Consider the following 55,044-nt stretch of genomic DNA (forward strand, 5'->3'; position numbering starts at 1 on the left):
TCTGTCCTTTGCTGTGTGGGCGCCCCGGCCGACGGCCGACGTATGCTCCTGTGCGTACGCTGAACAACGGCCATGTCTGACCGGAGAGCGCCCTGGGCTTTTGCCCTGTGCAACTCATTCGGTGCACCCCCGCGATCGGTTTGGGACGGGTTTCCTGAGGTTCACGGGCTCGGCGTTTCGTACCGTGGGGGCATGGCCCCTGCACAGCTCTCCACCACCGACCGACTCCGGGCGGTCGACGCCTGGTGGCGTGCCGCCAACTACCTGACGGTCGGACAGATCTACCTGCTCGACAACCCCCTGTTGGGGCGGCCGATCGAACCCGACGACATCAAGCCCCGGCTGCTCGGTCACTGGGGCACCTCGCCTGCCCTCAACCTCGTGTACGCGCACTGCAACGCGCTGATCGCCGAGACCGGACGCGAGTTCCTGTACGTCTGCGGCCCGGGCCACGGCGGCCCGGCGATGAACGCGAACGCCTGGCTCGACGGCACGTGGGGCGAGCTGTACCCGGACGACGACCTGCAGCGCTTCTTCCGGCAGTTCTCGTTCCCCGGCGGGATCCCGTCGCACGCCGCACCGGAGACACCCGGCTCCATCAACGAGGGCGGCGAACTCGGCTACTCCCTCGCCCACGCGTACGGAGCGGCCCTGGACAACCCCGACCTGGTGGTCGCGTGCGTCGTCGGCGACGGTGAAGCGGAGACCGGACCGCTCGCGGGGTCGTGGCAGGCGCACACCTTCCTCGACCCGGTGTCCGACGGCGCCGTGCTGCCGATCCTCAACCTCAACGGGTGGAAGATCGCGAACCCCACCGTCCTCGCCCGCATCCCCGGTGACGACCTGACCGCTTACTTCCGGGGTCTCGGCTACGACCCGATCGTGGTGGACTCGAAGCGGGTCGACGACGACCCGTACGCCGTGCACGCCCTGTTCGACGGCGCCCTGCGTCGAGCGCTCGCGTCGATCGACGACATCCAGGCGGCAGCGCGGGCGCAGGCCGAACGTGCGGCTGCCGGACAACCCGCAGGCGCCGCCGACCTGCGTCCCCGCTGGCCGATGATCATCCTCCGCAGTCCGAAGGGGTGGACCGGGCCGAAGGAGGTCGACGGCCAGCAGATCGAGGGGACGTTCCGTGCCCACCAGGTGCCGCTGTCCGAGGTCCGCGAGAACTCCGCACACCGCGCCCAGCTCGAGGAGTGGATGCGGTCCTACCGACCCGAGGAGCTCTTCGACGCGGACGGGAACCCCCTCGGGATCACGACGACGATCCGTCCGACCGGCGACGACCGGATGAGCGCCACGCCCCACGCCAACGGCGGACGCATCCGGACGGCCCTCGACCGGCCAGCGCTCGACGCGTACGGGGTCCCCGCCGGCTCGAAGGCCTCGGCCACCGGCACGCTCGGCCCGTGGCTCGCAGCGCTGATCACGAAGAACCCGTCGACGTTCCGGCTCTTCGGCCCCGACGAGACGATCTCGAACAAGCTCGACGCCGTGTTCGACGTCACCTCGCGCGTGTGGCGGGCACAACGCGCGGTCGGCGACGAGCACCTCGCTGCCCGTGGACGCGTGACCGAGGTGCTGTCGGAGCACCTGCTGGAGGGCATGCTCGAGGGCTACGTCCTCTCCGGCCGGCACGGGCTCCTGAACACCTACGAGGCGTTCGCCCACATCATCGACTCGATGGTCGGGCAGTACGCCAAGTGGCTCGAGTCCTCGACCGACATCGACTGGCGTGCGCCCGTGTCGAACCTGTCGATCCTGTTGTCGTCGCACGTCTGGCGGCAGGACCACAACGGGTTCTCCCACCAGGACCCCGGGTTCCTCGACGTCGTCGCGTCCAAGCAGCAGGACCTGGTGCGGATCAAGCTGCCCGCCGACGCGAACACCCTGCTGGCCGTCGCCGCGCACGCGTTCGAGACCACCGACCGCATCGAGGTGATCGTCGCCGGGAAGCACCCCGAGCCCGTCTTCCTGTCCCTCGAGGACGCCGTCGTCCACGAGAAAGCAGGTCTCGGGGTCTGGGACTGGGCCGGCACCGAACAGACCGTCGGACGCGTCGACGTCCTCCTCGCCAGCGCCGGAGACGTCCCCACGGTCGAGACCCTCGCCGCGGCGGACATCATCAGGAAGCACGCGCCCGACGTGGGTGTCCGGGTGGTCAACGTCGTCGACCTGCTGTCGCTCGGGGACCACCGGAAGCACGAGCACGCCATCCCCGATGAGCAGTACGACGCGCTCTTCCTGCCCGGGACGCCCACGGTGTTCGCGTTCCACGGCTACCCGTCGCTGGTGCACCAGCTGACGTACCGCCGCAACGGCCACGACGACCTGCACGTGCACGGGTTCCTGGAGCGGGGCACGACGACCTCGCCGTTCGACATGCTCATGCTCAGTGAGATGGACCGGTTCTCCCTGGCCCACGACGCGCTCACGCGGGTCGATGCCGGCGCGCATGCCGAGTTGCTCGACCGGCTGTCCGCTGCACGGGACGCCGCCCGCGAGTACGCCTACTCGCGGGGCGAGGACCACCCGTCGGTCGACGGCTGGGAGTTCTCGGGGTGGCCGCAGGACCCGTCTGCCTGATCCCTCCTGCACAGGCCGGGAGGCCCGGATCACCGTCCACAGGACCGGTCGCGCCCGCCGCTTGGCCGGTCCTGTGGCATGAAGGTGGTCCGCATGGATGTCGCGGTGACGAGTGCGGTCGTGTCGGTGGTCGGTGCCCTCGTGGCCGTCGGCGCGTTGGTCGTGTCGGTGGTCAACGGGCGGGCCGGGCGGCGAAATACCGAGTTCTTGGGGCACCGGGATCTCTGGTGGCAGCGTTGGTCATGGGTCGCCGACCGCGCGACCTCGGATGACGAGGACAGGCGCGCGGCAGCGGCCGTGATGTCCGCGGCACTGGTGACCCGGAGCTGGACGACTGATGACGACACATGGACGTCCACAGCGCTCGCCGACTTCGAGGCAGCACGAGCGGAAGCCCGGACACAACAGGAAGGATTGGTCACAGATGATCTCGAGACTGACTGATGAAGAGTTCAAACGATGGCTCGACAACCGCGAGATGACGACACCACGGCTCCTCGCGAGCCCCCACTACGGTCCGCTCATGCGCGCCAAGGGCGCCGAAGAACAGCTCGCGCAGATGCGGCTCGAGTGGCGCGAACGGCAGGAGCGCGCCCGCGCGCGGAAGCTCAAGTACGAGGCGTCCTTCGGTGAGAGCTGAACCGACGCCCTGCGAGCCTGCCACGCTGAGACCGTGACCGACCTCGTCATCCCGGCCCCGAGCCTCCCGACCGTCCCCACGACCACGGGCGCGCGCTTCCCCGTCCGACGCGTCTTCTGCGTCGGTCGGAACTACGCGGCGCACGCACGCGAGATGGGGCACGACCCGGACCGCGAGCCGCCGTTCTTCTTCACCAAACCCCCGGACGCCGTCGTCGTCGACGACGCGGACACCCCGCACCCACCGCAGACGACCCAGCTCGAGCACGAGGTCGAACTGGTCGTCGCGATCGGCACCGGCGGCGCGGACATCGGCGTCGACGACGCGCTCACCCACGTCTGGGGCTACGCGGTGGGCATCGACCTCACCCGACGCGACCTCCAGGCCGAGGCCAAGCGCCTCGGCCGGCCCTGGGACACGGCGAAGGGGTTTGACGCCTCGGCACCGATCGGCGCGATCGTCCCGGCGCAGGGCACCGACCCGACGGCCGGTGTGATCGAGCTCGTCGTCGACGGCGAACGACGGCAGGTCGGTGACCTGGCGGAGCAGATCTGGTCGGTGGCAGAGACGATCGCGGCGCTGTCGCGGTCGGTGACGCTCGCCCCCGGGGACCTGCTCATGACGGGGACGCCCGAGGGGGTCGGGCCCCTGGAACGCGGGCAGCTCGCCGTCGGGACGATCGCCGGCATCGGCACGGTGCGCACCCGGATCATCTGACCGGCGTTTCCGCGGTGTGACGAGCCGCTGGGAACGCTCGCAGACACGCGGGGTATCCCTGGTGCGACGCCAGGTGGGGATCGCGGCGTCGCACACACGGGGCAGGACCATCGCGACGGGCGTCCGCGGCTGCTCCGGGATGACGGAGGTACGGCCGTGATGGAACACGATCTGCTGGCGACGTCGTGGACGTGGGCGGGCGCCGAGCCCATCCGCGAACGGGTCCACTCGGTCGGTGCCGCTGGGTTCGCCGGACTCTCGTTGTCACTCGACGACCTGCACGAGGTGCGTGCGACGACGGGTTTTGCCGAACTCCGCCGCATGCTCGACGGTGCAGGGATCGTCTGGGTCCAGTTGGGGCCGCTCGACCGCTGGTGGACGTGCACGAGCCGAACCGACGACGACGTCGCCGACCGTGGGGTGGTCCTCGAGGCCGCAGCGGCGCTCCGCGCCTGGCAGGTGATCGCTCGTGCCGACACGACGTTGCCCGGCGCATCACCGATCACCATGGCCGCCGACTGGACCGTGCTGGCCGACCAGGCCGCGGCCGTCGGCGCGCAGCTCGTCCTCGAACCCGAGCCGTGGTCGAACCTGCCGACGATCGAACGGGCCTCGCGGTTCGTCGCGGCGGCGGGGCACCCGAACGGCGGGCTGCTGCTCGACGCGATGCACACCCTGCGGGGCGGGTCCACGTTGGCGTCGATCCGCCAGGCGGTCGCGCCCGCGACGCTCGCGGCGGTCGAACTGAGCGACGGGCTCCTGCACACCCCGGCCGGCATGACCCTGTCCGAGGAATCCCGCGAGGCACGGTACCTGCCCGGCGCGGGCGCGTGGGACCTGCCAGGGCTCGTGCGCACCGTCCGGGAGCTCGGCTTCGACGAGCCGTGGGGTGTCGAGGTCCGGACGCCCGGCCACCGGGCGATGCCGATCGGCGACGCCCTGCGGACGGCTGCGGCGGCGACGCGCGCCGTGCTCGACGCGGCCGACGCGTACGGCGCACCGGCAGCGCCGGCGATGCCCTCGACACCGGCTCCGACCTCAGCGGTCGACTTCGAACCGCCCCATCCCAGCACCGATCCGCGGGGCGGGACACCCTCGGGATCGCACCGCCCGGCCGGACGTCGGGACGCTGACACAGGCACGCCCGCGTAGCCTCCGGGAGCATGAGCGACCAGACTGCACACAACGACGACCTCCTCCGCCGCTCGCAGGAGTCCATCGACGAGGCCAAGGCTGCCGCGGCCGAGGTGTCCGAACCCGGCGAGGACGAGCTCGTCGACGAGGGCCTCCCCGTCGCGGACGACGCCGAGCCGTCGGACGGACCGGCACCGGCCGCCTGACGCTCACCGCGCCGGCCGACTGACGGCCGCCGCGCCGGCTGAGCCGGCCCAGCTGTCGGCGTCCGGTCGGGTCGCGGCGTCAGTCGATCTCGACGACGCGGACCGTGACGTCGGAGGGCGCTGCCCCGAGGAAGTGGCGCGCGGCGGTCACGACGGCGTCACGCACGGCCCGGATGACCGTGGTCGTCGGCACGGACCGGTCGGTCGTGACGGCCACGCGGACCCGCGCCCCGTCCGGACGGTCCTGCACGAGCACGGCCCCGCCGTCCCGCGGGATCTCGAGCACGGAGCGGACGTCGCGGACGAGCGTGGCGAGGCCGGGTCCGGGCGGCAGGACCGACCGGACGCCCGGCACCGCGAGGACGGCCGCGGTGAGTTCGCGGGAGAGCACCCGGACGTCCGCGGTCACGGTGTCCCCCCCGACCACGACGTCGGCGACGCGGACGACGACACTGCGGATCCGGAACGGTGCGTGCGCGCCGAGCACCGATGTGATGTGTGCCCGGAGCGCCTCGGCACGGTCCGACACGGACGCTTCGAGCGTGGCCACGATGGTGACGTCGACGTCCACGACACCTCCGGGGGTGGAGACGTCACCGCTGAACCGGGTCCGACGGACCACGACACCGGGCACGTCGTCACCGAGGGTGCGGACGAGTCCGCGCAGAGCCCCCTCGGTCACGACCAGGTGCGCGGCGGGATCGTCGTCGGGGACGGGGATGTCCCGTCCGGCGTGGGCGGTGGTCCGGATGGACGCGAGCACCGAGCTGATCCAGCGCTCGTCGCCGTCCGCCGATGCCTCGGTGTCGAGCAGGTCCCGTGAGGCCACCCGCAGGGCCTGCAGCCGCTCGAGTGCGGCGACCGCTTCGGGATCACCCTCGATGTCCGCCCGCACCGGGATCCGGTCGGCGTCGAGGTAGTCGGAGAGTTCGTCCAGCGTGAAGGCACCGTGACGGTCGTCGACGTCGTCGGTCATCGCCACCCCTCCATCTGTTCGAGCACGTGTCGCCGCGCACGTGCGAGCAACCCGCGGACGGTCGGCGCGGGCAGCCCGGTCGCCTCGACGATCTCGGCGTAGGGCGCCCCACCCACCTCGCGCATCACCCAGACGGCGCGCTGTGCATCCGGGAGTGCCTGCACGATACGCGCGAGTTCCCGCACCTGCATCCGCGTGGCGACCACTTCGTCGACGGGTCGTTCGTCCGGGGCGTCGAGCATCGCTTCGAGGTCGGCGTGCGGGTGTCGCCTGCGGAGCCGGTCGAGGGCCTTGTTGGCCGCGATTCGGAAGAGCCAGTTGCGCACCCGCTCCGGGTCCTCGACCCGGTCGATGCGCTGCCAAGCCTGCAGTGCGGCCTCCTGGACGGCGTCGTCGGCCTCGCCGTCGCCGTACCCGAGGATCCGCGCCGCGTAGGCCCGCATGTGCGGTCCGTACCGACGGATCAGCACCCCGAACGCGGCCGTGTCGCCGTCGGCGCTGCGCTCGACGAGCGACGCGTCGGACAACGCCGCGAGGGCTTCGTCGCTGGACAGGAGCAGCTCCTCTTCGCGGATCTCGGATTCTCGTGTGACGAATCGGGCGTTCGTCTCGTCTTCACTACGTGCCTACCAGGTGCGCCTCCGCGCGCCTGGTTCGAGCGCGCCGTGGCCGGCCGTCCCTGAAGGGTCGGTCACGGTGCTTCGACGGCGGCCCGTGCGCTCCCTGATCCGGTGCACGGGCCGTCTTCTCCCCCGCCCCGGCGGCTACTCGTCGGTCTCGTCGGCGAGGAAGTCCGCGTAGGTCGCTTCGGTGTCCGTCACGACGACCCCCGGATCGACCGGCGTCCGTGCTGCACGGTCCCCGTTGATCGCGACGCGCTCCTCGGCCGTGAACGGCGGCAGGTACTTGCTCGAGCTCATCCCCAGGCCCTTTCGTCCCGGTGAACGTAACAGTCGGCGGCGGATCGGCGGCCGGGCGAGTGGAAACGTCCCCCGCCCGAGCGATGGACGGGGGACGGAATTTCGCCACGGGCGGACCCCATGCGCACGCATCAGCGCGTTCGCGAGCTGGCACACGGCAGGCAGGTCAGTGCTCGCGCACCACGTCATCCGGGTTCTTGTCCGGACGCCAGCCCCGCCAGGACGGCTGCCGGAGGCGCCCGTCACCGGTCCACTCGGCGAACTCGACCTCGCCCACCTGCTTCGGCGTCACCCAGTGCGCGTCCCGTGCGTCGATCCGCGGCACGTCGAGGAAGGGCGAGGTCTTCCGGTCGAGCGGTCGCAGCGATGCGGCGATCTCGTCGAGGTCGCGGTCGCGGAACCCGGTGCCGACCTTGCCGACGTACTCGAGACCGTCCGGACCGGGCACGCCGAGCAGCAACGAGCCGATGCCGCCCGCTCGACGACCACTGCCCGGCTTCCACCCACCGACGACCACTTCCTGCGTGGCGTGGTGCTTGAGCTTCAGCCAGGCCTCGGACCGCCTGCCCTCGGCGTACTTCGAACTGCGCTTCTTCGCGACGACCCCTTCGAGGCCCTGCTCCTGCGACGACGCCATCACGCCGTCGAGGTCGCCCTGCGAGGCCGGCGGCACGTCGATCGCCCCGCCGGGCTCGACGACCGTCTCGAGTGCCTGTCGCCGGGCGTCGTACGCCAGGCGGGTGAGTTCGTGCCCGTCGGCCTCGAGCACGTCGAAGAGCAGGAACCGCACGGGGGTCGCCTGCTGCGCCGCCCGCACCTCACGCGCCTTCGTCAGGCCCATCCGGTTCTGCAGGAGCTGGAAGCTCGGGCGCCCCCGGTCGTCGAACGCGACGATCTCGCCGTCGAAGACGCCGTCGACCCCGGCACGGTCGCCGAGTTCCTGGAGTTCCGGGTACTGCGCCGTCAGGTCGTTGTCGTTCCGGCTCCGCAGCGTGACCGAGCCGTCCCGGACGGTGGCGAGCGCACGGACGCCGTCCCACTTCATCTCGAACGCCCAGTCGGCCGGGTCCAGCCGGGGTGCGTCCTTCGCCAGGGTGGCCTGCATGGTCCGTCGGCCCCCCGGAGCGGTGTCCGCCGGGCTGGCTCCGCTGATGCGCCGCTGTCCGTCTCGGTGCGCGGCAGATGGACGGGAGGCCCGCCCCGCGTCGGTCGCGCCGCCGGTGTCCGCCATGCGGTCGGGCTGCTCCTTCGTGCGGTGGATGAGCCAGTTCTTCTCGTCGCCCGCTCCGCCCCGGCCGCGAGTGTGCAGGAGCGCCAGTCGGCGAGCGCCGCCGGTCCGGCCGTGCAGGGTGACGATGACCTCTTCACCCTCGCGCCACTTCTCGAGCTCGTAGGTGCCGTCGTCCCAGAGCGTGACCGTGCCACCGCCGTACTCGTCCTTCGGGATCGTGCCCTCGAACGCGCCGTACTCGAGCGGGTGGTCCTCGGTCTGCACGGCCAGGTGGTTCTTGCCCGGGTCGGTCGGTTCGCCCTTCGGCAGTGCCCAGCTCACCAGCACGCCGTCGTGCTCGAGCCGGAAGTCGTAGTGGTCGCGGGTGGCGTGGTGCTCCTGGATCACGAACGTCGGGGTGCCGTCCTTCCGGACCGTGGGGGCTCCTTCGGGAACCGGTTCCGGCGTCTTCGAGGCGTCGCGCTTCGCGCGGTAGGCGGTGAGCCGGTCGCGAGCCGGCTGCTCGGCGTCGTTCGCACGCTCGGTCCGGTCGCTGTCCCAGTGACCGTGGTCGTCGCGTCCGACGGCCAGCGAGGCGGAGGCGACCGGGTGCAGGTGGTCGCCGTGCGCCTCCAGGCGCTCGAGGACCTCGTCCAACGTGAGCTGCGCGAGCCCGCGTTCCTCGAGTTCCTTCCAGGTGCGGGGTGCTGCGACCGTCGGCCGCCCGCGGCCGCGCAGCGAGTACGGCGCGATCGTCGTCTTGTTGCCGTTGTTCTGCGACCAGTCGACGAACACCTTGCCCGTCCGCTCGGCCCGGCTCATCGACGACAACACCAGGTCGGGCAGGTCGTGCTCGAGCGCCTTCGCGAGTTCGTGCGCGACGTCGGAGACGTTCGCCGTGGTCGACCGGCCGTCGAGGGCGGCGTAGAGGTGGATCCCCTTCGAGCCGGAGGTCACCGGGTACGGGTCGAGCCCCATGCCGTGCAGGATCTCGCGTGCCGCGACCGCCACCTCGACGCACTCGGGCAGGCCGACGCCCTCGCCGGGGTCCAGGTCGAGCACGAGCCGGTCCGGGTTCTGCTGCCCACCGCGCGGGCCGAACCGCCACTGCGGCACGTGCAGTTCCAGCGCGGCCTGCTGCGCCATCCACACGAGGGTCGGCAGGTCGTCGACGATCGGGTACTCGTTGTCGTGCTCGGAGTGGTGGATGGTGTGGTGGCGGACCCAGTCCGGGGCGGAGTCCGGCAGGTTCTTCTCGAAGAAGACCTTGCCGTCGACCCCGTTCGCCCACCGCTTCCGGGTCACCGGGCGGTCCTTGACGTGCGGGATCATCCACGGCGCCACACGCTCGTAGTACTCGATCACCCGTCCCTTGGTCGTGCCGGTCTCGGGGTAGAGCACCTTGTCCGTGTTCGTCAGCGCCAGTCGCCGATCGCCGACCACGACGACGGTCTTGCGGGCCGCCGGACTCACAGCGCCACCCCGGTCGCTCCCGCCACCGTCAGGGTCGTGCCCGAGGTGTACGACGACTCCGGCCCCGCCAGGTACACGTAGGCGCTGCCGAGCTCGACGGGCTGCGCCGGCCGGCCGAAGGGGGTGTCCTGGCCGTACCGTGCGATCTCGTCGCCCGGGTAGCTGATCGGCTGCAGCGGCGTCCACACCGGCCCGGGTACCACGGTGTTCGCCCGGATGCCCTTCGCCGCGAGCTGCCGTGCGAGGCCGTTCGTGTAGGTGATGATGGCGGCCTTCGTCGCCGCGTAGTCGATCATGCGGTCCTGCGGCTGGTACGCGGACACCGAGCTCGTCGTCACGATCGAACTACCCGGCGCCATGTGCGGGACCGCGGCGCGGACCAGCCAGAACAGCGAGTAGAGGTTGACCTTCATCGTGCGGTCGAAGTCCTTGGTCGACTGCTCGGTGACGTCCTCGTGCACCAGCTGGTGTCCGGCGACCAGGACGAGGGCGTCCAGCCCGCCGAGGTCGCGCACCGCCGTCCGGACGAGTTCGTCGCAGAAGGCCTCGTCCGTCAGGTCACCGGGCAGCATCACGGCGTTGCGACCGAGGTCGGCGATGACGTCACGGACCTCGGTCAGGTCGTCGATCTCCTCGGGCAGGGCGTTCAGTGCGACGTCGGCCCCTTCCTTCGCCATCGCGATCGCCGCGGCCCGGCCGATGCCGGAGTCCGCACCCGTGACGAGCACGCGGTACCCCCGCATGCGCCCCGTGCCGAGGTAGGAGACCTCACCGTGGTCGGGCGGCGGGTCCATCGCACTCGCCAGCCCGGACCCCTGCTGCGTCTGCGCGGGGAACGGCGGTCTGGGGAACTGCGAGCGCGGGTCCTGCTTGTCGAGCTGGCTCATGCGCCCATCGTGCTCGCGTCGCCCGGTCGACGGTCCAGCGAACCCGGATCTGTGGAGAACCCGTCGGCTGCGGGCACTCCCGTGCGGACACGGGCATCATGTGCGCATGAGGTCGATCTGGAAGGGCTCCATCGCGTTCGGGCTCGTCAACGTGCCCATCAAGGTGTACGCAGCCACCGAGACCCACGATGTGTCCCTGCACCAGGTCCACGACGAGGACAAGGGCCGCATCCGATACAAGCGCGTCTGCGAGTTCGGCCACGAGGTCGAGTACGCCGACATCCAGCGCGCCTACGACGACGGCGACAAGACCGTGGTGCTGACCGCGGACGACTTCAAGCAGCTCCCCGAGGAGCAGTCGCACGAGGTCGAGGTGCTCGAGTTCGTCCCCGTCGAGCAGGTCGACCCGATGATGTTCGAGAAGACGTACTACCTCGAGCCGGACTCGCGCTCGCCGAAGGCCTACGTGCTGCTGCGCGAGACCCTGGCGAAGACCGACCGCCTCGCGATCGTGCAGTTCACGCTGCGCCAGAAGACCCGGCTCGGCGTGCTGCGCGTGCACGACGACGTCATCCTGCTGCAGGGGCTGCTCTGGGGCGACGAGGTCCGGGCCGCCGACTTCACGGCGCTGGACTCGTCGGTGAAGGTCAGCGCGAACGAGCTGAAGATGTCGTCGTCGCTCGTCGAGAGCATGTCGACGGACTTCGATCCGGACCGCTACACCGACTCCTACCAAGAGGAACTGCAGCAGCTCATCGACGCCAAACTCGACGCCGGAGACGACATCGACACCGAGAAGACGTTCGGCGCGAAGGACGACGAGGACGACGAGGGCGAGGGCGGTGACGTCCTCGACCTGATGGCCGCCCTGCGTGCATCCGTGGACAAGAAGCGGACAGGAGGCTCGGGGTCGCGTTCGTCGTCCAGCTCGCGTTCGTCGTCGGGTTCCGACTCGAGCGCGTCCGGCTCGACGAAGAAGGCGCCGGCCGCGAAGGCGCCTGCGAAGAAGACTGCGCCCGCGAAGGCCACCGAGAAGGCGCCGGCGAAGAAGGCCCCGGCCAAGAAGGCGCCCGCGAAGAAGCCCGCGGCGAAGAAGGCGCCCGCCGAGAAGAAGCAGGCGAGCTAGGACCGTTCGACACGAGCCGGTAACACGCGTCCGCGAGACTGGACCCATGACTCCACAAGAGCCAGGGAGCCTCCAGTCGTCACCCGAGACCGCCGGCCCGCCCGTCACCGTGTCCATCACCCGCCTGGTCGAACCCGACCGCATCCCGGACGTCACCCGCTGGGTGCAGTCCGGCGTGAACCTCGCCAACCGCTACCCGGGCTTCCTCGGCTCCGGGTGGGTCCGGTCCCGGGCGCAGTCCCGCGAGTGGCACATGCTCTACCGCTTCGCCGACCACGACTCGCTCGCCACGTGGGAGAACTCCGACGACCGGCTGCGCTGGCTTGACCTCGGCCGCGACCTCGTCGTGGAGTCCCGCGTCGAGAAACGCACCGGGATCGAGGGCTGGTTCGACGTCCCGCAGGACGCCCCGGCCTCGAGCGCGCCCCCGCGATGGAAGCAGGCGGTGAGCATCTGGCTCGGCTTCTTCCCGGTGAACCTGGCGTTCACGGTCGTCGTCGGGCTGCTCGTGCCGTCGTTCGCGGGACTCGCAGCGCTGCCGCGGGTGCTCATCACGACACTCGTGCTCACGCCGATCATGACGTTCTGGGTGCTGCCGTTCGTGACGAAGCTGATCCGTCCGTGGCTGCTCGCCCCGCCGAGGTCCGCGCGGACGACACGGACCTAACCGACCGCCCCCGGCACGTCGCCGCCGTGTCCGAGGGCGTCCCACGCCACCCGCAGCACGTGCGGCCGTGCCTCGGTCGCCGAGGCGTCGTTCTCGTAGGTCAGCGCGAGCATCATGATCGCGCCGAAGGCACCGGACACCCGGGCTCGTCGGTCGAGCGACGCGGCCGCGGGGTCGCCGAGGTCCAGGCCGAAGAGTTCGAGCAAGATCGCTGCGACCGGGACCAGCCGCGCACCGACGTCGTCCCCGCGTCGCAGCGTGAACGCGGCGAGGGCGAGTTCCGCCCACCCCGGCCGGGCGAGTGCGAGGTCGGTGATCCCCGCGAGCGCCGCGGCGTCGCGGAATTTCCCCGCGGGGGCGGCGGCGGCAGCTGCCCGGATCGCCTCGGTCTGCGCGGTGCACTGCGCGAGCGCGGCCTCGACGAGCAGCTCCTTGCTCGTGAACCGGGCGAGGATGCCCGCCTTCGAGTAGCCGGCCTGGTCGGCGACGGCCTGCACGGCGGTGTCCTTGATGCCGCGGCGGGCGATGAGCCCGGCGGTGATGTCCAGGACGTCCCCGTTGATCTCCTCGGCCGAGGGCCGAGCCCGGCGCGCGGGGCGGGTCACGCGCCGACCGCTGCGGCCCGTGCCGCCCGCCGGCGCCGGGCCCCCGCGACCAGCAGGGTGATCCCGGTCACGAGCTCCCACGCGACGATCGTGTACACGGACGCACGCTCCCACACGCCGTCGGGGAGCACGTCGATCACCGTCGACGACGAGTCGACGACGAGCATCACGAGGGAGACGAGGCCGACGATGCCGAGCACGACACTCGTGATCCGGTAGGCCGCCGGCGCCCGCAGCGCCCGAGACCCGATGCCGGCGGTGATCGCCACGAGGTTGCCGGTCGTGATCGCTGCCGCGGCGCCGAGCACGTGGAACACGATGGTGCCGCCGTCGGTGCTCGTCTGGCTGCCGTGGAACGAGCCGACCAGCACCATCCCGACCAGGTGGACCACGGCGAGGACCGCGGCCGCCACCCGCGCACGGCGGGACGCTGCACGGAACACCACGACGGCGAGCACCGCTGCTATCCCGAACAGGACGCCCTGCCCGATGAACGTCGTGTTCATGAGCACGTGCAGCGGTGAGTCGATCGACCGCCCCTGGAACGCGCCGACGTCGGGGACCCCGAGGTCGGAGATGTAGTTCGTCGCGTAGCTGTAGCCGGGGAACGCCGACGCCGAGACGGCTTCGCCGACGAGCCAGCCGACCCCCGCGACCGTCCAGAGTGCGCCGGGGATGAACGTACTGGGAGTGTCCGATCTGGTCATTCCCTGACCATACCGGTCACTACTGGGAATTGCCCAGCACCGACAGCTGGTCGAGTCGCTCGAGGATCACGCCCTCGCGGAGGGCCCACGGGCAGATCTCGAGCGCCGGCAAGTCGAAGATGTCGAGGCAGGCCTCGGCGACGAGCGCACCCGGCACCACCTGGTGCGCCCGGCTGGCCGACACCCCGGGCAGCTCCCCCAGCTCGGCGACCGACATGGTCAGGAGCGCCGGCAGCTTCGACCGGAGTACGTCACCGTCGAGCACCCGCGGCACGAGCGGCCCGGCACCGGAGGGCGCCGCCCCGCAGATCCGCGCGATCGACCGGAAGGTCTTCGAGGTCGCCACGGCCCGGTCCGGCCGACCGGCACGGAGCAACTTGCCGGCGTCGCGAGCGATCTCCACACGGATCTCGTGCCGGAGGCGGCGGACGTCGTCCTCGGTCGGGGTACCCGCGGCGAAGTAGGAGCGCGCGAGCCGTGCGGCGCCGATCGGCATCGACCACGCGACGTCCGGCGCCTCGTCGGCACCGCCAGCGATCTCGAGCGACCCCCCGCCGATGTCGAAGACCGCCAGGCGACCGGCGGACCAGCCGAACCAGCGGCGCACGGCCAGGAACGTCAGCCGGGCCTCGTCGGAGCCGGACAGGACGGCCAGCTCGACCCCGGTGGAGGACTCGACGTGGGCGAGCACGGCCTCGGAGTTGCCGGCATCGCGCACCGCCGAGGTGGCGAACGCGAGCATGTCCTCACACCCGCGCTCCTCGGCGACCCGGACGGCGTCGGCGACGAACGTGGTCAGGGCGTCGATCCCCTGCTGTGTCACCGCGCCCGAGTCGTCCAGGTGCTCGGCGAGCCGCAACGGCTGCTTGAACGAGGACGCCGGCAGCGGCGCGGCGCCGCCGTGGGCGTCCACCACGAGCAGGTGGCCGGTGTTGGACCCGATGTCGAGGACTCCCACGCGCATGCCACAACGCTAGCGGCCGGGGAACGTCTGGAGGCCCGACTCACGCCCGCAGGAACGCCTCGAGTTCCGCCGTGGTCGGGTACGAGGCCTGCGCGCCCGCCTTGGTCGCGGCGTACGCCCCGACCCCCACCGCGAAGCGTGCGGCGTCGACGAGGGAGTCCCCCGCCGCCAGCCGCAGGGCCACCGAACCCATGAAGGCGTCGCCGCAGCCCGTGGTGTCCACCGGCTCGACCCGGACGGCGTCGATCGACACCGGGTCCGCCTCGCCGTCGTGCACGACGCAGCCCGAGCCGCCGCGGGTGACGATCGAGCGCGCGACACCGTGCTCGCCGAGCGACTCGGCCTCGTGCTCGTTGACGAGCAACACGTCGGTCAGCTCGAGCAGCTCGGCGGGGACGGCCCCGAAGGGCGACAGGTTCGTCAGCACCGTGACCCCGGCGGCGTGCGCTGCCCGGGCTGCGGCGAGGACGGCGTCGATCGAGACCTCGAGGCAGAGGCCGAGCACGCCGGCGTCGTCGAAGGCGTCGGCGGGCACGTCGGCCGGCGTCAGCGTGCCGTTGGCGCCGGCGGAGATCACGATCGTGTTCTCCCCCGCGGCGTCCACGGTGATGACGGCGGTGCCGGTGGCCACGCCCTCCCGGACGGCGACGTGCGTGGTGTCCGCACCCGCAGCCGCGACGGAGTCGCGGAGCAACGCACCGTTCCCGTCGTCGCCGACCGCACCGATCATGCGGACCGTGCCCCCGAGCCTCCCGGCAGCCACCGCCTGGTTGGCGGACTTGCCACCCGGCAGGATCGCCAGGTCGGACCCGTGCAGGGTCTCACCGGGCTTCGGGAACCGCTCGGTCCGGACCACCAGGTCCGCGTTGAGCGATCCGACGATCACGATGGTCTGGGTCAACGGACGGTCTCCTTCTGCGGCGCGACGGACGTGGTCTCGGCGCTCTCCGGGCGGGGGATGAGGAACGAGATCGCGAGCGCGGCGGTCGTGATCACGGCACCGAGCAGCATGCCACCGGAGTATCCGGCGGTGCCCGCGGACCCGCCGACCCCGAGCGCGATCTGCAGCGCCGGCAGGACGGCGAAGCTGACCCCGGCGCCGAGGTTGAACGCACCGGCGTTCAGGCCCGGCAGGAAGCCGGGGTTCGACTCCGGCGAGAGCACGATGCCCAGGCCGTTCAGGATGATGTTCGCGATGCCCGCGTACGTGATGCCGATCAGGACGGTCGCGGTGACCAGGACCGGCAGCGAGTGCACGCCCACCAGCGCCATCAGGACCGTCGAGACGATGCTGCCGATCAGGCCGACGCGGAGCACGGCGCGGTAGCCGATGGTCGGCGCGAGGCGTCCCGCGAACGGACCGACGATCCAGCCGACCAGCGCGTACGGGGTGAGGAACACGAGCGAGGCGAGGTCGGGTTCCATCCCGAAGCCGGCGTCACCGTTCTGCGCGAGCGACGTGACCAGGCCGTTGACGACCGCGAAGACGCCCGTCATGGTCAGGAACGTCGTCGCGAGGAGCGCCCACGTGGCACGGCGCTTCAGGAACCGAGTCTCGACGAGCGGTTCCTGCACGCGGGACTCGACCGCCCAGAAGACCGCGAAGGCGGCGAGTGCGACGACGATGCCGCCGATCACCAGTGCCGGGTTCGCGGCGCCGAGCTTGCCGGCCTCGTTGAACGCGGTGAGCAGCGCGCCGACGCTCACCACGAGGGGGACGACGCCGATCCAGTCCATCCGGGTACCCGCGGACGGCTTCGACTCCACACCCCACACGGCGACGAGCGCCAGCGCGATGACGGTGACGACGGCGATGACCCAGAAGATCCCGCGGAACCCGAAGTTCGTGGCGATCCAGCCACCGGCCAGCGCGTCCACGCCGGCGATGCCGCCGTTCACGGCGGTGAGCAGTCCGAGTGCGGCGCCGTAGCGCTTCGGGTCGGCGATCTCGTTGCGCAGGACGAGCAGGCAGATCGGGACGACCGGCCCCGTGACGCCCTGGATGATCCGGCCGGCGAACAGCATCGGCACGTTCACGGCGAGCGCGGCGACGATGCTGCCGACGAGCATCACGGCGAGCATGCCGAGCAGGACGCGCTTGCGGCCGACGATGTCGGACAGGCGCGGCAAGAACAGCGAGAAGAGCGCCGCGAGCGTGAAGTACAGGGTCTGCGAGAGCCCGATGGTGGCGTCGTCGGTCTTGAGCTCGCGCGCCATGGTGACCAGCGCGGGGCTGAGCATGCTCGCGTTGAGCTGGAACGCGATGCACGCTGCGAGGAGCGCCGCGGTGAGGGCGCCGATCGACTTCTTCGTCGATGTGGTGGTCATGGTGCTCAGATCTCCGTCGAGGTGGCGTTGGTGGTGGCGGGGCGCGGGGTCCAGCCGGTGTCGGGGGTCTCGCCGATGCGCTCGAGGGCGTCGACGACGAGGTCCCAGAACCGGCCGTGGTCGAGCTCCATCGCGGCGCTCGTGCGGCAGTCCTCCGGCGCGGGCGCACGGAAGTCGGCGACGGTCATGCCCAGCGTCAGGGTGCCCTGGGTCTCGATGTGGATCGGGACCTTCACGGCGCGGACGATGGTCGGGTCGATGACGTACGCGACGGCGCAGGGGTCGTGGACCGGCGGGGCGTCGAAGCCCTGCGCATCCTTGTAGGTCTGGCCGAAGAAGTCGAGCAGCTCGCCGACGAACGCGGCGGGGGCGGTGCCGACGGCGGCGATGCGCGCGGCGACCTCCGGGGTGGCGAGGGCCTGGTGGGTCAGGTCGAGGCCGACCATGACGACGTCCCAGCCGGCGTCGAAGACGATCGAGGCGGCCTCGGGGTCGATGACGATGTTGAACTCGGCCACCGGGCTCCAGTTCCCGACGTGCACGCCGCCGCCCATGAGGACGACCTGCTTGACGCGCTCGACGATGCGGGGTTCCTTGCGGGCGGCGAGGGCGATGTTCGTCAGGCCGCCGGTCGGCACCAGCGTGACGGTGCCGGGCTCGTGCGCCATGACCGTCTCGATGATCAGGTCGACGGCGTGCCGCTGGTCGAGCTCGAACGAGGGCTCGGGCAGCATCGGCCCGTCGAGTCCGCTCTCGCCGTGGATGTCCGGCGCGACCTCGATCTGGCGCAGCAACGGACGGTCGGCACCCGCGGCGAACGGCACTCCGGTGATGCCGGCGATGCGCGCGACGGCGAGGGCGTTGCGGGTGACCTTCGGCAGCGTCTGGTTGCCGACGACGGTGGTGACGGCCAGGAGCTCGATGTCCGGGTTGCCGTGGGCCAGCAGGATGGCGACGGCGTCGTCATGGCCGGGGTCGCAGTCGAGGATGATCTTCGCGGGCTGGGTCGCAGCGGTGTTGGTCGCACTGGGCACGCTGGGCGCTCCACTTCTTCGGGGAATCGAGGGGTCTGTGCTCGACGCGGTGGGGATCCGCGGTCCGACAGAGCGTCGTCGCGCAGCGCGTCAAGCGTTTGACATGGAAGCACGTCAAGCGTTTGACGTCAAGTCGTCGAGGCGTCCTCGGTAGCATCGACCCGTGCCTTCATCCGTCGCTCCGGGCCGCCGTGTGACCGCTGCCATGGTGGCCGAGCGCGCCGGCACGAGCATCGCCACGGTCTCCCTGGTCGTCAACGGCAAGGACCGCGGCCGGGTGTCCGTCCCCATCGCCACGCGGGTGCGCGACGCCGTCGACGAGCTCGGCTACGTCGTCGACCACGCCGCGAGCTCCCTGGCACGGGGCAGCGGCGACCTGGTCGTCCTCATCGCCCCCGACCTGTCGAACCCCTTCTTCGCCGAGGTCATCCGCGGCGTGCGCGACACCATCGGCGACCGGTTTCAGCTCGTGCTGTCGGTCACCGAGCGCGGCGCGCAGCCCGTGGCAGCCGACGTCCGCCGCTTCGAACGCCTCCGTCCGGCGGGCATCCTCGTCGACGCCCCGGCCGCCGGCGAGTCGATGTCGGCGAGCGTGCCCGTGGTGCTCCTCGACGCCCCGGGTGGCACCGAGGCCGTCAACTACGACCTCTCCCCCGGCGTCCACGACCTCGTCGCGCACCTGCACGAACAGGGCCATCGTCGCGTCGGGTACCTCGACGGGACCTCCCGAGCAACGACGTTCGGGGTCCGGCGCAACCTCTTCGAGCAGGAGTGCGCCGCCGCCGGCATCACCCTGTCCGAGGTCACCGCCCGCGCCGACCTCACCGTGGACGCCGCAGCCTCGGCCACCGAGCACGTCATCGAGGCCTGGCAGGACGACGACGTCACCGCGGTCGTCGCCGCGGCGGACACCCTGGCCTACGGCGTCCTGCGCGTCGCCGGGTCGCTGGGCATCGCGGTCCCCGGGGAGCTCGCGGTCGCCGGCTTCGACGACCTGCCGTCGTCGTCGGTCACGGCCCCCGCGCTGACGAGCGTCGCCCTGCCCGGCGCCGACCTCGGGCGCGCAGCCGCGGAACGACTGCTCGCGACGCTCGACGGCACCGCGGCCGAGCCGGTGGCGCTCCCCACTCGCCTGGTCCGGCGCGCGAGCACCGGCGCCTAGCGCCCGTCCGCCGCGAGACTCGACGCTGTCGCGGCGAGACTCGGCTTGGGCGACAGTTCTCGCGCCGACGAGCACGAGATCTGTCGCTGAGCCTGAGACTCGGGGCCGGCCGCGGCAGTGAGCGCGACCGGACGACGGACGGGAGGCGCGGTGCCAGCTGGCACCGCGCCTCCCGTCAGCACGCCGCCGTCTCCACGACGCGCCCCGCCATCCGCAGGACGCCCCCGGATCCGGCGGCGCCGCGCTCAGTCGGAGGCGTCCCGGCGGGACGCCGGCGTCTCACCACCCGACGACACGGACTCGGACGACACGGACTCCGCCCGGCCCGCGCGCTGTGCACGCTCGAGCTCGTCGGCCTCGTCGCCACCGACGGCCTCGCCACGGGCGACCATGCCGGCCGTGTCGGAGAGCGTGATCTGCGGCAGGAACAGCGCGAGCAGGAACGCCACGGCGATGAAGGGCAGCAGGTACCAGAACACGGGTGCCAGCGAATCGGCGTACGCGTTCACGATGCCGTCCTGCACCGCCTCGGGCAGCTTCGCCACGGTCGCGGGGTCGATGCTGCCCGCCGACGACGCTGCATCGGTCGCCGAGCCGCCGGCGCCGGTGAACACGTCGGTGAGCGACGTCGTGAGCCGGGCCGTGAACAGCGCACCGAACACGGCGGTCCCGAGGGAGGCGCCGACCTCGCGGAAGTAGTTGTTCGTCGAGGTCGCGGTACCCACCTGCTCGGCCGGCACGGCGTTCTGCGCGACCAGGACGACCACCTGCATGATCAGTCCGAGCCCGGCGCCGAAGACGAACAGGTACGCGCAGATCAGCCAGATCGGGGTGGCCGCGGCGAGCTGGGTCATCGCGAGCATGGCGATGGCGACCAGGACCGTGCCGATGATCGGGAACATCCGGTAGCGGCCGGTCTTGGTGATCAGGTTGCCGGACGCGATCGAGGTGCCGATCAGGCCGACCATCATCGGCAGCATCAGCAGGCCCGACACGGCGGCCGAGGTGCCGGATGCCATCTGCAGGAACGTCGGGACGAAGCCGATCGCCGCGAACATGCCGATGCCGAGCACCAGGCCGATGCCGGTCGCGAGCAGGAAGGTGCGGTTCTTGAAGAACGACAGCGGCAGGACCGGGTCCTGCGCACGCGACTCGACGAGCACGAGGAGGGCGGCGGAGACGACGAGTCCGGCGAACCAGGCCCAGGTCTCGGGGGCGTCCCAGCCGTGGTCCTTGCTGCCGCCGAACTCCGAGAAGAACACCAGGCACGTGGTCGCGGCGGACATGAAGAGCACGCCGAGCACGTCGATGCGCTTCGTCGCCTTCTTGTTCGGCAGGGTCAGCGCGAACCACGCCACGAAGAACGCCGCGATGCCGACCGGGATGTTGATGTAGAACGCCCAGTTCCAGGTGAGGTGGTCGACGAAGAAGCCACCGAGGAGCGGGCCGCCGATCGCGGACAGGCCGAAGATCGCACCGAGCGGGCCGAGGTACTTGCCGCGCTGCGAGGCGGGCACGATGTCGGCGATGATCGCCTGCGACAGGATCATCAGACCGCCGCCGCCGAGCCCCTGCATCGCACGGAACACCACGAGCTGCGTGAAGTCGCCGGCGAAGGCGCACCCGGCCGACGCGATGGTGAACAGGGCGATCGCGATGAGGAACAGGTTGCGGCGGCCGAGGACGTCACCGAACTTGCCGTAGACGGGCATCACGATGGTCGAGGCGAGGAGGTACCCGGTCGTCAGCCACGCCTGGTGCGCGACGCCGCCGAGTTCGCCGACGATGGTGGGCATCGCCGTCGAGACGATGGTCTGGTCGAGGCTGGAGAGCAGCATCCCCGCGATGAGCGCGGAGAAGATGATCCAGATCCGGCGCTGCGTCAGCAGCAGCGGCCCGTCGGTGCCGGGGCGGGCACGCTTGGTGGTGCCCGGCGCGGTTGCGCTCATGGTGTGGAGTCCTGTCCGGTGGTGATGGCCGCCCTCATCAGGCGGAGGTTCTGGGTGAGCAGCTCGTCGAAGGGCGGGCCGGTGGCCTCGTCGAAGTAGGTCTCCGCCGTCACCTTGAGCAGCCCCGCGGCGGCCTCGGTGACGAGGCGCGCACGGCGGTCGGCGGGGTCGTCCCACCCGAACCGCAGCCGCACGGCGTCCGTGATCCGGGCGAGCTGCACGTCGGTGGCCGACAGGAACCGCGCGACGAGCGCCGGCTCGCGCTCGAAGACCCGGCGCACCAGGACCTCGTCCGCGCGATCGATGCCGACGCGGTGGAACTGGTCGATCGCCAGCGCGACGATCGAGTCGAGCGGGTCGAGTCCGCCGGGGACGATCCCGCCCTCGGCGTACCGGTCGATCGCCTCGACGTCGGCGTGCAGCTCGATGCCGAGCACGGCGTCGTCCTTCGACGCGAAGTGGTTGAAGAACGTGCGCCGTGACACCCCGACGGTCTCGCAGAGCTGCTCGATCGTGAAACCGCTCAACCCGTGCTCGACGGTCGCCCGACGTGCTTCGCCGATCATGCTCCGGCGCAGCGTGCGGGTGCGTTCAGTGGTGCTCACCGAGCAAGAATTGCACTATCCACCTGAAAGTGCAATCGGAAGGGTCGTACCCCTAGAGGGCCTTCTCGAAGCAGAACGACCACGGCATCGTCGCCGCGTACGGCGTGTAGACCGGGATCGGGCTCCACCCGGTCTTCTCGTACAGGGCGACCGCGTCGGGCTGCTTGTCACCGGTCTGCAGGATCAGCCGGGGCACGCCGAGCTCGCGGCCGATGCGCTCGCACTCGTCGAGCAGTGCGGTGGCTGCCCCCTTGCCGCGGGCCGACGCCAGCACGATCAGGCGCTTCAGCTCCACCTCGTCGCCGAGCCGTCGGATCGCGATGTGCCCGACGGCTTCGCCGGACTCGTCGACCGCGAGGACCGAGGTGACGACGGTCGACGGGTCGACGGAGAGCGCGCGGCTCCGCTCGGCCGTGATCGCCGGGTCCTCGTCGCCGTTCGACGAACCGTAGCGTTCGTGCATCTCGTCGTCCATCCGGGCGCGGAGCACCACGGATCGGGGGTCGTCCCAGGACACGCGTTCGATCGTGATCACGGTCGACGATCCTGTCACGGATGCCAGCGACGACGCACGCTCACGCGCGCCCACCCAGTGCCGCGATCGCGCCGTCCCCGGACCGCAGCGCGGCGAGCACGGCAGCGGCGTCGTCGTGGACCTCGGCGGCACCGGCTCCGCGGAGTTCGTCGCCGCCGATGCCGCCGGTCATCACCGCGACGCAGGTCACCCCGACGCGTCCGGCCGCTTCGACGTCCCACATCGCGTCGCCGACCATGACGGCAGCGTCAGCACGCACACCGGCCCGGTCGAGCGCCACCTGGACGATCCCGGGGTCCGGCTTCGCCTGCTCGACGTCCTCGGAGCTCGTCACCGCGGTGAGCCACTCCTCGGCGTCGAGCAGTTCGCGCAGCCGCGTCAGTTCGTTCTCCGGCGCACTCGTCGCCAGGACGACGGCGTGCCCCGCCTCGGCGACCGCACGGAGCAGCTCTCGGGCGCCCGGCAGCAGCCGCAGCTGCGGCATGTGCTCGGCGAAGTAGGCGGTGTTGAACTGCTCGACGGTGTCGCGCGTCTCGTCGGACGCGTCCGGCAGCAGCGTCTCGAGCAGCTTCGCGGAGTCCATGCCGATCGCACGGTGGATCCGCCAGGCGTCGACGGACTCGCCCGCTGCGCGGGCAGCGCGCCACCAGGCGTCGATGTGGGCGTAGTTCGAGTCGACGAGCGTGCCGTCGATGTCGAAGAGGACTGCGGTCGAGGGAGCGTCGGACATCCCTCCATGCTGCCCGGGAGGCGCGGATCGCCTCCCAGGAGCACGGTCGCGTCCGTCAGACGGTGATCGATTCCCCCGCGGGCAGGATCAGGACCGGCACCGGTCCGAGACCGTCCGAGCCGAGGAACCGCGCGGTGGACTGCTGGCCGAGTTCGCTCAGCATCGCCTCGTGGATCTGCACGGCACGCTCCGGCGCCACCGATCGGACGTAGTCGACCGCGGCGGCGGTGCTCGTCCACGGACCGCTGGTCGGCAGGAGCAGCGTCTGCACAGGGACCCCCGGCTCGAGGTACGCGTCGCCCGGGTGGAACACCGTGCCGTCCACCAGGTACCCGACGTTCGCGATCGTCGGGACGTCGCGGTGGATGACCGCGTGCTCCTCGCCGAAGACCTGCACCGAGAACGTGCCGATCTCGAACGCGTCACCGGCATGGACCGCCCTCACGCGACCGTCGTGGTCACCGAGCTGTTCGACGACCGCACCGGGAGCCCGCACCACGAGGGCGTCGTTCGCGGCGAGCCCGGCGCGGACGGCCTCGACGTCGAAGTGGTCGGCGTGCTCGTGGGTGATGAGGACGCCGGCAGCTGCGCCGACGAGGTCGGCGGCCTCGGGCGTGAACACCCCCGGGTCGATGACGAGGGTGGTCCCGTCCTGCTCGAGGACGACGGTGGCGTGGGTGTACTTCGTCAGCTCCATGGCAACGACTCTACAACTGTGTTGTACTTCTGGGTGTCGATCCAGGTGAGGGAGCACTCAGTCGGCGCGCCGGGCCAACCGCTCGAAGATGCCGGGCAGGCGCTCGAGGGCCGCGCGCTCCTCGTCGTCGAGTTCCTCGCGGATCGCCGTCGCCAACCAGTCGGCACGCGCCGTCATGTCCCGGCGGAGGACCTCGCTGCCGGTGTCGGAGATGCGGATGACCGACACGCGGCGGTCGGTGTCCGACGCCGTCCGCTCGACGTACCCGAGGTCGGCGAGCTCCCCCACCGTGCGCGACTGCCCCTGGTGCTTCACCGCCCGGCGACGTGCCAGCTGCGCGATCGGCATCGGCCCCTCGCGCTCGAGGAACCCGAGGGTCGTCGCGTGGGCGGTCGGCAGCGAGTCCGCCTCCCGCTTCGCAGCGCGCACGACGCGACCGATCGCGTGCCGGAGCTCCACGGCGAGTTCGTCGGTCCGGTCCATGCCCGGAACGCTACCGCCTGGACGACGGCAGGCGCGGTGCCAGCCGGCACCGCGCCTGTCGTTCGTGAGCCCGTTGCGTCAGCTGCTGCGGACGTCGTCCGCTGCGCCCTTCGCGTGGTCCTGCACGTCCGAAGCGGCGCCCTGCGCCTCGTCCTTGACGGTCTGAGCGGCGTCCTGCGCAGTGCCCTTGAGGTCCTGCGCGTGCCCCTTCGCGGCGTCCCCGAGCTGCGACCCGGCGTCCTTCGCCTGTTCCTTGACCTCGTCGACGAGGGGGGCTGCCTTGTCCTTGAGTTCGACGGCCAGCTCCTCTTCCTTGTCGCTCGCGGGGATGAGCGACGACACGAGCCAGCCGGCGCCGAACGCGATGAGTCCGATCGCCAACGGTGCGCCCTTGGCCTGCTCGACCCCGCGCTGGGCGACGTCCTTCGCGTGGTCTGCGGCACCGGACGCCGAGCCCGAGGCGCTCGACTTCGCGGAGTCCGCGGCGCCCATCACGGACTCGCGGACGCCCTGGAACCGGCTCTTCACCTTCTCGGTCTGGCGGTGGGCGATCGACGACGGGCTGACCTTGTCGGCCAGGGCGTCGACGTCGGAGCCGAGTTCGCCGCGGGTGCGCTCGATGTCGGCGCGGATCTCGTCTGGGGTGCTCATGGCTTCCTCCCGGTGGTCGTGGGCTTGAGTGCTTCGGGGACTTCCTTGGCGGTGGCGACCGTCTGGGGCAGGCCCGTGATCTCCTTGGCCGCAGCGCGACCGCGGAGACCGAGGACCACGGCGACGATCGCGTAGACCGCGGCGACGATGAGGGCGGACCACGCGTTGCCGACGGCGTACCCGATGGCCCACCACGCGGCGATCGAGACGAAGAGCAGCGAGAAGAACGCGGTGAGTCCGGCGCCGCCGAACATCCCGCCCGCCTTGCCGGCCTTCTTCGCCGAGTCGGTCAGCTCCGCCTTCGCGAGGGCGATCTCCTGCCGGAACAGGTTGGAGAGGTCGCGGGACACGTCGGAGAGCAGCTCGCCGAGCGGTGTCGTGGCGGCCCGCTCCTCGGGTGTCGGCTCACCCGGCGGGGTCGGACCCGGGACGGTGTGGCTCACAGGGCGCTCCCGGGGCCGGTGCCGGTGCCGGTGTGGGTCGTGGTGGGCCCGTCGCCGGCTTCCTTCTCGTGCTTGGCGTCCGCGGCGAGCGCCTTCGTCAACCGACCGGCGAGGATGCCGGCACCGGCGGCGATGGCGATGAACGTGCCCGGACGCTTCGCGGCGAAGGTCTTGACCTCGTCGAGGAGCGAGCCCGGGTCGCGGTTCTCGAGGAACCCGGCGGCCGAGGTCGCACGGCCGGACAGGTCGCGGACGACCTTCGCGGCCACGCCCTGGTCCTCGTCGTTCTCGGCCATGCGACCGAGCTGCTCGCCGAGGCTGCGGAGGCCGCCTGCGGCACGTTCCTGCTGCTCGCCGGCCTGCTGCTTGAGGTTCTCCGACGCCTGGCCGTAGAGCTGCTTGGCGTGGTCGGTCGCCTCGGAGGCGACCTTCGAGGCCTGCTCCTTGGCCGTGCCGGCGACGTCCGCGGCCTTGGCCTTCGCGTCCCCGGCGACGTCCTGCGCGGCACCCTTCGCCGCGTCGGCCTTGCCGGACTCCGCATCTGCGGGGACGGCGGCGAGGGGTGCGTCGAACGGCACCTCGGCGTCGTCGCCGTACGGGTCGTACGCCTGCGCGACGTCGGGGTCCGTCGGTCCGGCCGCGGGCACGCCGCTGGCGAACGAGGGGACGGTGACGCCGGGGGACACCTCGTGGCCCTCGGAAGCCACCGTGCGGTCGTGGATGGGGGTCCCGGAGTCGTTCCCGGGTGGGTTCGTGGTCATGGTCGGCCTTCCGGTTGTCCGTCGCCACCGATGGACACCGGGGCGCTGCTTGACCGAAGGTGCGCGCCCTCCGATGTGCTCCAGCGCAGGAACGCCACGGAACGCGGACCGGCTGTCCGCACAGCGAACCTCCGGTTGGATCGGAGGATGGTCCGCGTCTCCGTCGTCATCCCCGTGCGTGACGACGCTGCGCATCTGCGACGCTGCCTCGACGCCCTCGCAGTGCAGAATCTGCTCGCCGACGAGGTCGTCGTGGTCGACAACGGCAGCCAGGACGACAGTGCCGAGGTCGCCCAGGCAGCGGGGGCGATCGTGCTCACCGAACGCATCCGTGGTATCGCCCGGGCCTCGGCGCGCGGCTACGACCGGGCCTCCGGGGACGTCCTCGTCCGGCTCGACGCCGACTCCGTCCCGCCGCCGGGGTGGATCGCCGACGCGGTGCGGCTGTTGGCCGATCCGTCGGTGGTCGCGGTGACCGGGCCCGGATGCCCCCACGACGGCGGACCGCTGATCGGCCGACTGTGGGACGCCGTCTACATGCGGCCGTACTTCGCGCTCATGTGGGCCGCGCTCGGCCGCCCACCGCTGTTCGGTTCCGCGATGGCGATGCGGCGGTCGACGTGGGCCGCGGTGCGCGGCCGAGCGCACCGCGAGGACCCCGAGGTGCACGACGACGTGGACCTGAGCATGCAGCTCGACCCGGCCTGGCGGGTGGTGGCCGACCCCGTGCTCACGGTGCAGGTGTCCGCGCGACCGTTGTCGGGCCTCCCGTCCGCACTGCTGCGGACGCGACGCGCCTTCCACACGTTCCGCGTGAACGGCCGGCGGGCGAACCCGGTGCGCCGGTGGGCGCGGCGGGTGCGCGCGGGGCTGCGGGTACGCCGCGGGTGGCGCACGCGCTGATCGGCTTGCCGGAACGGTGACGCTCGCGCGTGCCGTCAGCGCGTCGGCCTCGACCGCACGTGCGCCCGTTCACCCTGGGGCCCGTACAGGCACAGCACCTCGGTCACCGAGTCGGTGACGTTGCCCATCCAGTGCGGGGTGTGGGTGTCGAACTCGGCGACCTCACCCGGCCCGAGGTCGAGGTCGTGCTCGCCGAGCACGAGGCGCAGGCGGCCGGACAGCACGTAGAGCCACTCGTAGCCCTCGTGCGTCTTGAGCGACGGTTCACCGCCCGGTGTGTTCGGTGGGAACAGCTGCTTGAACGACCGCACGCCGCCGGTGCGCTTCGTCAGCGGCACCACCACGCGTCCGCCGTGCACCTCGGGCTTCATGTGCACCCGGGGGTCTCCCGTCTGCGGTGCTCCGACCAGGTCGTCGAGCGGCACCTGGTACGCCCGTGCCAGCGGGAGCAGCAGTTCGAGGGTCGGCTTGCGCTGCCCCGACTCGAGCCGCGAGAGCGTGCTCACCGACACCCCGGTCTGCTCGGAGAGTGCGGCGAGCGTGACGTCCCGGTGGGCCCGGAGCGCGCGCAGCCGCGGCCCCACCCCGTCGACGACCTGCGCGGTCGTGCGCGGAGCCGTCGGTTCCTGCGGGCCGTGCCCGTGTGGAGTGGTGCGCATGCTCGTCATGTTGCCACAACGGCAAGGTTCCTTGCTGTCTGCGCGCGATGGGCCGCATGCTCCTTGCATGCGTGATCACTACGACGTCATCGTCATCGGCGGAGCAGCCGCCGGCCTCTCCGCCGCCCTCGTCCTCGGGCGCTCCCGCCGCTCCGTCCTCGTCGTCGACGCGGGCGAGCCCCGCAACGCGCCGTCGGCCGGCGCCCACAACTACCTCGGGCGCGAGGGTGTCGCCCCCGCCGAGCTGTCCGCGATCGGTCGCGACGAGGTCGCCGCCTACGGAGTCGAGGTGACGGCCGGGAGGATCGTGGCCGCGTCCGCCACGCCGGGTGACGGCACCGACCCGGTCGGCTTCTCGGTCACGCTGGACTCCGGCACGGTCGTCACCGCCCGCAGGCTCGTCGTCGCCTCCGGCGCCGTGGACGTCCTGCCGCCGGTACCCGGCCTGGCCGAGCAGTGGGGGCGCGGGGTCGTGCACTGCCCGTTCTGCCACGGGTGGGAGATCCGCGACCAGCGCATCGGCGTGCTCGTGACGACACCGAACGGCGTGCACCACGCGCTGATGTTCCGGGCGTTGAGCGAGCACGTGACGGCGTTCGTCACCGATCCCGCACTCGTCGACGACACCGCCCTGGCCGGTCTGCAGGCCCGCGGGATCGAGGTCGTCGACGACACGGTCACGCAGGTCCGCTCGTCGGAGGGCACGCTGACCGGGGTCACGCTCGGCTCCGGCGAGGTCGTCGAACTCGACGCCCTGGCCGCGGCGAGCACCGCTGAGGCGCGCGTGGACTTCCTGTCCGGGCTCGGCCTGGTCGCGACCGACCAGTTCATGGGCGACTTCCGGTACGCGAGCGCGCTGACGGTCGACCCGGCCGGGCAGACCTCGGTGCGCGGTGTGTACGCGGCCGGCAACGTGGCGGCCCCGATGGCGACGGTCATCGCGTCCGCCGCCGCCGGGGTCCAGGCGGGAGCGGCCGCGCACGGCGACCTGGTGCAGGCCGACCTGGCGGCGGCCCTCGCCACGGCGGCGGCGGGCTCTGGGCGAGTCTCGGGCTGAGCGACGGTCCTCGCGCTCGGAGCTGCGAGAAGTGTCGCCCACCCCGAGACTCGGGGCGGCCGTCAGTCGACGCGGTAGCCCGCCTGCGCCGCCAGCAGCGGGGCGAGCGTGTAGAGCTGGTCGGCGCCGATCGTCGCGCCGCGGAACCCCTCGAGGCGCTCGACCCGGTCGAGGTCCGCACCCCGCAGGTCCACGTGGTCGATCCGGGTGTTGGACCCCTCGGCGTCGCGGATGCTGCTGCCCTCGAACGACACCCGGAGCAGCTTCGCGTCCGCGATGTCGAGCTCGTCGATCACGCAGTCGCGGAACACCACGTCGGTGAGCGTCGATCCGCGCAGGTTCACGAACCCGAACTTCATCCCGACGAACTCGACGCCGTTCAACCCCGAGTCGTACAGCTCGCCGGAACCGATGCGACCGCCGGACACCCGGACCTCGCGCCACGAACTGCTCGACGCCCGCAGCACCGGGGCGTCGAGCGTGTCGATGATCGAGTCGTGCACCCGCAGGCCACGGAAGTCGGCGCCGTCGCCGCGGAGCGTGTCGATGACGCACTCCTCGATCTCGAGGTCGGGCAGGCGCTCACCGGCCAGGTCGAGCACGCCGATGCGCTTCCCCTCGATGCGGTCGCCGGTCAGGACGTCGCCGGGTCCGGGGACCCAGTCCTGCAGGTCGACGGGCTCGGTCAGGGTGATGCGCGGGGTCTCGGTACCGGAGGAACGTGCCATGGCCTCAGTCTGGCGCGTGCCGGTGACGTCGTGGTCACGCCGATGCGCGGGTGAGCACGCTGTCGAGCCGGTAGTCCTTCCCCGGGCCCCGGGCTTCCCAGCGCACGGTCCACCGCTGCTCGTCGCCGTCCAGTGCCCCGGTGTAGTCGTCCGGTGCGCAGGCGTGGGCCACCCTCTCACCCCAGACCCAGTCGTGGAACACCCGGCCGTCGGCGAAGTGCACGGTCCAGTCGTCCGGGCTCCCCGTGGTGCGGCGACGCACGACGAGCGTCCGCGACACCGGGGTGGCCCGACCGTCGAAGGTCATCATGCCCGCTTCGTCCCAGCGCACCTCGTGCGCGCCGACCGCGGTCAGCGTCGTGGTGCCGGTGACGACGCCCTGCACGCCGGCACGCCGGTCGTCCAGCGTCCGGCGGAGCGCCCACTCCCCCAGCAGGTCCGTCGGCAGCAGCACTTCCCCAGGCTAACCGCGCAGGGCCTCGGCTCGCGCCGCCCGGTGCTCGTCGTCGGTGATCGCCCCGCGGGCGTGCAGGTCGTCGAGTTCCGCCAACCGCTGCTCGCGGAGTGTCCGGGGCGCACCGTTCGCGCGACGGCTCCGCACGACCGCGATCCACACGGTGACGACGACGGCGACCACGATGAGCGCCATCGCCACGCTCCACACGATGTCGTACAGCGGCGGGATGAGCGGGTTGTGCAGCTCCTCGGAGGCGATCATCCGCGCAGGGCCTCGGCTCGCGCCGTCCGGTGCTCCTCGTCGGAGATCACACCGCGGGCGTGCAGGTCGTCGAGTTCGGCGAGCCGCTGTTCGAGCGGCTTCTCGGGCGCGAGGGTGCGGCTCCGCATCGCCTGGTACGCGATGTCCTCCTGCAGGGTGAGCGGGTTCTGACCGCGGTCGGCCATCCGTTTGCCGCGGTAGAGCGTCAGGACGACGATCGTCAGGGTGGTGAGGATCGTCAGGGCTGCGACGACCCCGAACGCGATGCCGAACCAACCGCCGAACAGGTCGGGCATAGCCGAGCCGCCCGGTCCCTCGAGTTCACTGAACGCCGACCAACTGAGCACCATCGCGCTCCCCCTTCTCACAACGACGAGCGAATCGTAGCGCGACCCGATCGCCCGTTCCTTCCCATCACACCCGCGATGGAACGCGGAATCGGGCGTACCTGGTCGAAACTTCCGACCCGGTACGCCCGAAAGCACCCGGTACGCCCCGGCAGCGCCCGCCCGCCCAGCCCAGCTACCCCCGCAGCGGATCCGACGCGGCCACGTGCGCACCGTCCGCGAACCCGGCCACGAGCGCACGCAACGCGTCTTCGGAGGTGTGCCGGGCCTCCCATCCGAGCACCGACCGGGCGCGGTCGGTCCGCATGATCGGCACCCCGGCCGCGATGTCGATCCAGCCGGCGTCCGTCGGCTGCAACCGCAGTCGCCACGTCAGCGTCACGATCCCGCGCAGCAGTCCGAGCGGGATCCGGACGGCACCGAGCATGCCGAAGGCCCGGGCCAACCGCGGCGGGTTGAGCACGGGCGACGCGGCGATGTTGAACGCTCCGCCGGCCCGCTGGTCGACGGTCCGCCAGTAGGCGTCAGCGACGTCGTCGGCGTGCACCGCCTGGAACACGAAGGGGTACGGCAAGGGCAGCACGAGCCACCGGATCCACCGCACGATCGACATCGGCACGAGGTGTCCGAGGAACAGTCCACGGATCTCGGCGGCGGCGTCCCGCTGGAAGATCAACCCCGGGCGCAGCCGCGTGACGACCACGGACGGATGGGCTGCCTCGAAGGCGTCCATCGCCGCTTCGTTCGCGGCCTTGTGGATCGAGTACGTCGCGGTGGGGATGCCGTCGGTCGGCCAGCTCTCGTCGACCGGGGTCCGCTTGCCCGCGGCGTCGACGCCCCGGTAGGCCCCCACCGACGACGCGACGACGACCTGTGGGACCCCTGCACGAGCAACGGCCGACAACACGTTCGCGGTGCCGGTGACGTTGGTCCGGTACTGCAGCGGGATGTCGTGCGTCGGCTGCAGCGCCCAGGCCAGGTGGATCACGGCGTCGGCGCCGGTGAAGATCGCAGTGAGCTGGCCGACCGCGTCGGACGCGCCGACGTCGACGGCGTGCCAGACGGCGGAACGGTAGGGCTCCACGTGCACGTCCGGCAGGCGCCGTGCGACGCCGACGATCTCGACACTGTCGTCGCGTCCGCCGGCGGCCCGGGCCTCGGCGAGGCGACGGAGCACCGCCGTCCCGACGTTGCCGGTCCCGCCGACGACGACGATCCGCATCAGGCGGCGGCCAGGGCGGGGTCGAGCACGACCTTCACGCAGCCGTCCTGCTTCTTCTGGAACACCTCGTACATGTGCGGGGCGTCCTCGAGCGACACCCGGTGCGTGGTCAGGTCGAGCGTGCCGAGCGGGTCCGACGGGTCCTGCACGAGCGGCATGATGTCGTCGATCCAGTGCTTCACGTTGCACTGTCCCTCGCGGATGGTGATCTGCTTGTCGAAGAGCGTCATCATCGGCATCGGGTCGGCCATGCCGCCGTAGACGCCGCTCAGGGAGACGGTGCCACCGCGGCGGACCAGGTCGATCGCGGCGTGCACGGCTGCGAGCCGGTCGATGCCGGCGGTCTCGATCGCCTTCTGCGCCAGCGCGTCGGGCAGCAGCCCGGCCGCACGCTGGGCGAAGCCGGCGACGGGGTTGCCGTGCGCCTCCATGCCGACGGCGTCGACGACCCCGTCCGGGCCGCGGCCGTCGGTCAGGTCGACGAGCTCCGGCACGGTGTCCTTGGTCAGGTCGAAGACCTCGGCGCCGTGCTTCGCCCCGAGGTCGCGTCGGACCTGTTCGGGGTCGACGGCGAGCACGCGGTAGCCCAGGTGCTTGCCGATGCGGGCGGCGAACTGGCCGACGGGGCCGAGTCCGAGCACGGCGAGCGTGCCGCCCTCGGGCACGTTCGCGTACTGCACGGCCTGCCACGCGGTGGGCAGGATGTCGCTGAGGAACAGCCACCGGTCGTCGGGCGTGCCGTCGTCCGGGATCACGATGGGGCCGTAGTCCGCGTGCGGGACACGGAGGTACTCGGCCTGACCGCCGGGGACCTGGCCGTACATCTTCGTGTAGCCGAAGAGCGCCGCTCCCGAGCCGTACTCGGTGACCTGCGTGGTCTCGCACTGCGACTGCAGGCCGTTCTTGCACATCCAGCAGTGGCCGCACGAGATGTTGAACGGGACGACGACGCGGTCGCCGACCTTGAGGTTCGTGACGGCGCTGCCGACCGCCTCGACGATGCCCATGGGCTCGTGGCCGAGGACGTCGCCCTTGTCGATGTACGGGCCGAGCACCCGGTACAGGTGCAGGTCGGAGCCGCAGATCGCGGTGGACGTGATCCGCACGATCGCGTCGGTCGGCTCCTGGATGGTCGGGTCGGGGACGGTCTCGACGGACACCTTCTCGGTGCCCTGCCAGGTCAGTGCGCGCACGTCGCGTTCCTCTCGTGGTCGCTTCGGGCCGGCCGGGAGGCACGACTCGCTTCTCCCTCCTCGGTACGCGCCCGCCCCGTGGCGCGTTCACAGCCCCACGCACGACCCCGGGCGCGCCGTCGCGTCAGACGACGGGGTCGGCGAGGACCGCGGCGAGGACGCGTTCGTGCTCCGTACGGTCGCCGGGCCCGGCACTGCCGGCGAGCATGATGAGCGCCTTCCAGAGTGCCCAGCCCCGCCCGCGCGCCCAGGTGTCGGTGTCGAGCCCCACGGCCTCGCGGAACACCGGGCGCGCCACCGGGTCCAGGAACGTCCACGCGAGCACGAGGTCGCACGCCGGGTCACCGACCCCGCACGTGCCGAAGTCGATCAGGGCGGCGAGGCGTCCCGCACCGTCCACGAGCAGGTTTCCCGGCGCCACGTCCCCGTGGAACCAGACCCCCGGACGGTCCCACGTCGAGGTGCGCGCGCCGTCCCAGATGCGTTCGCACGCGGCACGGTCGACCCGCGCGCCCAGGGTGTCGAGCGCCGCGACGACCTCGGCGCCGAACACCGACGGGTGCTCGCCGCGGTGGAACGAGTGCACGCCGGCGGTCGGACCCCCGGTGGCGGGGAGGCTGCGGAGCTGCCGGAGCACCGCGCCGACGTCGGCGGCGAAGCGCTCGTGGTCGAGGTCGACCGCACGCGCGGCCACCGTCCCGTCGAGCCATCGCCGAACCGACCACCGGAACGGGTACCCCTCGCCCGGTTCGCCGAGGCCGACCGGCTCGGGGACCGCGACGTCCAACCGGCGCGCCAGGTACGGCAGGACGTCCTGCTCCTTCTCGACCCCGGGCACGTAGCCGGCGGCACTCGGCAGCCGGACGGACAGCGCGTCGCCGAGTCGGTACGTGCGGTTGTCCCAGCCCTGGTGGTCGACCTCGCGCACGGGCAGGCCGCTCCACTCGGGGAACTGCGTCGCGACGAGTCGTTCCACGAGTGCGACGTCGATCCGGGGCACTTCGGTGTGCATGGCCCCAGGTTAGGCCGACGACACCGACTGAACCACGGGGGTCGGGCCGGCCGCCTGCCCAGGTGACCGGCGGGGCGGCCGCGCACCGGGCCTCCTGGCCGGGTCGTCAGGCGGGTTCTGCCAGGGCGAGCAGCGCGTCACGGGTGACCGCCAGCTCGCGTGCGTCCAGGTACGGCGGCATGGCGGCAGCTGCTGCGAGCCCCTCGGCCGCGTGCCGGACGACCAACGTGCGGTCCTCGGGCAGGCCGTCGCGCGCGAACACCGCGCGCCAGTCCTCGGCGTCCGCGGCGACGACCGCCTCGACCCCCGGCACCGCCATCAGACCGGTCCAGTGCGCCGTCGGCGAGAAGACCTCCATGGCGCGCTCGCTGCCGCCGCACAGGGTCCGCACGTAGGCGCGGAGGACCTTGCCGGGGCGGTTCTCGGCCAGGTCGACGTGCCGCAGCACCTCGTCCTTGAACGTCGCGAGACCGTGCGCGGCGACGGCGAGGAGCAGCTCGTCCTTCGACGGGAAGTGGTGGAGCAGGCCGCTCTTGGAGACGCCGGCGTCCGCCGCGATCTCGGCGACGCTCACCCGGGTGCCGCGCTCGGCGAGCAACCGCTCGGCGGCCTCGAGGACCGCCTGGCGGGTGCGCTCACGATCGCGGGTGCCGTCAGTGCTCATGACGACCTTCAGTGCTCATGCGGTCCATCCTGCCGGTTCGGGATCACCCGGAGTGCGACCGCGGCGGCGACGGCGAGCGCGACGGCCGCGCAGATCGAGGCGAGCTGCATGCCGCCGGTGAAGGCGTGCCGCGCGTGTTCGAGGATCGGGTCGCCGTCCTGCAGGACCTGGGACGCCGACGCCAGGGACTCACGGATCCGGTCGCCGACACCGCCGCTGACCACGCCGCTCGTCACGTCGAGGTTCGACCGGTAGAACGCGGTCTGCAACGAACCGAGCACCGCGATGCCGAGTGCGACGCCCAGTTCGTACCCGGTCTCGGAGATGGCCGAGGCCGCACCAGCACGCTCCCGAGGTGCCGCGGCGACCACTGCGTCGGTGGCCAGGGTCATCGAGACCCCGACGCCCAGACCGACCACGGCGAGCGCGATCGCGATGCCCCAGTACGTCGGCAGCCCCTCGGCGAACGCGAGGCCGGCCATGCCCACGGCGGCGACCGCCAGGCCGAGGCCGATCGACCGGCCGGGTCCGACCCGCCGGGACAACAGCCCGATGATCGCGATCACCGCGATCGAGGCCAGGGTCGCCGGCAGCTCGGCCGCGCCGGCGAGCAGCGGCGTGAACCCGCGGACCAGCTGCAGGTACTGCGAGAAGAAGAACAGCAGTCCGCTCAGCGCGAAGACCGACAGCGAGTTCGCGACGACGGCGCCCGAGAACGCCGGGATCCGGAACAGCTGCAGGTCGATGAGCGGCGTCGTGAGGCGCTTCTGCCGGCGGACGAACCACCAGCCGGCGCCGATGCCGAGGAGCGCCGTCAGGGGCACCGTCCAGTCGAACCCGTGCCCGGCGACGTGCTTCACGGCGTACACGAGCGGCACGATCGCCAGGACCGAGAGGACGGCGGAGAGCAGGTCGATCGGGGTGCGCGCGCCGCCCTTCGACTCGGGCAGCAGGATCGCGCCGGCGATGACGATCACGACGATGACGGGGATGTTGATGAGGAAGACCGAGCCCCACCAGAAGTGCTCGAGCAGCGCACCGCCGACGAGCGGTCCGGCGGCGGCACCACCCGTCGCACCCGCCGACCACACGGCGATCGCGGTGGTGCGCTGCCGGGCGTCGCGGAAGATCGTGCGCACCAGCGACAGGGTCGACGGCATCAGGGTCGCCCCGGCGATGCCGAGCAGTGCCCGCGCGGCGATGAGGAGTTCGGGCGTCTGTGCGAACGCCGCGGCGGCCGAGGCCAAGCCGAACGCGACCGCGCCGATGAGCAGCAGGCGCTTCCGACCGATCCGGTCGGCGACGTTGCCCATCGTGACGAGCAGCCCTGCGAGCGCGAACGAGTAGACGTCGCCGATCCAGAGCACCTGGGTCGCGGTCGGGTCGAGGTCGGCGGTCAGCGACGGGACGGCGAGGGCCAGCACGGTGCCGTCGATCGCGAGGAGCACGACGGCCAGGGTGAGGACGCCGAGGGACGCCCATTCACGGACGGAGGCGCGGTGGATCGGGGCGGTGCTGGTGCTCGGGGTGGTTTCGGTCACCCGGTGACTCTAACCGACCCGATGGTCGGTAGAACCGACTGCACAGTTGGTTGCCAGCGTCGTTCGTGCTCAGCCCCGCAGGCGGTCGCGATCCGCCGGCGGCAGGTGCTCGGTCGCCGTCCGGCGTGCCGCAGGGGTCAGGAACCGTCCGCTCTTCTCGAGGAACGCCACGAGCGCCGCCTCCGATGCCCGCTTGCCCGTCTCGCGCAGGACCCACCCCAGCGCCGACTGCACGGTGTCGCTCCGCTCCCGCACCAGGCGTCCGGCGATGCCGAGCGGCACCTCGGCGTCGCCCTGCTTCGCGAACGCCAGGGTCGCCACCACCGCGATCCGCCGCACCATCGCCACGTCGGACTTCACGAGCGCGAACAGCGGCCCGGTCGAACTGCCCACGAGCGGCGCACCGACGAGCTCCTCGGCTGCCAGGTCGACCAGCGCCGGGTCCTCGAAGCGCTCGGCCTTCGCCGCAGACAGGTACTCGTCGGTCAGCTCCGGATCGGGGTGCTCGCGCATCGCCTGCACCAGCAGCAGCACGGCGATGAGCTTCGCCCCGTCGTCCTCGCTCCACAGCAGCGCCGAGCGCTCGCCGTCGTCGAGGCCTTCGAACCGCCGAGCGACCCGGCGCGCTGCCGCGACGTCCCCGCTGGAGTGCGCGAACGCGACGAGGACGGCTTCCGCGTCCGCCCCGTTCCCGGTCCCGCCGCGCGATGTCATCCGGTCAAGGGTATCCGCGCCGCTTCGCCCGCACGCCCCGCGCGACCCCGGATCAGCGGAAGTGCATGTTCTTCAACGGGTCGACGAGCGTTCCGTTGCGCCGCATCTCGACGTGCACGTGCGGCCCGGTCGACTGCCCGGTGTTGCCGGACTTCCCGATCTCGGTGCCGAGCTTCACGATCTGGCCCTTCTTCACCCCGATCTTGCTGAGGTGGGCGGTGAGCACCGTGGTCATGCCGTAGGTCACGACGATGTAGTTGCCGTACGAGGCGTCGTTCGCCACGGTCTTCGTGACCGTTCCGGTACCCGCGCCGTACACGGGGGTGCCGACCGGGACCGGGGCATCGGTGCCCTGGTGGTAGCGCGGGACGTGTCCGGCGCCTCGGTCGTCGCCGTACCTGCCGGTGATCTTCGTGCCCTTCACCGGCCAGGCGAGCCCGGTCACGGGGCGGCTCGACCACACGCGGGTGTCCTTCGCCCCGTAGATCACGAGGTTGCCGTCGACCTGCAGGAGCAGGTTGCTCGAGCCCGCGGTGGTGGTCTTCGTCGTCCACAGTGCGACCTTGCGCGCCGGGTCCTTCGACCAGATCACGAAGTTGCCGTTCTTCTGCAGCTCGGCCCAGGCTCCGGGGTGGCCACCCGTCTTCGTGTGCCAGACCACTGCACCGTTCACCCGTTGCACCAGGTTGCCGTCCGCGCGCATCTCGAGCGTGCGGTTGGTGGTCGCGTCGGAGCGCAGGACGGTGCCGCTCAGCAGGGCACCACCGGAGGCGATCCGGTCTTGGAACGTGTTCCACTTCACGACGACGGAGGTGCCGGCGAGCAGCGCCATGGTGCCGTCTGCACGCACGGCCAGCGCAGTCGAGTTCGCCCGGCCTGCCGAGGCCCAGCGCGCCACGCGCTTGCCGTTGCGCATGATGTCGAGTGCGCGGTCCCGCCCCACGACGGCGTAGACGTTCGAGGAGCCTGCGGTGTTCGAGGCCCACAGCACGCGGTTCCCGATGCCGTACTCGACCAGGTTCCCGTCACCCTGCATGATGAGCCGGAACTGGCCGTTCTGCGAGGTGACCTGGTCACCGGGCAGGAGCTTCGTGCCGGCCGGGACCGAGCCGACCCACACTGCGGACGCTGCGGCGGGTTCGGCGGTGGCGACGAGCGCGCCCGCCGCGAGGGCCAGCGCCATGACGGCGCCGGCGAAGCGTGGGAGTCGGCGCGCACGTGCGACGGTCGACGGAGTGGTGGTCATGGATCCCCTGACTCGGAACCGACCACGCCCCTGCGCGGTCGTTCGGCGCTCGCCCTGCACGAGTCACCGAACGATGGTCGCTTTTCTACGCGGGGTGCACAACCCCTTGACAGGGGGGTGCGGCTACGGCTGCTGGAAGAACTCCTTCGGTGTCGCCAGCAGCGCTTCGAGCTTGTGGAACGACTGCGTCCACCCGGCGATGTTCATGTCGCGCATGGACTCGGGGAACGGTCCCGGGGTCAGGGTGACGATCGTGCCGTCGCCGTCCTCGGCGAACTCGAGCGTCAGGGACAACGCGGTGCCGTCCTCGACCCCGGGGATGCCGTGCGCGGTCGAGGTCCCGACGATGATCCGGTTCTCCTCGATCTGCTCGAGGGTCGAGGTCACCGGTGACGACCACTCGGCGTTGTCGTTGCTGACCATCGTGAGGTTCCAGGCGCCGCCGACCCGCGCGTCGACCTCGACGGTGGCGACGGGGACGTGGAAGCCGAGGGGGCCGAACCAGAGCGCGAGCAGCGCCGGGTCGACGAACGCCCGGTACACGTCGGCGACGGGGTGGGCGAAGCGGTGGGTGGCGTGGGCGGTGAATTGTTCGGTCATGACTGCTCCTGCGGATCGACGGTGAAGGCGGAACTGGCGGGTGGGGCGGTGGACGGGCTGCCCACCGGGGCGGGCGTGCGCTGGCCGGCGAGCAGGGCATCCAGGCGGTCGAACCGGCGGTCCCAGTCGGGACGCAACCGGCCAAGCCAGGCGCCGAGCTCGTCGACGGCCTCGGGCCGGAGCCGGCACGTGCGCCACGTGCCGTGCCGCTCGCGCGTGATGAGGCCGGCGCGTTCGAGCACGCCGAGGTGCCGCGAGATCGCCGGAGCGCTGACGTCGAAGGGCTCGGACAGCTCGGAGACGGTCGCTTCGCCCTTGCCGAGCCGTTCGACGATGCGCCGTCGGATCGGGTCGGCGAGCGCTGAGAGGACGACGTCGGTGTGGTCGGGTTCCATCGCGCCTCCTCAGTGAACCGGACGGTTAATTAACCGTCGCGTTCAGTATGCGCCCGCTCCTGGCGGAGCGCAAGACCTCAGCGGAACCGGGACGGCGGGGCCCCGAACGCCTTCGAGAAGGCGGCGGTGAACGCCGCGGGGGTCGCGTAGCCGAGTCGGCCCGCCACCTCCGTCACGGTGCCGCGTCGCAGGGCCGGGAGGCTCGACAACAGTCGTGCACGCACCCTCCACCTCGCGGGCCCCACCCCCGCCGCCGCGCGGAAGTGGCGATCGAGCGTGCGCTCCGAGACGGCCGCCGCACGCGCCCAGTCGGCGTTCGTCACGTGGACGTCGGGCTCGGCCAGGTACGCCCGACACAGGTCGCGCAGGACGCCCCGTGGCGGCAGCGAGACACTCAACGGGATCGGTGCGACGCGTTGCAGCTCGTGCAGGGCGAGCCGGACGAGGGCGCCGTCCCGGCCACCGTCGTCGTACGGTACGTCGAGGGCGTTGGCGGCGCGCAGCACCTCGCGCAGCAGGGGCCCGACCTCGACGACGGTGCACCGTGTCGGCCACCAGGGCACGGCGTCCGGCTCGACGTACATGCTCCAGGTGCTGACGTCGAGCATCCGGACCTCGTGGGGCACCCCGGGCGGGATGAGCACGGCCCGGTCGGTCGGCACCGTCCACGAGCCGTCGTCGGTCTCGACGAGCATCACGCCGCTCGCGCCGTACAGCAGCTGCGCCCGTCGGTGCTCGTGCCGGGCGAGCAGGTGGTCCGGCGGGTAGTCGGTGCCGATCGGCAGGACGTCGAACGGCTGGTGGTCGAACTCGGAGACCGGGACGTTGCGCACACGACGAGGCTAGGTCTCGAAGGAACCTGCCGCACACCCGATCGTCCGCCGTGGCGATCCCCGCTGGGATGGAGGCATGTCCTTCATCGTGCTCGTGGTCATCGGGGTCCTGGTCGGGGTCACCACCGTCCTGTTCGGGTTCGGTGGTGGGTTCGTCACCGTGCCGATCATCACCGTCGCCGATGCAGCCCTCGGTGGCGACGCCGTCCGGGTGGCCACGGCGACCTCGGCCCTCGTGATGCTCGTGAACGCCGCCGTGGCCACCGTCTCGGCCCGGCGCGGCGCACTCGCACCGCTCCGGGGCCGTTCGTCGCTGTTCGTCCTGCTCGGGGTCGGCGGCGCGGTCGGGGTGCTCGCCGCGCGAGAGGCCCCGGACGCGCTCCTGCGCTGGGGCTTCGTCGTCTACCTCGGGGTCACGGTCGCCGACCTGCTCCTGCGCCCGGGCTTCCTGCGAAGCTCGGCGACGGATCGCGCAGTCGCGACCCGCGGCCGTGGACGCGACCACGGACCGACCCGCACCGGCGTGCCGACCGCCACGGGCCTCCCGATCGGTGCGGTCGCGGCGTTCCTCGGCGTCGGCGGCAGCGTGATGACGGTCCCGATGCTGCGCCGGTCCGGTGCCACCATGACCGCGGCGACCACGCTCGCGAACCCCCTCACGCTGGCGATCACGCTGCCCGCCGCCGCGGTGACCATGCTGCTGCCGGCGGTCGTCCCGCACGCCGCGGGACTCGTCGGGGCCGTCGACGTCCGGGCAGCCGCGGCCCTGCTGGTCGGCGCGACGCCGGTCATCGTGCTGCTCCGACGTCGCCCGCCGCACCTGCCCGAGGTCGTGCACGCCTGGGGCTACGTCGCACTGCTCGTCGCAGCGGGGATCGTCGTGGCCCTGGGCTGAGCAGCGAGCCCCTGGGACAGTATGGGTGGATGCCGACGCCGAACCCCGCCTTCGTCCCGCCCGCCACGCAGACCTCGCGCCCGGACCTGCAGGGCACGTTCGGCATGGCGGCCGCGACGCACTGGATCGCGACCGCCACCGCGCAGTCGGTGCTCGAACGCGGCGGCAACGCCTTCGACGCAGCCGTCGCGGGCGCGTTCGTCCTGCACGTGGTCGAGACGCACCTGAACGGCCCGGGCGGCGACCTGACGGCGGTGTTCGCGACGGCGTCGGACCCGACGCCGGTCGTGCTCGTCGGCCAGGGTCCGGCACCGGCCGGTGCGACGCCCGAGCACTACCGCGCCGAGGGCCTCGACCTCGTCCCCGGCTCCGGCGCGCTCGCCGCCACCGTGCCGGGTGCCGTCGACGCGTGGCTGCTGCTGCTCCGCGACCACGGCACGTGGGAGCTCGCGGACGTCCTCGCTCCGGCGATCGGCTACGCCCGTGACGGCCACCCGGTCGCAGCCGGGGTGGTCCGGACGATCACCGCCGTGCAGGGCCTGTTCCGTGACCACTGGCCCACGTCCGCCGCGCAGTGGCTGCCGGGAGGCACGGCGCCGGCCCCCGGGGACCTGGTGCGCAACGAGGCGCTGGCCGCAGTGCTCGACCGGCTCCTCGACGCCGGTGACGGCTCCGGCAGTCGGACCGCCCGCATCGACGCCGCACGGAGCGAGTGGGCCGAGGGCTTCGTCGCCGAGGCGATCGACCGCTTCGTGCGGGAGCCCCACCGACACGCGTCGGGCAGCGACCACGCCGGGGTCGTCCGGGCGTCGGACCTGGCGGCGTTCCGGGCGTCGTACGAGCCCGCGGCGACAACGGAGTTCCGCGGCTGCACGATCGCGAAGACCGGTCCCTGGGGTCAGGGTCCGGCGCTCCTGCAGACCCTGCGGCTGCTCGAACCGCTCGACGACGCACTGCTCGACCCGTCGACGTCGGTCGGCGCACATACCATCGTCGAGGCGCAGAAGCTCGCGATGGCCGACCGCGAGGCGTTCTACGGGGACGGCGACGTCCCCCTCGACGTGCTGCTGTCCGACGCGTACACCGACGAGCGGCGAGCGCTGATCGGCGAGCGGGCCTCGGCCGAGCTGCGACCGGGCACGATCGCGGGCGTCGAGCGGGCGATGCCGCCAGCCCGGACGTCGTACTCCGCCGGCGAGGGCGCTGGTCTCGGCGAGCCGACCGTGCAGGTCGCGCGGGACACCGAGCGCGCGCCGGTCGCGCCCGTCGCGCCCGTCGCGCCGGTCGAGGACCGCGGCGAGCCGTTCGTGGCCCCCGACGGCGAGACCCGGGGCGACACCTGCCACATCGACGTCGTGGACCGCTGGGGCAACATCGTCAGCGCGACACCGTCGGGCGGCTGGCTGCAGTCGTCGCCGACGATCCCGGAGCTCGGGTTCTGCCTGGGCACCCGGCTGCAGATGACGTGGCTCGAACCGGGCACGGCGTCGACGCTGCGCCCCGGCGAGCGCCCCCGCACGACCCTGACGCCGACCCTGGTGCTGTGTGACGGCGTGCCCGTGGCCGCGGTCGGCTCACCCGGTGGCGACCAGCAGGACCAGTGGCAGCTGCTGTTCCTGCTGCGGTGGATCGTCGGCGGGTACACCCCGCAGCAGGCGATCGACGCCCCGGCGCTGCACACGACGTCGTTCCCGGGGTCGTTCTGGCCGCGCACGTGGGAGCCGGCGGGGCTCGTGGTCGAGGACCGACTCGGCGACGACGTCATCGCGGAACTCGAGGCACGCGGCCACGTCGTCACCCGCGCCGGCGACTGGAGCCTCGGCCGTCTGACCTGCGTCACCCGCGACCCGGCGACCGGTGTGCTCGGCGCCGCGGCGAACCCCCGCGGTGCTCAGGGGTACGCCGCGGGCCGCTGACCCGGGGTCGTTCTTTCCCAGGACACTCGCGATGGGAAGCGGAATCGGGCGTACCTGGTCCGAAGTTCCGACCAGGCACGCCCGATTCGACCAGGGACGCCGCGAGGTCAGAGCGTCGGGACGACGACCGCTCGACCCGACAGCTCGCCGGCCTCGAGCTTCCGGTAGGCCTCGAGCGCGTCCGACAGCGCGTAGCGCTCGACGTCGGGGACGATCTGCCCGGCGCGGTACATGGCGACGACCTCGTGCAGGTCCTCGATGGTGCCCCAGTAGGTGTTCGTGATCGTCGACTCGTACGGCGTCCGGAAGAAGTCCCACTCGGTGGTGCCGCCGGCGATCCCGACGACGGTGAACCGCCCGCCGACCGCCATCGAGGTCTGCGCGACCTTGATCGTGGGGGTGGCACCGACGAAGTCGAACGCCGCGTCGACCCCGCGGCCGCCGGTGATCTCGCGGATCGCGGCGGCCTGGTCCGGCCCGCCGGGCACCGTGATCGCGCCACGGGCGGCAGCGCGGTCCATGGCGTCCTGCTTCATGTCGGTCGCGATGACCGTGGCGCCGGTGAGCGCGGTGAGGATCTGCACGGCGATCTGCCCGAGGCCGCCCAGCCCGACGACCAGGGCGTACTTGCCGCCGCCCGCCAGGCTCGGCAGCGCGTTCTTGATCGCGTGGTACGGCGTGAGTGCGGCGTCGCTGAGCGGTGCGGCGGCGATCGGGTCGGCGTCGCCGAGCGGGACGAGGTTGCGAGCGGGGACGCTGACGTACTCCGCCATGCCGCCGTCGCGCCCGAGACCGATGCCCATGTACGGGTTCGTCGCGGCGTTCTCGCAGTAGGTGTCCTGCCCCTTCGAGCAGTACGAGCAGTGCCCGCAGCCGACCGGCCCGTAGACCAGGTAGGCGTCGCCCTCGGTGAACCCGGTCACGCCGTCACCGACGGACTCGACCCAGCCGGAGTTCTCGTGCCCGAGCACGAACGGGGGCTGCTGCGACCCCGGAGCACCGGCGGCGAACTCACGGTAGACCGCGACGTCCGAGTGGCACGCACCGGCGCCTGCGACCTTGAGGAGCACCTCCCCCGGACCCGGGGTGGGCTTCGGGACCTCCGTCAGGGACGGGAAGGTCTGGTACTGCTCGAACACGACGGCGCGCATGGTGGGTCTCCTTTGAACACGATCACGCTACACCTGTCGTTGAACACGACACCTGTCGCCCAGCCTCCGAAGTTCGGTTCTTCCCAGAGCGCCCGCGATGGCACGAAGGATCGGGCGTACCTGCCAGAAAGTTCCGACCAGGTACGCCCGAACTCACCAAGTGCGCGCGGAACACCCGCAAAGCCTGCGTCTTCGCCGTGAGCCGGTTGCGAGAACGTGCGTTCTCCGCTTGACTCGGCTGCGACGGTCCCGTTCGGGTCCGATCCCCCACACGAAAGGAGCGGCCATGCCCACGCGCACCGCACGCACCGCCTGGAACGGTGGCCTCAACGACGGTTCCGGCCAGGTCGAACTCTCCAGCTCGAAGGTCGGCACCTACGACGTCTCGTTCCCGAAGCGCGCCGCTGACGAGGCCGGGGGCAGCACCAGCCCCGAGGAGCTCATCGCCGCCGCACACTCGGCCTGCTACGCCATGCAGTTCTCCGCCGTCCTCGGCGAGGCCGGCGGAACGGTCGAGGCCCTCGACGTCAAGGCCGACGTCTCGCTCGGCCCGGACTCCGCCGGCGGCTTCAAGCTCACCGGCATCGCCCTGACCGTGCACGGTGAGGTCTCCGGCATCGACGAGGCGACCTTCCTCAAGGCCGCCGAGGACGCCAAGGCGACCTGCCCGGTCAGCAAGGCGCTCACCGGCGTCGACATCACGCTCGACGCGACGTTCGAGCAGTAGTCGGGTCGCGTCCGAGACGCGACCGACCACCGGACGGGAGGCCCGGTGCCAGCTGGCACCGGGCCTCCCGTCCGCTCTGGTCGCGTCCAGATCGCGACTGGCACCATGGTCGGATGGCCGAGCAGCACTCCCCCGGCGAACCGAAACCGGGGCGCCCACACCGGCCGCCCCGCCCCCGACGTCGCAGCCTGGCGCAGCACGACCTGCGCGACGCACGTGCCCGACTGCGTGGCACGATCTACGAACACGTCGAACCCGACGCCAAGGGACGCGACCAGTACACCGCCGCCCAGATCGTCGACTTCTGCCTCGACCTGGCCGAGGTGATGCTCGCCTCCGGTGCCGACACCCGCAGCGTCGAGACCGCCGTCGTCGCGGTGTCGACGAAGTGGAACCTGGCCCCGCTCGACCTCGACTTCTCCGGCAGTTCGGTGACGCTCCAGTACGCACCGGCCGACATCCCGCCGCTCGTGAAGGTCCGGACAGTGAGCTCCGACGGATCCGACCTCGACCGACTCGCGCGCGCGAACCAGATCGTCGACGACCTGATCCACGACGTACGGGACATGACCTCGGGCGTGAACGCCCTCGTGGCGGTGCTGCGGATGCCGCCGCGCTGGCCCACGTGGCTCGCCGACGTCGGGCTCTCGATCCTGGGGACCTCGATCGCGATGCAGGCCGGTGGCGGGTGGCGAGCGGGCATCGGCGCCTTCGTGCTGATGTTCGGGATCATCCTGTCCGGGCGCTGGCTGACCGGTCGTGGCTACCCGCAGTTCTTCGTGTCCGGGGCACAGGGAGCGGTCGCGTCGGTGATCGGCACCCTGGCCATCGGTGCGGGCGTGCTGCACCCGGCGGGTGCCGCCACGATGGTGGCGGCCCTGGTGGTGCTGCTCCTGCCGCACGTCTCGCTCGTGACGTGGGCGCAGGACGCGATCTCCGGCTTCCGTGCGATGGCGGTCGCCCGGGCCTTCTACATCGGCCTGGTCATCGCCGCCATCGTCGTGGGGGTGCCCGCGGGGATCGCGATGACGAAGTGGCTGCACCTCGAGGTCGACCCGTCGGGCATCGTCACCCAGGCGCTGCCGTTGTGGGCGTCGCTCTCGCTCACGGTGGTGTCGGCCGGCGCGAACTGCTTCGTGCAGCAGGCCAGTGCACGGGTGATCCCCGTCGCGGTCGTGTTCTCGGTGGCGGCGGGTGCCTCGCTGTGGGGGCTGCGGCAGCTCGGCCTGCCGCTGCTCGGTGCGACGTTCCTGGCGGCGGTCCTGCTCGGCGTGCTGTCCACCTACGCGGCGGCGCGGATGCGGACCGCGGTCGCGGCGATCGCGGTGCCGGCGTTCTGCGGAGCGCTGCTGCCCGGTGTCGCCGTGTCGAACGCACTGCTGAACTTCATGTCGGGATCGTCGAGTGCGGCCCTCGACTTCGTGGCCGCGGTCTCCGTGGCGCTCGGGATCGGCGCCGGACTCGTGCTCGGCGGCCTGTTCGCGACACCGGGCGCGCGCCGGGCGCTCCGGCGGACCCGTCGGGTCGTCGTGCACTCGGTCCACAACGACACCACAGCGCTCCGGGTCATCCGCGACACCGGGTACGACCCCGGCGACGGTTCGGTGCCACGCGGGTCGCGGTCGGCGCCGAACGGTCGCTGACGGTCCGGGCTAGATGTCCCAGCTGCCGTCGTCTCCGTCGCTCCACGTCGCGTGCCGACGGGCGGCCTGCGGCTCGTAGCGCTCCATCCAGCCGCGCTCGAGTCGGGCCACCGCACGGTCGAACGCCGGGACCAGGTCGAGGTCCGATCGGAGCAGGGCCTGCAGCTGCAGCCCCTCGTACAGCGCGATGAGCTGCTCGGCTCCGCGACGGGGTTCCATGGTGTGCGGGGCACGGCCGACGGCGATGTCGTGCTCGAGACCGCGCTTCACCTGTGCGTAGAAGAGCTGGTAGCGCGAGCGCAGGTAGGTCGCCATCGGGTGCTCGGGGTTGCCCGCGACGGACAGCAGGGCGACGAGCAGGCGCATGAGCGCGGGGTCATCGGCGTTCGACGCGACGATCGCGCGCAGGAACTCGACGGTCGAGCCGTCGCCGACCTCGCGGGTGACCTCGTCCATCCGACCGCCGTTCCAGCGGTCGACGGCTGCGAGCACCAGGCCGTCCCAGGACGGGAAGTGCTGCTGGAGCTCCTCGACGGGGATGCCCATCCGCTCGGCCACGTGCACGGCGCGTGCTTCGTGGAAGGGGACGTCACGGAGCAGGTCGACGGTGGCCCCCACGATCGTGATCCGGAGGTGCAGGGTCGCCGCCGCGGCCGCTGCGGCCTGCGTGTCGGCGCTGGTATTCTCGAGCATCGTGCCCTCCGTCGTTCCACGGACGTCCTGTCCGAGGTCGCCCCGACCCGGGGCACGTCCATCCAAACGCAGAACGGGGGACAACAGAATCCCCGGTACGGGTGTCAGCACATGGGGGGACACGGACACGGTCACCACGCCCAGCGCGTTCGCACGGATCCGTGTGACGATGCCGGACATGACCCCGAACGACCCCACCGCACAGGGACTCGCGACGATGGCCTCAGCCGGCTTCGAGTTCGGCGGCGACCCGGAGCAGGTCGCACACGACGTCCGCGCGATGTGGGAGCAACTCGGCCGACCCACGGGAGCGTTCGACGCCGCCGCCCGGGCCATCGCGGTGCTGCCGCAACGCCCCGAGGTGCCGATCGTCGACCAGGCACGTCGCCGCGCGTTCGAGCACGCGATCGGCATCAACCCGGTCGAGGTCGAACTCGCGGCAGCACTGTCGGCGCGGGAACTCCTCGAGCGGATGGCGCGCGCCGTCACCTGCTGACGTCACCACGGCCCGCAGACGGGACCACCCGGACGACGGGAGGCGCGGTACCCACCAGCACCGCGCCTCCCGTCAGCCCGTCGGCGACGCGCTACGGCGTCGGCATCCCACCGTCGACGTGGAGCGTCTCGCCGACCACGTAGGACGACTCACCGCTGGCCAGGAACACGTACGCCGGGGCGAGCTCGGCCGGCTGCCCCCAGCGGCCCAGGTAGGTCTGCTCGCCCGCGGACGGCAGCGCCTCGGGCGGCTGACCGCCGGCCGGCTGCAGCGGCGTCCAGATCGGCCCCGGAGCGACGGCGTTGACGCGGATGCCCTTCGGCGCGAGCTGCGCCGCCAGGCCCTTCGCCAGGTTGTTCACGGTGGCCTTCGTGGCCGCGTAGTGCACCAGGTGCGGCGACGGCGCGTAGGCCTGGATCGACGTCGTGTTGATGATCGTGGAGCCCGGCTGCAGGTGCGGCACGGCGGCCTTCGTGATCCGGAAGGTCGCGTAGGCGTTCGTCTTGAACGTCTCGTCGAACTCCTCGTCCGAGATGTCCTCGATCGAGGAGACGTTCTGCTGCTTGCCCGCGTTGTTCACCAGGATGTCGATCCCGCCGAGCTGCGCGACGGTGTCGGCGACGATCTGCTCGCAGACCGCGAGTGAGGTGATGTCGCCGGGCAGCGCGACGGCCTTGCGTCCGGCTGCCTCGATGAGCGCGACGATGCGGTCGGCGTCCTCCTGCTCCTCGGGCAGGTACGAGATCGCGACGTCGGCGCCCTCGCGTGCGTAGGCGATGGCGACGGCTGCACCGATGCCCGAGTCGCCACCGGTGACGAGCGCCTTGCGGCCCTCCAGTCGACCGGAGCCGCGGTAGGTGTCCTCGCCGTGGTCGGCGGGGACGTTCTCCGCCATCTCGGCGTCGGTGCCGGCGCCTTCGAGGTACTGCTCGTCCGGCTTCTTGTCGGCGTACATCTTCGTCGGGTCCTGCATGGAGTACTGGTCGAGCGCTGCCTGGTCGAGCCCTGCCTGGTCGTTCTGCTGGTCCGTCATGCCGCCGACGGTACGCAGGCGCGCACCACGGACCGTCCAGGAGGCTGTCCCCCGGCGCGCGGAGCGGCCAGCGCCCGCCGGCCGCACCGGTCCAGGGCCGCAGGTGCGTCTTCCTCGTTTGTCACGGTCCGGTGACGGCCAGGACCCGATTCGGTAACACCTGTCGTTCTGGACCGTCCGGGGTCGTACCGTCGAACGGTGACCCCTCGGACCCTGCTGGCGCTCGGCGCTGCCGTGCTCGCCTTCTCGGCAGGTGCGCTGGCGCTCGACGGCACCACCACCGGGCTCGGGGCGGACACCGCCGTCGCAGCGGAGACGTCGCACGACGCCGCTCCGGTGCACGTGTCGAACGCGAAGCTCCGGCGGGTCGACTCGATCGAGCTCGACGCAGAGTCCCTGGTGCTCCGCAACGGTGGGAAGACCGTCGTCGAGTCGTCGATGCGCGACTCCCGGTTGACCGTGAGCCTGCTCGACCGTCTGCTCGGCACCCCGTCGCGCACCCAGACGGCCGAGGGCGACGGCGGCGCGTGCTTCCCGGCCGGCACGACCTACACGTGGGGCGGCGCCATCCGCGTCGCGGCCCTGGCCACCGACGCGCGGGCGGGCAACGCCGTCGAGATCCGGGTGCTGCGCGACCAGGTCCGCAGCCGGCTCGGTGCACGGATCGAGCTGACCGGTCCCGGCGGCGTGCAGGTCGGTGACGACATCGCTGACGAGATCGCGGACGCCCCGCGCTCGGAACGGGTGTCCTACGGTGCGGACGACTCCCGCGCGTGGCAGTTGCTGCTGCGCGAGGGCTGGGTCGACCCCACCTCGGACGGCGAGACGACGGACGACTCCGCCGGCACCAACGGCGTCTCGGCCCTGACGAACGAGACCACGGTCACGGTCCTCGGCTCCCCGATGCCCGTGCACGCGCAGCGGACCTGCTGACTCACACGCGGATCGTCGCGATCACCGGGAAGTGATCACTGGCGAACCACGTCTCCGGACCGTCGTGGTCGATGACGACCCGGTCGACGCCGGCGACCCCGCGGGTCAGCACCCAGTCGATGCGCTCCCCGGTGTCCACCGGCGGCTGCCAGTCGTTGAACGTCGCCGTCCGGTCCCCCGGATCGCCCGCGAGCAGCCAGGTGTCGTCGAACCCGGCGTCGGCGAAGACCCGTGACGCGGTGCCGGCACCGGCCGGCTCGTTGCAGTCCCCGGCGACGATGACCGGGCCGGTCTCCCGCGCGAGCCGTTCGACGATGAGCGCCGCACTCTTGCCACGCACCTCGTCGCCGTGCTCGCCGGGTTCGTGGTCCAGGTGCGTGGTGAGCACCGTGACCGCAGGTCCGTCGGTGTCCAGGAACACGGCGTGGTTCGCGATGCGCGGGAACAGGCTGCCCCACGTGTTCGAGACCGGCTCGTCCGGGGTGTCCGACAACCAGAACGAGCCATCGTCCGTCGGTCGGAACCGGTCGCGACGGTAGAACACCGCCGGGTGTTCCCCCGCGGTGCCGCCCTCACGGCCCTGCCCGACGTCCGCGTGGCCCGGCAGCCCGGCGCGCAGGTCGTCGAGCTGGTGCGCGAAGGCCTCCTGCACGCACACCAGGTCCGGGTCGTGCCGGCGGATGACGTCGAGGACCACGGGGAGTCGGGCCGGCCAGTCGTGCTCCGGATCCGGGTTCTTGATGTTGTAGGTCATCAGGACGATCGGACGCGCTGCGCTGCTCACCCCTCGAACCTAGCGATCCGGTGCGGCCGCGGCCTCAGTTGATGCAGGTGCCCGCGGTGCCGTAGTTGTGCACGTCCGTCGACTTCGGCGCCGGCTCCTTGGTCGCCTGCTTGCTCGGCTTCGACCCCGAGCCGGTGTCGGCAGGCGTCGAGGCGGGTGCGCTCGGCGCGCTGGCGGCCTTCGGGGCCTTGCCGTCGGTCCCGAGCACGAGCGTGACGCCGGTGACGGCACCGGTCCGGACCGCGACGGCACCGGGCACGGCCGCCGCGACCGCCTTCGCCTGGGATTCCTGGCCGGCGGGGTACTGCACCTGCGTCGCCGTGGTGGGGTCCGAGGAACCGGCCGGTGCGACCTGGAACCCGCGGCTCGTCAGGACCTGACCCGCTGCGGCGGCGGCCCCCGTGACGCCGCTGCCGTTCAGCACGGTGACCGAGGTGTTCGCGGGCTGCGCGGCCGTGGCCTTCGTGTAGGTCTCTGGCTCGCCGACCAGTCCCTGCACGAAGGCGGGCAGCCCGACGGTGTCGATCTCGACGATCGACAGTGCGGAACCGTTCACGTAGATGGTCGGCGTGCCGAGGGTGGGGATCGTGGCGGACTGGATGTTGGCCGGCCGCAGGTTGCTCATCTGCGAGGCGAGGTCGAGCAGGTTCGTGTCCGTCTGGATCGAACCCCCGACCGCCTTCAGGATGTTGCCCATCTTGACCGGGTTGAGCAGTGTGCCCGCGGACGTGACCTTCCGGGCTTCCTGCGACAGGAAGTACTGCTGACGGACGTTGCGGTCCAGGTCGCCGTTCGGCAGACCGTGGCGCTGGCGGACGAACGACAGGGCCTGCTTGGCGTCCAGCGTGGACTTGCCGGCCGGCAGGTCGACGCCGGAGTACGGGTCGTTGGTCGCCTGGTTCAGGCAGACCTCGACCGGGCCGAGCTCCTTGACCACCTGGTAGAAACCGAGCAGCGAGACCCGGACGTAGTGGTCGATCTGCAGGCCGCTCAGGTTCTCGATGGTCTTGATGAGCATCTTCGCACCACCGGTGTCGCCACCGCCGTTGAGCGTGCCGTAGTAGAAGGCGCTGTTGAGCTTGCCCTTGCCGACGTCCGGGATGTCGACGTACGAGTCACGGGGGAACGAGATCATCGTCGCCTGCGAACCGTCGGCGTTGATGTGCAGCACGATCATCGTGTCGGTGTTCGTCGCCCCGCCGTCCGACTCGGTGCTCAGTTCGGCGAGCTGCTCGGGGGTGGCGTTGTCCGGCCGGTGGTCGTCGCCGACCAGCAGGATGTTCTGCGCCTTGCCGTCGACGTCGTTCTTCGTGTCCTTCTTGCCGGTGATCGCGTTGACGATCGTGACGCCGCCGGACAGCTGGTTGTAGGCGTAGGCCGCGTACCCGCCACTCAGCAGGACCGCCATCGTGAGCACGCCCGCGATCGCCGGGAACACCACGCCCGCTCGTCGCTTCTGGCGCCCGTGGCGCGGCGTCACGACACCGCGGCGCGCGGGGTCCGTCGTCTGCTCGGGTTCGTTGCTCACCGGGAAACCATAACCGGAGCGCGCGCAGGGGACATGGAATCCGCCTGGAAGGTCACCCCACAGCCCCTGCGACACCCGTCACGCGCAGCTCACTCGGCAGCGAGCCCCTGCTTGTGCGTCTCGCGTGCGCGGAGGACCGTCACGCCGGTGATCGCGGCGGCCGCCATCACGTAGAAGGCCGGCGCGAAGGTGTTGCCCGTCGCGCTGATCAACCACGTGGCGAAGTACGGCGTGATGCCGCCGAAGAGCGCCACGCTGATGTTGTACGCGATGCCCATCGACCCGTAGCGGATGGCGGTCGGGAACAGTTCGGCCATCGCCGCGCTCACCGCCCCGTCGAACGCCGCCATGAACAGGCCGAGCAGCACCATCGCGGCTGCGGCGGCCCAGAAGTTGCCGGCGTCCATGAGCATGAGCGTCGGGTAGGTGAGCACGAGGAACCCCGCGCAGCCGGCGAGCATGACGGGCTTCCGACCGATCTTGTCCGACAGCAGCCCGAAGAACGGCACGAGCCCGGCGATCACCAGGAAGCCGATGACGACGACGCCGTAGGACACGAGTGGCGAGTACCCGAGGTCGACCTGCAGGTACGAGGGCATGAAGGTCTGCAGGATCCAGTGCCCGACGGCCTTGAGGACGACGAACCCGACGCAGAAGAGCAGCGCCTTCCACCCCGTTCGGATCGAGCGTCGCAGGGGGTTCGCCGCCACCTCGCCCTTCGCCTTGAGCGCGCGGAACTCCGGGGTGTCCTCGAGCTTCGTGCGCAGGTACAGCCCGACCAGGCCGAGCGGCACGGCGATGAGGAACAGGACACGCCAGCCCCACGACTCGAGTGCTCCGTCCCCGGCGAGCGCCGTGAACAGGAAGACCAGGCCACCACCGACGATGAACGCCGCGAAGCCGAAGACGTCGATGAAGCTCGTCACGAAGCCGCGCCGGTTCGACGGCGCGTACTCGGCCAGGAGCGTCGTCGCCCCGGCACCCTCGCCACCGGCGGCGAAGCCCTGCACCAGCCGCACCACGACGAGCAGGATCGGCGCGAGCATCCCGACACTCTGGTACGTCGGCAGGATCCCCATCACGGCGGTCGCGCCACTCGTGATGAGGATGACCGTCGCCAGCGTGGTCTTCCGACCGACCCGGTCACCGAGCGATCCCCAGAACAGCCCGCCGAGCGGTCGCATCACGAAGCCGGCACCGAACACGGCGAAGGCCGACAGCAGTGCGACCTGCGGGTCGCCCTGCTTGAAGAAGTACAGCGAGATGACGGTCGCCAACGTGCCGTAGAGGCCGAAGTCGAACCACTCGACGAAGTGGCCGACGCCCGCGGCGACGATCACCTTCCGCATGCCCTGGCGGCGTGCGTCGTCGCCCAGGGCCGCCTGGACGTCGGGGGCGGTGGCGGCATCGACGCTGGGTTGCGTCCGGGTTCCGTCGCTCATGGGTGGGCCTCTCACTTCGTTGTCGAGAATTCGTTGACGATAGCACTCGTCGGGCACACATTGCCACACAGTGGGAAAGACACGCCACCGAGTGATACCGTTCCGACCATGCAATCCCGTGAACACCACCACGACGTCGTGGTCGTCGGTGGCGGTCTCGCCGGTGTCAGCGCGGCCGTCGCCGCCGCCCGCCTCGGCTCGAGCGTCGCCCTCGTCACCAACCGCCCGGTCCTCGGCGGCAACGCCTCGAGCGAGATCCGGGTGTGGGTGGTCGGCGCGACGGCGCACGGCACGCAGCGGTTCGCCCGCGAGACCGGGATCATGGGCGAACTCTTCCTCGAGAACCAGTTCCGGAACCCGCAGGGCAACGCGGTCTACTGGGACCAGGTGGTGCTCGACCTGGTCCGGGCCGAGCCGAACGTGCACCTCCACCTCAACACCGACGTCCGGACCGTGCAGACGGACGACGCCGGCGGCGCACCGCGCATCACCGCCGTCACGGGCTGGACCATGGGGTCCGAGATCGAGACGACCTTCACGGCACCGGTGTTCCTCGACTGCACGGGCGACGGCCTCGTCGGGGCCCTCGCCGGCGCCGAGTACCGCATCGGGCGCGAGGGCCGCGACGAGCACGGCGAAGCCTGGGCACCCGAGCAGGCGGACGACGAACTGCTCGGCAGCTCGATCTTCTTCTCGACGCACGACACCGGCCGGCACGACCGGTTCGTCCCGCCGTCGATCGCCGTCGACCTGGCCACGACGCCGATCCTGGCGAACCGAGCGATCCGGACCGGCGACAACGGCTGCAACTACTGGTGGATCGAGTGGGGCGGCGAACTCGACACCGTCGCCGAGAACGAACGCATCCGCGACGAGCTCTGGGGTGTCGTCTACGGCATCTGGGACCACATCAAGAACTCGGGGGCGTTCGACGCGGACACCCTGACGCTCGACTGGGTGGGTGCCATCCCCGGCAAGCGCGAGTACCGCCGGTTCGTCGGCGACCACACCCTGACGCAGCAGGACCTGCTCGAGCAGCGCTCGTTCCCCGACACGGTGGCGTTCGGCGGTTGGTCGATCGACCTGCACCCCGTCGAGGGCGTCTACGCCGAGACCGCCGGCGCCCAGCAGCGGTACACCGACGGCACCTACGACATCCCGTTCCGGTCGCTGTACTCGGCGAACGTGTCGAACCTGCTGTTCGCCGGCCGGGACATCTCGGCGTCGCACGTCGCGTTCGGGTCCACCCGGGTGATGGCCACATGCGCAGCCCAGGGGCAGGCGGCCGGCACCGCCGCGCACCTGGTCGCCCGGCACGGCACGACACCACGATCCCTCGGCACCGAGCAGATCGCCCTGCTGCAGCAGACCCTGCTGCACGAGGACGCACCGGTCATCGGCGTCCGCGCCGACGACCCAGCCGACCTGGCCCGTACCGCCCGCATCACCGCGAGCAGTGAGCTGACCACGATCGACACGACGCCGTTCGCGACCGCGGACCGCTTCGACCTGGACCGCGACGTCGCGGTCCTCCTGCCCGCCGACCCCGCGCTCGGCGAGTTCCGGCTCCGCACCGAGGCGGACGACGACACCGATCTCACCATCGAGCTCTGGACCACCGGCAGACCCCAGAACTACGCCCCGATCGACCACGTCAGCACCCACACCGCACACGTCGCCGCCGGACCGGACGAAGCGGTGGTCGATCTGGCCTTCCACCCGGACGAGTCGTGCAACGCGGTCGTCGTGGTCCGTCGGCAGCCCGGCGTCCG

59 protein-coding genes (1 of these 59 only partly in view) are annotated in these 55,044 nt (G+C 71.6%); 18 read left to right on the forward strand and 41 right to left on the reverse strand.

Features of this window, described 5'->3' with window-relative positions; translation table 11 throughout:
• The first annotated feature begins 192 nt into the window (after positions 1-192).
• From OGL88_RS08055 to OGL88_RS08080, 6 genes are all read left to right on the forward strand, one after another.
• Positions 193-2,589 (forward strand): phosphoketolase family protein, encoded by a 2,397-nt coding sequence (locus OGL88_RS08055; protein ID WP_263055374.1) that lies wholly within the window; start codon positions 193-195, stop codon positions 2,587-2,589.
• A gap of 93 nt (positions 2,590-2,682) precedes the next feature.
• Positions 2,683-3,033, forward strand: coding sequence for a hypothetical protein (locus OGL88_RS08060; protein ID WP_205463683.1), 351 nt, complete (start codon positions 2,683-2,685; stop codon positions 3,031-3,033).
• Positions 3,014-3,229, forward strand: a complete 216-nt coding sequence (locus tag OGL88_RS08065; protein ID WP_205463682.1) for a hypothetical protein — start codon at positions 3,014-3,016, stop codon at positions 3,227-3,229. Before OGL88_RS08060 ends, OGL88_RS08065 begins: the two co-directional genes overlap by 20 nt.
• Positions 3,230-3,262: 33 nt before the next feature.
• Positions 3,263-3,946, forward strand: coding sequence for a fumarylacetoacetate hydrolase family protein (locus tag OGL88_RS08070; RefSeq protein WP_263055373.1), 684 nt, complete (start codon positions 3,263-3,265; stop codon positions 3,944-3,946).
• 159 nt (positions 3,947-4,105) lie between these two features.
• The gene (locus OGL88_RS08075) at positions 4,106-5,098 is read left to right on the forward strand and encodes a sugar phosphate isomerase/epimerase family protein (RefSeq protein ID WP_263055375.1); all 993 of its coding nucleotides are present in this window, start codon (positions 4,106-4,108) and stop codon (positions 5,096-5,098) included.
• An 11-nt stretch (positions 5,099-5,109) separates the two neighbouring features.
• Positions 5,110-5,286, forward strand: a complete 177-nt coding sequence (locus tag OGL88_RS08080; RefSeq protein ID WP_263055372.1) for a hypothetical protein — start codon at positions 5,110-5,112, stop codon at positions 5,284-5,286.
• Positions 5,287-5,365: 79 nt separating this feature from the next.
• On the opposite strand, the gene OGL88_RS08085 is transcribed toward OGL88_RS08080, so the two are convergent.
• The 5 genes from OGL88_RS08085 to OGL88_RS08105 all read right to left on the reverse strand — a co-directional run bounded on the left by OGL88_RS08085 (position 5,366) and on the right by OGL88_RS08105 (position 10,752).
• The gene (locus OGL88_RS08085; RefSeq protein WP_263055371.1) at positions 5,366-6,262 is read right to left on the reverse strand and encodes a hypothetical protein; all 897 of its coding nucleotides are present in this window, start codon (positions 6,260-6,262) and stop codon (positions 5,366-5,368) included.
• Positions 6,259-6,789 carry an RNA polymerase sigma factor gene (locus OGL88_RS08090; protein WP_263055370.1) on the reverse strand — a complete coding sequence of 177 codons (531 nt, stop codon included), beginning with the start codon at positions 6,787-6,789 and terminating at the stop codon, positions 6,259-6,261. Before OGL88_RS08090 ends, OGL88_RS08085 begins: the two co-directional genes overlap by 4 nt.
• Positions 6,790-7,026: 237 nt before the next feature.
• Positions 7,027-7,182, reverse strand: coding sequence for a hypothetical protein (locus OGL88_RS08095; RefSeq protein ID WP_205463676.1), 156 nt, complete (start codon positions 7,180-7,182; stop codon positions 7,027-7,029).
• A 166-nt stretch (positions 7,183-7,348) separates the two neighbouring features.
• On the reverse strand, positions 7,349-9,865 hold the full coding sequence (locus tag OGL88_RS08100; RefSeq protein ID WP_263055369.1) for an ATP-dependent DNA ligase: 2,517 nt from the start codon (positions 9,863-9,865) through the stop codon (positions 7,349-7,351).
• A complete protein-coding gene (locus tag OGL88_RS08105) occupies positions 9,862-10,752 on the reverse strand; it encodes an SDR family oxidoreductase (RefSeq protein WP_263055368.1) in 891 nt (296 codons plus the stop codon). The genes OGL88_RS08100 and OGL88_RS08105 overlap by 4 nt, the downstream gene beginning before the upstream one ends.
• Positions 10,753-10,858: 106 nt before the next feature.
• On the opposite strand from OGL88_RS08105, the gene ku reads away from it, so the two are divergent.
• On the forward strand, positions 10,859-11,878 hold the full coding sequence (gene ku / locus OGL88_RS08110; protein WP_263055367.1) for a non-homologous end joining protein Ku: 1,020 nt from the start codon (positions 10,859-10,861) through the stop codon (positions 11,876-11,878).
• 46 nt (positions 11,879-11,924) lie between these two features.
• Complete coding sequence (locus OGL88_RS08115) at positions 11,925-12,545, forward strand: antibiotic biosynthesis monooxygenase (protein ID WP_205463672.1); 621 nt, start codon at positions 11,925-11,927, stop codon at positions 12,543-12,545.
• Here the strand turns inward: OGL88_RS08115 and OGL88_RS08120 are convergent.
• The 6 genes from OGL88_RS08120 to uriH are packed head-to-tail and all read right to left on the reverse strand — an operon-like array spanning position 12,542 to position 18,183.
• A complete protein-coding gene (locus OGL88_RS08120) occupies positions 12,542-13,150 on the reverse strand; it encodes a TetR/AcrR family transcriptional regulator (protein ID WP_205463671.1) in 609 nt (202 codons plus the stop codon). The genes OGL88_RS08115 and OGL88_RS08120 overlap by 4 nt on opposite strands.
• The gene (locus OGL88_RS08125; protein WP_263055365.1) at positions 13,147-13,857 is read right to left on the reverse strand and encodes a DUF998 domain-containing protein; all 711 of its coding nucleotides are present in this window, start codon (positions 13,855-13,857) and stop codon (positions 13,147-13,149) included. The genes OGL88_RS08120 and OGL88_RS08125 overlap by 4 nt, the downstream gene beginning before the upstream one ends.
• A 19-nt stretch (positions 13,858-13,876) precedes the next feature.
• Positions 13,877-14,821 (reverse strand): Ppx/GppA phosphatase family protein, encoded by a 945-nt coding sequence (locus OGL88_RS08130; RefSeq protein ID WP_263055364.1) that lies wholly within the window; start codon positions 14,819-14,821, stop codon positions 13,877-13,879.
• A gap of 40 nt (positions 14,822-14,861) precedes the next feature.
• Positions 14,862-15,722, reverse strand: coding sequence for a ribokinase (locus tag OGL88_RS08135; RefSeq protein ID WP_263055363.1), 861 nt, complete (start codon positions 15,720-15,722; stop codon positions 14,862-14,864).
• On the reverse strand, positions 15,719-17,149 hold the full coding sequence (uriT, locus tag OGL88_RS08140; RefSeq protein ID WP_263091078.1) for a uridine transporter UriT: 1,431 nt from the start codon (positions 17,147-17,149) through the stop codon (positions 15,719-15,721). The genes OGL88_RS08135 and uriT overlap by 4 nt, the downstream gene beginning before the upstream one ends.
• 5 nt (positions 17,150-17,154) lie before the next feature.
• Positions 17,155-18,183, reverse strand: a complete 1,029-nt coding sequence (gene uriH / locus OGL88_RS08145) for a uridine-preferring nucleoside hydrolase UriH (protein WP_263091080.1) — start codon at positions 18,181-18,183, stop codon at positions 17,155-17,157.
• Between the two features lie 163 nt (positions 18,184-18,346).
• Between uriH and OGL88_RS08150 the strand changes: the two genes are divergently transcribed.
• On the forward strand, positions 18,347-19,345 hold the full coding sequence (locus tag OGL88_RS08150) for a LacI family DNA-binding transcriptional regulator (RefSeq protein WP_263091082.1): 999 nt from the start codon (positions 18,347-18,349) through the stop codon (positions 19,343-19,345).
• 245 nt (positions 19,346-19,590) lie between these two features.
• Here OGL88_RS08150 and OGL88_RS08155 read toward each other — a convergent pair whose 3' ends face one another.
• The 9 genes from OGL88_RS08155 to OGL88_RS08195 form a co-directional block, all read right to left on the reverse strand.
• Complete coding sequence (locus tag OGL88_RS08155) at positions 19,591-21,294, reverse strand: MDR family MFS transporter (RefSeq protein ID WP_263091085.1); 1,704 nt, start codon at positions 21,292-21,294, stop codon at positions 19,591-19,593.
• Positions 21,291-21,899 (reverse strand): TetR/AcrR family transcriptional regulator, encoded by a 609-nt coding sequence (locus OGL88_RS08160; protein WP_263091087.1) that lies wholly within the window; start codon positions 21,897-21,899, stop codon positions 21,291-21,293. The genes OGL88_RS08155 and OGL88_RS08160 overlap by 4 nt, the downstream gene beginning before the upstream one ends.
• A 52-nt stretch (positions 21,900-21,951) precedes the next feature.
• On the reverse strand, positions 21,952-22,434 hold the full coding sequence (locus OGL88_RS08165; RefSeq protein ID WP_263091089.1) for a GNAT family N-acetyltransferase: 483 nt from the start codon (positions 22,432-22,434) through the stop codon (positions 21,952-21,954).
• 40 nt (positions 22,435-22,474) lie between these two features.
• Positions 22,475-23,164, reverse strand: a complete 690-nt coding sequence (locus tag OGL88_RS08170; RefSeq protein ID WP_263091091.1) for an HAD family hydrolase — start codon at positions 23,162-23,164, stop codon at positions 22,475-22,477.
• Positions 23,165-23,219: 55 nt separating this feature from the next.
• A complete protein-coding gene (locus tag OGL88_RS08175) occupies positions 23,220-23,861 on the reverse strand; it encodes an MBL fold metallo-hydrolase (RefSeq protein WP_263091093.1) in 642 nt (213 codons plus the stop codon).
• A 57-nt stretch (positions 23,862-23,918) separates the two neighbouring features.
• Complete coding sequence (locus OGL88_RS08180) at positions 23,919-24,344, reverse strand: MarR family winged helix-turn-helix transcriptional regulator (protein WP_111085840.1); 426 nt, start codon at positions 24,342-24,344, stop codon at positions 23,919-23,921.
• A gap of 78 nt (positions 24,345-24,422) precedes the next feature.
• Entirely contained in the window at positions 24,423-24,995 is a 573-nt protein-coding gene (locus OGL88_RS08185) for a DUF3618 domain-containing protein (protein WP_263091097.1), read from the reverse strand.
• Entirely contained in the window at positions 24,992-25,438 is a 447-nt protein-coding gene (locus OGL88_RS08190) for a phage holin family protein (protein ID WP_263091099.1), read from the reverse strand. Before OGL88_RS08190 ends, OGL88_RS08185 begins: the two co-directional genes overlap by 4 nt.
• Entirely contained in the window at positions 25,435-26,199 is a 765-nt protein-coding gene (locus tag OGL88_RS08195; RefSeq protein ID WP_263091101.1) for a hypothetical protein, read from the reverse strand. Before OGL88_RS08195 ends, OGL88_RS08190 begins: the two co-directional genes overlap by 4 nt.
• A 147-nt stretch (positions 26,200-26,346) precedes the next feature.
• On the opposite strand from OGL88_RS08195, the gene OGL88_RS08200 reads away from it, so the two are divergent.
• Positions 26,347-27,102 (forward strand): glycosyltransferase family 2 protein, encoded by a 756-nt coding sequence (locus tag OGL88_RS08200; protein ID WP_263091104.1) that lies wholly within the window; start codon positions 26,347-26,349, stop codon positions 27,100-27,102.
• A 35-nt stretch (positions 27,103-27,137) separates the two neighbouring features.
• Here the strand turns inward: OGL88_RS08200 and OGL88_RS08205 are convergent, their stop codons facing one another.
• Positions 27,138-27,761, reverse strand: coding sequence for a helix-turn-helix domain-containing protein (locus OGL88_RS08205; protein WP_263091106.1), 624 nt, complete (start codon positions 27,759-27,761; stop codon positions 27,138-27,140).
• A gap of 67 nt (positions 27,762-27,828) precedes the next feature.
• Here OGL88_RS08205 and OGL88_RS08210 point away from each other — a divergent pair, with 67 nt between their 5' ends.
• Positions 27,829-28,818 (forward strand): NAD(P)/FAD-dependent oxidoreductase, encoded by a 990-nt coding sequence (locus OGL88_RS08210; protein WP_263091108.1) that lies wholly within the window; start codon positions 27,829-27,831, stop codon positions 28,816-28,818.
• Between the two features lie 62 nt (positions 28,819-28,880).
• On the opposite strand, the gene OGL88_RS08215 is transcribed toward OGL88_RS08210, so the two are convergent.
• The 14 genes from OGL88_RS08215 to OGL88_RS08280 all read right to left on the reverse strand — a co-directional run bounded on the left by OGL88_RS08215 (position 28,881) and on the right by OGL88_RS08280 (position 40,031).
• Complete coding sequence (locus OGL88_RS08215; protein WP_205463662.1) at positions 28,881-29,546, reverse strand: pentapeptide repeat-containing protein; 666 nt, start codon at positions 29,544-29,546, stop codon at positions 28,881-28,883.
• A 34-nt stretch (positions 29,547-29,580) separates the two neighbouring features.
• Positions 29,581-30,000 (reverse strand): DUF6314 family protein, encoded by a 420-nt coding sequence (locus OGL88_RS08220; protein ID WP_263091112.1) that lies wholly within the window; start codon positions 29,998-30,000, stop codon positions 29,581-29,583.
• A 9-nt stretch (positions 30,001-30,009) separates the two neighbouring features.
• The gene (gene ccmI, locus OGL88_RS08225) at positions 30,010-30,264 is read right to left on the reverse strand and encodes a c-type cytochrome biogenesis protein CcmI (RefSeq protein ID WP_263091113.1); all 255 of its coding nucleotides are present in this window, start codon (positions 30,262-30,264) and stop codon (positions 30,010-30,012) included.
• Positions 30,261-30,614 carry an SHOCT domain-containing protein gene (locus tag OGL88_RS08230; protein WP_263091114.1) on the reverse strand — a complete coding sequence of 118 codons (354 nt, stop codon included), beginning with the start codon at positions 30,612-30,614 and terminating at the stop codon, positions 30,261-30,263. The genes ccmI and OGL88_RS08230 overlap by 4 nt, the downstream gene beginning before the upstream one ends.
• A 172-nt stretch (positions 30,615-30,786) precedes the next feature.
• The gene (locus OGL88_RS08235; protein WP_263091117.1) at positions 30,787-31,833 is read right to left on the reverse strand and encodes an NAD-dependent epimerase/dehydratase family protein; all 1,047 of its coding nucleotides are present in this window, start codon (positions 31,831-31,833) and stop codon (positions 30,787-30,789) included.
• Positions 31,833-33,026 carry a zinc-dependent alcohol dehydrogenase gene (locus OGL88_RS08240; protein ID WP_263091119.1) on the reverse strand — a complete coding sequence of 398 codons (1,194 nt, stop codon included), beginning with the start codon at positions 33,024-33,026 and terminating at the stop codon, positions 31,833-31,835. The genes OGL88_RS08235 and OGL88_RS08240 overlap by 1 nt, the downstream gene beginning before the upstream one ends.
• 124 nt (positions 33,027-33,150) lie before the next feature.
• Positions 33,151-34,038 (reverse strand): aminoglycoside phosphotransferase family protein, encoded by an 888-nt coding sequence (locus OGL88_RS08245; RefSeq protein ID WP_263091120.1) that lies wholly within the window; start codon positions 34,036-34,038, stop codon positions 33,151-33,153.
• 106 nt (positions 34,039-34,144) lie between these two features.
• Positions 34,145-34,702: a TetR/AcrR family transcriptional regulator gene (locus OGL88_RS08250; RefSeq protein ID WP_263091121.1), complete on the reverse strand. Its 558-nt coding sequence runs from the start codon at positions 34,700-34,702 to the stop codon at positions 34,145-34,147.
• Between the two features lie 8 nt (positions 34,703-34,710).
• Positions 34,711-36,243: an MFS transporter gene (locus tag OGL88_RS08255; protein WP_263091123.1), complete on the reverse strand. Its 1,533-nt coding sequence runs from the start codon at positions 36,241-36,243 to the stop codon at positions 34,711-34,713.
• A 69-nt stretch (positions 36,244-36,312) separates the two neighbouring features.
• Positions 36,313-36,957 carry a DNA alkylation repair protein gene (locus tag OGL88_RS08260; protein ID WP_263091124.1) on the reverse strand — a complete coding sequence of 215 codons (645 nt, stop codon included), beginning with the start codon at positions 36,955-36,957 and terminating at the stop codon, positions 36,313-36,315.
• A gap of 52 nt (positions 36,958-37,009) precedes the next feature.
• Entirely contained in the window at positions 37,010-38,203 is a 1,194-nt protein-coding gene (locus tag OGL88_RS17790) for a peptidoglycan DD-metalloendopeptidase family protein (RefSeq protein ID WP_194648933.1), read from the reverse strand.
• Positions 38,204-38,326: 123 nt separating this feature from the next.
• Positions 38,327-38,803, reverse strand: coding sequence for an SRPBCC family protein (locus tag OGL88_RS08270; RefSeq protein WP_263091126.1), 477 nt, complete (start codon positions 38,801-38,803; stop codon positions 38,327-38,329).
• Positions 38,800-39,198 carry an ArsR/SmtB family transcription factor gene (locus OGL88_RS08275; protein WP_263091128.1) on the reverse strand — a complete coding sequence of 133 codons (399 nt, stop codon included), beginning with the start codon at positions 39,196-39,198 and terminating at the stop codon, positions 38,800-38,802. Before OGL88_RS08275 ends, OGL88_RS08270 begins: the two co-directional genes overlap by 4 nt.
• Positions 39,199-39,275: 77 nt before the next feature.
• The gene (locus tag OGL88_RS08280) at positions 39,276-40,031 is read right to left on the reverse strand and encodes an AraC family transcriptional regulator (protein ID WP_263091129.1); all 756 of its coding nucleotides are present in this window, start codon (positions 40,029-40,031) and stop codon (positions 39,276-39,278) included.
• 76 nt (positions 40,032-40,107) lie between these two features.
• Here OGL88_RS08280 and OGL88_RS08285 point away from each other — a divergent pair, with 76 nt between their 5' ends.
• Entirely contained in the window at positions 40,108-40,926 is an 819-nt protein-coding gene (locus tag OGL88_RS08285; protein ID WP_263091130.1) for a sulfite exporter TauE/SafE family protein, read from the forward strand.
• Positions 40,927-41,030: 104 nt separating this feature from the next.
• A complete protein-coding gene (locus OGL88_RS08290) occupies positions 41,031-42,842 on the forward strand; it encodes a gamma-glutamyltransferase family protein (RefSeq protein WP_263091196.1) in 1,812 nt (603 codons plus the stop codon).
• 107 nt (positions 42,843-42,949) lie between these two features.
• Here the strand turns inward: OGL88_RS08290 and OGL88_RS08295 are convergent, their stop codons facing one another.
• Positions 42,950-43,993, reverse strand: a complete 1,044-nt coding sequence (locus tag OGL88_RS08295; protein ID WP_263091132.1) for an NAD(P)-dependent alcohol dehydrogenase — start codon at positions 43,991-43,993, stop codon at positions 42,950-42,952.
• Positions 43,994-44,279: 286 nt separating this feature from the next.
• Here OGL88_RS08295 and OGL88_RS08300 point away from each other — a divergent pair, with 286 nt between their 5' ends.
• Positions 44,280-44,720: an OsmC family protein gene (locus OGL88_RS08300; RefSeq protein ID WP_263091134.1), complete on the forward strand. Its 441-nt coding sequence runs from the start codon at positions 44,280-44,282 to the stop codon at positions 44,718-44,720.
• Positions 44,721-44,833: 113 nt separating this feature from the next.
• On the forward strand, positions 44,834-46,363 hold the full coding sequence (locus OGL88_RS08305) for a threonine/serine ThrE exporter family protein (protein ID WP_263091136.1): 1,530 nt from the start codon (positions 44,834-44,836) through the stop codon (positions 46,361-46,363).
• Positions 46,364-46,372: 9 nt separating this feature from the next.
• Here OGL88_RS08305 and OGL88_RS08310 read toward each other — a convergent pair whose 3' ends face one another.
• Complete coding sequence (locus tag OGL88_RS08310; RefSeq protein ID WP_205463649.1) at positions 46,373-47,056, reverse strand: TetR/AcrR family transcriptional regulator; 684 nt, start codon at positions 47,054-47,056, stop codon at positions 46,373-46,375.
• A gap of 178 nt (positions 47,057-47,234) precedes the next feature.
• Between OGL88_RS08310 and OGL88_RS08315 the strand changes: the two genes are divergently transcribed.
• A complete protein-coding gene (locus tag OGL88_RS08315) occupies positions 47,235-47,552 on the forward strand; it encodes a hypothetical protein (protein ID WP_205463648.1) in 318 nt (105 codons plus the stop codon).
• Between the two features lie 91 nt (positions 47,553-47,643).
• On the opposite strand, the gene OGL88_RS08320 is transcribed toward OGL88_RS08315, so the two are convergent.
• Positions 47,644-48,585, reverse strand: coding sequence for an SDR family oxidoreductase (locus OGL88_RS08320; RefSeq protein ID WP_263091138.1), 942 nt, complete (start codon positions 48,583-48,585; stop codon positions 47,644-47,646).
• A gap of 198 nt (positions 48,586-48,783) precedes the next feature.
• Here OGL88_RS08320 and OGL88_RS08325 point away from each other — a divergent pair, with 198 nt between their 5' ends.
• Positions 48,784-49,518, forward strand: a complete 735-nt coding sequence (locus OGL88_RS08325) for a hypothetical protein (protein ID WP_263091140.1) — start codon at positions 48,784-48,786, stop codon at positions 49,516-49,518.
• Position 49,519: 1 nt separating this feature from the next.
• On the opposite strand, the gene OGL88_RS08330 is transcribed toward OGL88_RS08325, so the two are convergent.
• From OGL88_RS08330 to OGL88_RS08340, 3 genes are all read right to left on the reverse strand, one after another.
• Complete coding sequence (locus OGL88_RS08330; protein WP_263091143.1) at positions 49,520-50,302, reverse strand: endonuclease/exonuclease/phosphatase family protein; 783 nt, start codon at positions 50,300-50,302, stop codon at positions 49,520-49,522.
• A gap of 34 nt (positions 50,303-50,336) precedes the next feature.
• Positions 50,337-51,830: an LCP family protein gene (locus tag OGL88_RS08335; RefSeq protein WP_263091145.1), complete on the reverse strand. Its 1,494-nt coding sequence runs from the start codon at positions 51,828-51,830 to the stop codon at positions 50,337-50,339.
• Positions 51,831-51,919: 89 nt separating this feature from the next.
• Positions 51,920-53,272 (reverse strand): MFS transporter, encoded by a 1,353-nt coding sequence (locus OGL88_RS08340; RefSeq protein WP_263091146.1) that lies wholly within the window; start codon positions 53,270-53,272, stop codon positions 51,920-51,922.
• A gap of 108 nt (positions 53,273-53,380) precedes the next feature.
• Between OGL88_RS08340 and OGL88_RS08345 the strand changes: the two genes are divergently transcribed.
• Positions 53,381-55,044: the 5' portion of an FAD-dependent oxidoreductase gene (locus tag OGL88_RS08345; RefSeq protein WP_263091149.1), read on the forward strand. The gene runs 580 nt beyond the window's last position; 1,664 of the gene's 2,244 nt are visible here — the first part of the coding sequence; the start codon lies at positions 53,381-53,383; its stop codon lies beyond the right edge, outside the window.

Origin of the sequence: Curtobacterium sp. RIT-PI-V, from assembly GCF_025642935.1 — a bacterium.
In the GTDB taxonomy this organism is placed as follows: domain Bacteria; phylum Actinomycetota; class Actinomycetes; order Actinomycetales; family Microbacteriaceae; genus Curtobacterium.

Coding starts and splice junctions, on each gene's coding strand:
- OGL88_RS08060 (WP_205463683.1), top strand. CDS start 2,683: ATGGATGTCGCGGTGACGAGTGCGGTCGTGTCGGTGGTCGGTGCCCTC.
- OGL88_RS08285 (WP_263091130.1), top strand. CDS start 40,108: ATGTCCTTCATCGTGCTCGTGGTCATCGGGGTCCTGGTCGGGGTCACC.
- ku (WP_263055367.1), top strand. CDS start 10,859: ATGAGGTCGATCTGGAAGGGCTCCATCGCGTTCGGGCTCGTCAACGTG.
- OGL88_RS08210 (WP_263091108.1), top strand. CDS start 27,829: ATGCGTGATCACTACGACGTCATCGTCATCGGCGGAGCAGCCGCCGGC.
- OGL88_RS08175 (WP_263091093.1), bottom strand. CDS start 23,861: ATGGAGCTGACGAAGTACACCCACGCCACCGTCGTCCTCGAGCAGGAC.
- OGL88_RS08115 (WP_205463672.1), top strand. CDS start 11,925: ATGACTCCACAAGAGCCAGGGAGCCTCCAGTCGTCACCCGAGACCGCC.
- OGL88_RS08205 (WP_263091106.1), bottom strand. CDS start 27,761: ATGCGCACCACTCCACACGGGCACGGCCCGCAGGAACCGACGGCTCCG.
- OGL88_RS08105 (WP_263055368.1), bottom strand. CDS start 10,752: ATGAGCCAGCTCGACAAGCAGGACCCGCGCTCGCAGTTCCCCAGACCG.
- OGL88_RS08075 (WP_263055375.1), top strand. CDS start 4,106: ATGGAACACGATCTGCTGGCGACGTCGTGGACGTGGGCGGGCGCCGAG.
- ccmI (WP_263091113.1), bottom strand. CDS start 30,264: ATGATCGCCTCCGAGGAGCTGCACAACCCGCTCATCCCGCCGCTGTAC.
- OGL88_RS08055 (WP_263055374.1), top strand. CDS start 193: ATGGCCCCTGCACAGCTCTCCACCACCGACCGACTCCGGGCGGTCGAC.
- OGL88_RS08065 (WP_205463682.1), top strand. CDS start 3,014: ATGATCTCGAGACTGACTGATGAAGAGTTCAAACGATGGCTCGACAAC.
- OGL88_RS08260 (WP_263091124.1), bottom strand. CDS start 36,957: ATGACATCGCGCGGCGGGACCGGGAACGGGGCGGACGCGGAAGCCGTC.
- OGL88_RS08080 (WP_263055372.1), top strand. CDS start 5,110: ATGAGCGACCAGACTGCACACAACGACGACCTCCTCCGCCGCTCGCAG.
- OGL88_RS08275 (WP_263091128.1), bottom strand. CDS start 39,198: ATGGAACCCGACCACACCGACGTCGTCCTCTCAGCGCTCGCCGACCCG.
- OGL88_RS08300 (WP_263091134.1), top strand. CDS start 44,280: ATGCCCACGCGCACCGCACGCACCGCCTGGAACGGTGGCCTCAACGAC.
- OGL88_RS08310 (WP_205463649.1), bottom strand. CDS start 47,056: ATGCTCGAGAATACCAGCGCCGACACGCAGGCCGCAGCGGCCGCGGCG.
- OGL88_RS17790 (WP_194648933.1), bottom strand. CDS start 38,203: ATGACCACCACTCCGTCGACCGTCGCACGTGCGCGCCGACTCCCACGC.
- OGL88_RS08195 (WP_263091101.1), bottom strand. CDS start 26,199: ATGACCACGAACCCACCCGGGAACGACTCCGGGACCCCCATCCACGAC.
- OGL88_RS08125 (WP_263055365.1), bottom strand. CDS start 13,857: ATGACCAGATCGGACACTCCCAGTACGTTCATCCCCGGCGCACTCTGG.
- OGL88_RS08095 (WP_205463676.1), bottom strand. CDS start 7,182: ATGAGCTCGAGCAAGTACCTGCCGCCGTTCACGGCCGAGGAGCGCGTC.
- OGL88_RS08185 (WP_263091097.1), bottom strand. CDS start 24,995: ATGAGCACCCCAGACGAGATCCGCGCCGACATCGAGCGCACCCGCGGC.
- OGL88_RS08130 (WP_263055364.1), bottom strand. CDS start 14,821: ATGCGCGTGGGAGTCCTCGACATCGGGTCCAACACCGGCCACCTGCTC.
- OGL88_RS08340 (WP_263091146.1), bottom strand. CDS start 53,272: ATGAGCGACGGAACCCGGACGCAACCCAGCGTCGATGCCGCCACCGCC.
- OGL88_RS08180 (WP_111085840.1), bottom strand. CDS start 24,344: ATGGACCGGACCGACGAACTCGCCGTGGAGCTCCGGCACGCGATCGGT.
- OGL88_RS08305 (WP_263091136.1), top strand. CDS start 44,834: ATGGCCGAGCAGCACTCCCCCGGCGAACCGAAACCGGGGCGCCCACAC.
- OGL88_RS08270 (WP_263091126.1), bottom strand. CDS start 38,803: ATGACCGAACAATTCACCGCCCACGCCACCCACCGCTTCGCCCACCCC.
- OGL88_RS08230 (WP_263091114.1), bottom strand. CDS start 30,614: ATGGTGCTCAGTTGGTCGGCGTTCAGTGAACTCGAGGGACCGGGCGGC.
- OGL88_RS08245 (WP_263091120.1), bottom strand. CDS start 34,038: ATGCACACCGAAGTGCCCCGGATCGACGTCGCACTCGTGGAACGACTC.
- OGL88_RS08235 (WP_263091117.1), bottom strand. CDS start 31,833: ATGCGGATCGTCGTCGTCGGCGGGACCGGCAACGTCGGGACGGCGGTG.
- OGL88_RS08215 (WP_205463662.1), bottom strand. CDS start 29,546: ATGGCACGTTCCTCCGGTACCGAGACCCCGCGCATCACCCTGACCGAG.
- OGL88_RS08290 (WP_263091196.1), top strand. CDS start 41,031: ATGGCGGCCGCGACGCACTGGATCGCGACCGCCACCGCGCAGTCGGTG.
- OGL88_RS08295 (WP_263091132.1), bottom strand. CDS start 43,993: ATGCGCGCCGTCGTGTTCGAGCAGTACCAGACCTTCCCGTCCCTGACG.
- OGL88_RS08155 (WP_263091085.1), bottom strand. CDS start 21,294: ATGAGCGCAACCGCGCCGGGCACCACCAAGCGTGCCCGCCCCGGCACC.
- uriT (WP_263091078.1), bottom strand. CDS start 17,149: ATGACCACCACATCGACGAAGAAGTCGATCGGCGCCCTCACCGCGGCG.
- OGL88_RS08170 (WP_263091091.1), bottom strand. CDS start 23,164: ATGTCCGACGCTCCCTCGACCGCAGTCCTCTTCGACATCGACGGCACG.
- OGL88_RS08085 (WP_263055371.1), bottom strand. CDS start 6,262: ATGACCGACGACGTCGACGACCGTCACGGTGCCTTCACGCTGGACGAA.
- OGL88_RS08315 (WP_205463648.1), top strand. CDS start 47,235: ATGACCCCGAACGACCCCACCGCACAGGGACTCGCGACGATGGCCTCA.
- OGL88_RS08320 (WP_263091138.1), bottom strand. CDS start 48,585: ATGACGGACCAGCAGAACGACCAGGCAGGGCTCGACCAGGCAGCGCTC.
- OGL88_RS08200 (WP_263091104.1), top strand. CDS start 26,347: ATGGTCCGCGTCTCCGTCGTCATCCCCGTGCGTGACGACGCTGCGCAT.
- OGL88_RS08250 (WP_263091121.1), bottom strand. CDS start 34,702: ATGAGCACTGACGGCACCCGCGATCGTGAGCGCACCCGCCAGGCGGTC.